59 protein-coding genes (2 of these 59 cut by a window edge) are annotated in these 56702 nt (G+C 46.8%); 26 read left to right on the top strand and 33 right to left on the bottom strand.

All coding sequences use genetic code 11. The annotated features are described in order from the left end of the window. Both AC1XTG_RS18630 and AC1XTG_RS18625 read right to left on the bottom strand, forming a co-directional pair. Positions 1-2125, bottom strand: the 5' portion of a protein-coding gene (locus AC1XTG_RS18630; protein ID WP_484842990.1) for a SusC/RagA family TonB-linked outer membrane protein. 1313 nt of this gene lie to the left of the window's left edge; only the first 2125 of its 3438 coding nucleotides appear in the window; it begins with the start codon at positions 2123-2125; its stop codon lies beyond the left edge, outside the window. A 177-nt stretch (positions 2126-2302) separates the two neighbouring features. Further along, positions 2303-3403: a FecR family protein gene (locus AC1XTG_RS18625; RefSeq protein WP_484842989.1), complete on the bottom strand. Its 1101-nt coding sequence runs from the start codon at positions 3401-3403 to the stop codon at positions 2303-2305. 198 nt (positions 3404-3601) lie between these two features. Between AC1XTG_RS18625 and AC1XTG_RS18620 the strand changes: the two genes are divergently transcribed. The 7 genes from AC1XTG_RS18620 to AC1XTG_RS18590 all read left to right on the top strand — a co-directional run bounded on the left by AC1XTG_RS18620 (position 3602) and on the right by AC1XTG_RS18590 (position 9390). Then, positions 3602-3802, top strand: a complete 201-nt coding sequence (locus AC1XTG_RS18620) for a hypothetical protein (RefSeq protein WP_056284988.1) — start codon at positions 3602-3604, stop codon at positions 3800-3802. A gap of 219 nt (positions 3803-4021) precedes the next feature. Next, positions 4022-4411 carry a hypothetical protein gene (locus AC1XTG_RS18615; protein WP_056284985.1) on the top strand — a complete coding sequence of 130 codons (390 nt, stop codon included), beginning with the start codon at positions 4022-4024 and terminating at the stop codon, positions 4409-4411. 3 nt (positions 4412-4414) lie between these two features. Beyond that, entirely contained in the window at positions 4415-4834 is a 420-nt protein-coding gene (locus AC1XTG_RS18610; RefSeq protein WP_056284984.1) for a carboxypeptidase-like regulatory domain-containing protein, read from the top strand. A gap of 3 nt (positions 4835-4837) precedes the next feature. Next, complete coding sequence (locus AC1XTG_RS18605; RefSeq protein ID WP_056284981.1) at positions 4838-5260, top strand: carboxypeptidase-like regulatory domain-containing protein; 423 nt, start codon at positions 4838-4840, stop codon at positions 5258-5260. 49 nt (positions 5261-5309) lie between these two features. After that, on the top strand, positions 5310-5732 hold the full coding sequence (locus AC1XTG_RS18600; RefSeq protein ID WP_056284977.1) for a hypothetical protein: 423 nt from the start codon (positions 5310-5312) through the stop codon (positions 5730-5732). 30 nt (positions 5733-5762) lie between these two features. After that, positions 5763-8891, top strand: a complete 3129-nt coding sequence (locus AC1XTG_RS18595; RefSeq protein WP_484842988.1) for a T9SS type A sorting domain-containing protein — start codon at positions 5763-5765, stop codon at positions 8889-8891. A 118-nt stretch (positions 8892-9009) separates the two neighbouring features. Next, positions 9010-9390 (top strand): hypothetical protein, encoded by a 381-nt coding sequence (locus AC1XTG_RS18590; protein ID WP_056284973.1) that lies wholly within the window; start codon positions 9010-9012, stop codon positions 9388-9390. 2 nt (positions 9391-9392) lie between these two features. On the opposite strand, the gene AC1XTG_RS18585 is transcribed toward AC1XTG_RS18590, so the two are convergent. The 9 genes from AC1XTG_RS18585 to AC1XTG_RS18545 form a co-directional block, all read right to left on the bottom strand. After that, positions 9393-10004, bottom strand: a complete 612-nt coding sequence (locus AC1XTG_RS18585; RefSeq protein WP_056284969.1) for an RNA polymerase sigma factor — start codon at positions 10002-10004, stop codon at positions 9393-9395. Between the two features lie 290 nt (positions 10005-10294). Further along, a complete protein-coding gene (locus AC1XTG_RS18580; protein ID WP_056284966.1) occupies positions 10295-10753 on the bottom strand; it encodes a RidA family protein in 459 nt (152 codons plus the stop codon). A gap of 33 nt (positions 10754-10786) precedes the next feature. Then, positions 10787-12268, bottom strand: a complete 1482-nt coding sequence (locus AC1XTG_RS18575) for a PQQ-dependent sugar dehydrogenase (RefSeq protein ID WP_484842987.1) — start codon at positions 12266-12268, stop codon at positions 10787-10789. A gap of 20 nt (positions 12269-12288) precedes the next feature. Beyond that, entirely contained in the window at positions 12289-12723 is a 435-nt protein-coding gene (locus AC1XTG_RS18570) for a c-type cytochrome (protein WP_484842986.1), read from the bottom strand. 117 nt (positions 12724-12840) lie between these two features. After that, positions 12841-14577: a PQQ-dependent sugar dehydrogenase gene (locus AC1XTG_RS18565; protein ID WP_484842985.1), complete on the bottom strand. Its 1737-nt coding sequence runs from the start codon at positions 14575-14577 to the stop codon at positions 12841-12843. Between the two features lie 232 nt (positions 14578-14809). Further along, positions 14810-16060 (bottom strand): amidohydrolase/deacetylase family metallohydrolase, encoded by a 1251-nt coding sequence (locus AC1XTG_RS18560; RefSeq protein ID WP_484842984.1) that lies wholly within the window; start codon positions 16058-16060, stop codon positions 14810-14812. A gap of 30 nt (positions 16061-16090) precedes the next feature. Continuing rightward, the gene (locus tag AC1XTG_RS18555) at positions 16091-17311 is read right to left on the bottom strand and encodes an aminotransferase class V-fold PLP-dependent enzyme (RefSeq protein WP_484842983.1); all 1221 of its coding nucleotides are present in this window, start codon (positions 17309-17311) and stop codon (positions 16091-16093) included. A gap of 256 nt (positions 17312-17567) precedes the next feature. Next, the gene (locus AC1XTG_RS18550; RefSeq protein ID WP_484842982.1) at positions 17568-18668 is read right to left on the bottom strand and encodes a lactonase family protein; all 1101 of its coding nucleotides are present in this window, start codon (positions 18666-18668) and stop codon (positions 17568-17570) included. Positions 18669-18689: 21 nt separating this feature from the next. Then, the gene (locus tag AC1XTG_RS18545) at positions 18690-19424 is read right to left on the bottom strand and encodes a carbohydrate-binding family 9-like protein (protein ID WP_056284946.1); all 735 of its coding nucleotides are present in this window, start codon (positions 19422-19424) and stop codon (positions 18690-18692) included. Between the two features lie 210 nt (positions 19425-19634). Here AC1XTG_RS18545 and AC1XTG_RS18540 point away from each other — a divergent pair, with 210 nt between their 5' ends. From AC1XTG_RS18540 to AC1XTG_RS18525, 4 genes are all read left to right on the top strand, one after another. Further along, positions 19635-19940 carry a hypothetical protein gene (locus AC1XTG_RS18540; protein ID WP_056284942.1) on the top strand — a complete coding sequence of 102 codons (306 nt, stop codon included), beginning with the start codon at positions 19635-19637 and terminating at the stop codon, positions 19938-19940. 133 nt (positions 19941-20073) lie between these two features. Next, the gene (locus AC1XTG_RS18535; protein ID WP_484842981.1) at positions 20074-21603 is read left to right on the top strand and encodes an MFS transporter; all 1530 of its coding nucleotides are present in this window, start codon (positions 20074-20076) and stop codon (positions 21601-21603) included. Positions 21604-21633: 30 nt separating this feature from the next. Then, positions 21634-21885, top strand: a complete 252-nt coding sequence (locus tag AC1XTG_RS18530) for a DUF6814 family protein (RefSeq protein ID WP_056284936.1) — start codon at positions 21634-21636, stop codon at positions 21883-21885. A gap of 2 nt (positions 21886-21887) precedes the next feature. Then, positions 21888-23072, top strand: coding sequence for a thiolase family protein (locus AC1XTG_RS18525; RefSeq protein WP_484842980.1), 1185 nt, complete (start codon positions 21888-21890; stop codon positions 23070-23072). Here the strand turns inward: AC1XTG_RS18525 and AC1XTG_RS18520 are convergent, their stop codons facing one another. Beyond that, complete coding sequence (locus AC1XTG_RS18520; protein WP_056284928.1) at positions 23073-23576, bottom strand: GtrA family protein; 504 nt, start codon at positions 23574-23576, stop codon at positions 23073-23075. 197 nt (positions 23577-23773) lie between these two features. Between AC1XTG_RS18520 and AC1XTG_RS18515 the strand changes: the two genes are divergently transcribed. Further along, the gene (locus tag AC1XTG_RS18515; protein ID WP_056284925.1) at positions 23774-24292 is read left to right on the top strand and encodes a hypothetical protein; all 519 of its coding nucleotides are present in this window, start codon (positions 23774-23776) and stop codon (positions 24290-24292) included. A 12-nt stretch (positions 24293-24304) separates the two neighbouring features. Beyond that, a complete protein-coding gene (locus AC1XTG_RS18510) occupies positions 24305-24820 on the top strand; it encodes a hypothetical protein (RefSeq protein WP_484842979.1) in 516 nt (171 codons plus the stop codon). A gap of 1 nt (position 24821) precedes the next feature. Here AC1XTG_RS18510 and AC1XTG_RS18505 read toward each other — a convergent pair whose 3' ends face one another. The 3 genes from AC1XTG_RS18505 to AC1XTG_RS18495 all read right to left on the bottom strand — a co-directional run bounded on the left by AC1XTG_RS18505 (position 24822) and on the right by AC1XTG_RS18495 (position 28017). Next, the gene (locus tag AC1XTG_RS18505) at positions 24822-25829 is read right to left on the bottom strand and encodes an SMP-30/gluconolactonase/LRE family protein (protein ID WP_484842978.1); all 1008 of its coding nucleotides are present in this window, start codon (positions 25827-25829) and stop codon (positions 24822-24824) included. 61 nt (positions 25830-25890) lie between these two features. After that, positions 25891-27429: an alpha-amylase family glycosyl hydrolase gene (locus tag AC1XTG_RS18500; RefSeq protein ID WP_484842977.1), complete on the bottom strand. Its 1539-nt coding sequence runs from the start codon at positions 27427-27429 to the stop codon at positions 25891-25893. A gap of 9 nt (positions 27430-27438) precedes the next feature. Then, entirely contained in the window at positions 27439-28017 is a 579-nt protein-coding gene (locus AC1XTG_RS18495; RefSeq protein ID WP_484842976.1) for a Maf family protein, read from the bottom strand. A gap of 134 nt (positions 28018-28151) precedes the next feature. On the opposite strand from AC1XTG_RS18495, the gene AC1XTG_RS18490 reads away from it, so the two are divergent. Beyond that, positions 28152-28610 (top strand): MarR family winged helix-turn-helix transcriptional regulator, encoded by a 459-nt coding sequence (locus AC1XTG_RS18490; protein WP_056284909.1) that lies wholly within the window; start codon positions 28152-28154, stop codon positions 28608-28610. Positions 28611-28670: 60 nt separating this feature from the next. Then, positions 28671-29279, top strand: coding sequence for a YceI family protein (locus AC1XTG_RS18485; RefSeq protein WP_056286435.1), 609 nt, complete (start codon positions 28671-28673; stop codon positions 29277-29279). 59 nt (positions 29280-29338) lie between these two features. On the opposite strand, the gene AC1XTG_RS18480 is transcribed toward AC1XTG_RS18485, so the two are convergent. Next, the gene (locus tag AC1XTG_RS18480) at positions 29339-29788 is read right to left on the bottom strand and encodes a type I restriction enzyme HsdR N-terminal domain-containing protein (RefSeq protein ID WP_484842975.1); all 450 of its coding nucleotides are present in this window, start codon (positions 29786-29788) and stop codon (positions 29339-29341) included. A gap of 51 nt (positions 29789-29839) precedes the next feature. On the opposite strand from AC1XTG_RS18480, the gene AC1XTG_RS18475 reads away from it, so the two are divergent. From AC1XTG_RS18475 to AC1XTG_RS18465, 3 genes are read left to right on the top strand one after another with little or no spacing between them, the layout of a single operon-like run. Further along, the gene (locus AC1XTG_RS18475; RefSeq protein WP_056284903.1) at positions 29840-30613 is read left to right on the top strand and encodes an AMP nucleosidase; all 774 of its coding nucleotides are present in this window, start codon (positions 29840-29842) and stop codon (positions 30611-30613) included. Between the two features lie 15 nt (positions 30614-30628). After that, positions 30629-31000, top strand: coding sequence for a globin domain-containing protein (locus tag AC1XTG_RS18470; RefSeq protein WP_484842974.1), 372 nt, complete (start codon positions 30629-30631; stop codon positions 30998-31000). Between the two features lie 33 nt (positions 31001-31033). Next, the gene (locus AC1XTG_RS18465) at positions 31034-31399 is read left to right on the top strand and encodes a helix-turn-helix domain-containing protein (protein ID WP_484842973.1); all 366 of its coding nucleotides are present in this window, start codon (positions 31034-31036) and stop codon (positions 31397-31399) included. 13 nt (positions 31400-31412) lie between these two features. Here AC1XTG_RS18465 and AC1XTG_RS18460 read toward each other — a convergent pair whose 3' ends face one another. Both AC1XTG_RS18460 and AC1XTG_RS18455 read right to left on the bottom strand, forming a co-directional pair. Then, positions 31413-31763: a toxin-antitoxin system TumE family protein gene (locus tag AC1XTG_RS18460; protein ID WP_484842972.1), complete on the bottom strand. Its 351-nt coding sequence runs from the start codon at positions 31761-31763 to the stop codon at positions 31413-31415. Beyond that, positions 31738-32007, bottom strand: a complete 270-nt coding sequence (locus AC1XTG_RS18455) for a hypothetical protein (RefSeq protein ID WP_484842971.1) — start codon at positions 32005-32007, stop codon at positions 31738-31740. The genes AC1XTG_RS18460 and AC1XTG_RS18455 overlap by 26 nt, the downstream gene beginning before the upstream one ends. A gap of 136 nt (positions 32008-32143) precedes the next feature. Between AC1XTG_RS18455 and AC1XTG_RS18450 the strand changes: the two genes are divergently transcribed. Then, positions 32144-33559 (top strand): CCA tRNA nucleotidyltransferase, encoded by a 1416-nt coding sequence (locus tag AC1XTG_RS18450; protein ID WP_484842970.1) that lies wholly within the window; start codon positions 32144-32146, stop codon positions 33557-33559. A gap of 74 nt (positions 33560-33633) precedes the next feature. Further along, positions 33634-33831, top strand: a complete 198-nt coding sequence (locus AC1XTG_RS18445; protein WP_031526592.1) for a hypothetical protein — start codon at positions 33634-33636, stop codon at positions 33829-33831. Here AC1XTG_RS18445 and AC1XTG_RS18440 read toward each other — a convergent pair. After that, positions 33828-35108: a DUF2851 family protein gene (locus AC1XTG_RS18440; protein ID WP_484842969.1), complete on the bottom strand. Its 1281-nt coding sequence runs from the start codon at positions 35106-35108 to the stop codon at positions 33828-33830. The two genes, AC1XTG_RS18445 and AC1XTG_RS18440, sit on opposite strands and share 4 nt — an antisense overlap. A 121-nt stretch (positions 35109-35229) precedes the next feature. Between AC1XTG_RS18440 and mtgA the strand changes: the two genes are divergently transcribed. Next, on the top strand, positions 35230-35916 hold the full coding sequence (gene mtgA, locus AC1XTG_RS18435; RefSeq protein WP_484842968.1) for a monofunctional biosynthetic peptidoglycan transglycosylase: 687 nt from the start codon (positions 35230-35232) through the stop codon (positions 35914-35916). A 33-nt stretch (positions 35917-35949) separates the two neighbouring features. On the opposite strand, the gene AC1XTG_RS18430 is transcribed toward mtgA, so the two are convergent. Genes AC1XTG_RS18430 through AC1XTG_RS18420 form a run of 3 tightly spaced genes read right to left on the bottom strand, consistent with a single transcriptional unit; the run spans position 35950 to position 39209 of the window. Continuing rightward, positions 35950-36351: an OsmC family protein gene (locus AC1XTG_RS18430; RefSeq protein ID WP_484842967.1), complete on the bottom strand. Its 402-nt coding sequence runs from the start codon at positions 36349-36351 to the stop codon at positions 35950-35952. Between the two features lie 35 nt (positions 36352-36386). After that, positions 36387-37535 (bottom strand): phospholipase D-like domain-containing protein, encoded by a 1149-nt coding sequence (locus AC1XTG_RS18425; RefSeq protein WP_484842966.1) that lies wholly within the window; start codon positions 37533-37535, stop codon positions 36387-36389. Positions 37536-37550: 15 nt separating this feature from the next. Beyond that, a complete protein-coding gene (locus AC1XTG_RS18420; protein WP_484842965.1) occupies positions 37551-39209 on the bottom strand; it encodes a trypsin-like serine peptidase in 1659 nt (552 codons plus the stop codon). Positions 39210-39433: 224 nt separating this feature from the next. On the opposite strand from AC1XTG_RS18420, the gene AC1XTG_RS18415 reads away from it, so the two are divergent. Next, complete coding sequence (locus AC1XTG_RS18415; RefSeq protein WP_484842964.1) at positions 39434-39907, top strand: GNAT family N-acetyltransferase; 474 nt, start codon at positions 39434-39436, stop codon at positions 39905-39907. 26 nt (positions 39908-39933) lie between these two features. On the opposite strand, the gene AC1XTG_RS18410 is transcribed toward AC1XTG_RS18415, so the two are convergent. The 9 genes from AC1XTG_RS18410 to AC1XTG_RS18370 form a co-directional block, all read right to left on the bottom strand. Continuing rightward, positions 39934-41802: a gamma-glutamyltransferase family protein gene (locus AC1XTG_RS18410; protein WP_484842963.1), complete on the bottom strand. Its 1869-nt coding sequence runs from the start codon at positions 41800-41802 to the stop codon at positions 39934-39936. 84 nt (positions 41803-41886) lie between these two features. Continuing rightward, positions 41887-43167 (bottom strand): hypothetical protein, encoded by a 1281-nt coding sequence (locus AC1XTG_RS18405; protein WP_484842962.1) that lies wholly within the window; start codon positions 43165-43167, stop codon positions 41887-41889. A gap of 91 nt (positions 43168-43258) precedes the next feature. After that, positions 43259-44584, bottom strand: coding sequence for a hypothetical protein (locus AC1XTG_RS18400; RefSeq protein WP_484842961.1), 1326 nt, complete (start codon positions 44582-44584; stop codon positions 43259-43261). A gap of 69 nt (positions 44585-44653) precedes the next feature. After that, entirely contained in the window at positions 44654-46471 is a 1818-nt protein-coding gene (locus AC1XTG_RS18395; RefSeq protein ID WP_484842960.1) for a T9SS type A sorting domain-containing protein, read from the bottom strand. Between the two features lie 46 nt (positions 46472-46517). Next, entirely contained in the window at positions 46518-47822 is a 1305-nt protein-coding gene (locus AC1XTG_RS18390) for a hypothetical protein (protein ID WP_484842959.1), read from the bottom strand. A gap of 91 nt (positions 47823-47913) precedes the next feature. Further along, positions 47914-48498, bottom strand: a complete 585-nt coding sequence (locus AC1XTG_RS18385; RefSeq protein WP_484842958.1) for a Crp/Fnr family transcriptional regulator — start codon at positions 48496-48498, stop codon at positions 47914-47916. A gap of 312 nt (positions 48499-48810) precedes the next feature. Beyond that, positions 48811-49458: a 2'-5' RNA ligase family protein gene (locus AC1XTG_RS18380; RefSeq protein WP_484842957.1), complete on the bottom strand. Its 648-nt coding sequence runs from the start codon at positions 49456-49458 to the stop codon at positions 48811-48813. 188 nt (positions 49459-49646) lie between these two features. Beyond that, complete coding sequence (locus AC1XTG_RS18375; protein ID WP_484842956.1) at positions 49647-50066, bottom strand: response regulator transcription factor; 420 nt, start codon at positions 50064-50066, stop codon at positions 49647-49649. Continuing rightward, positions 50053-51663, bottom strand: coding sequence for a sensor histidine kinase (locus AC1XTG_RS18370; RefSeq protein ID WP_484842955.1), 1611 nt, complete (start codon positions 51661-51663; stop codon positions 50053-50055). Before AC1XTG_RS18370 ends, AC1XTG_RS18375 begins: the two co-directional genes overlap by 14 nt. 252 nt (positions 51664-51915) lie before the next feature. Here AC1XTG_RS18370 and porV point away from each other — a divergent pair, with 252 nt between their 5' ends. The 4 genes from porV (at position 51916) to AC1XTG_RS18350 (ending at position 54586) form a co-directional block, all read left to right on the top strand. Further along, on the top strand, positions 51916-53019 hold the full coding sequence (porV, locus tag AC1XTG_RS18365) for a type IX secretion system outer membrane channel protein PorV (protein ID WP_484842954.1): 1104 nt from the start codon (positions 51916-51918) through the stop codon (positions 53017-53019). A gap of 129 nt (positions 53020-53148) precedes the next feature. Further along, positions 53149-53781: an START domain-containing protein gene (locus AC1XTG_RS18360; RefSeq protein WP_484842953.1), complete on the top strand. Its 633-nt coding sequence runs from the start codon at positions 53149-53151 to the stop codon at positions 53779-53781. Positions 53782-53888: 107 nt separating this feature from the next. Next, positions 53889-54122 (top strand): hypothetical protein, encoded by a 234-nt coding sequence (locus AC1XTG_RS18355; protein ID WP_056284835.1) that lies wholly within the window; start codon positions 53889-53891, stop codon positions 54120-54122. A 59-nt stretch (positions 54123-54181) separates the two neighbouring features. Continuing rightward, entirely contained in the window at positions 54182-54586 is a 405-nt protein-coding gene (locus AC1XTG_RS18350) for a hypothetical protein (RefSeq protein ID WP_056284832.1), read from the top strand. A gap of 46 nt (positions 54587-54632) precedes the next feature. Here the strand turns inward: AC1XTG_RS18350 and AC1XTG_RS18345 are convergent, their stop codons facing one another. Then, on the bottom strand, positions 54633-55436 hold the full coding sequence (locus tag AC1XTG_RS18345) for a 5'-methylthioadenosine/adenosylhomocysteine nucleosidase (RefSeq protein WP_484842952.1): 804 nt from the start codon (positions 55434-55436) through the stop codon (positions 54633-54635). A gap of 8 nt (positions 55437-55444) precedes the next feature. Further along, positions 55445-56702, bottom strand: the 3' portion of a protein-coding gene (locus tag AC1XTG_RS18340) for an NCS2 family permease (protein WP_484842951.1). It continues 41 nt past the right edge of the window; the window shows 1258 of its 1299 coding nt (coding positions 42-1299); its start codon lies off the right edge, out of view; it ends in the stop codon at positions 55445-55447.

Below are 56702 nucleotides of genomic sequence, written 5' to 3'. Positions count from 1 at the left end.
AAATGGAGTTGATACCGCTTTTTTGGTAAAATGGCGTGGTAGTTGAAGTTGCCAGGTTGGTAAAGCTGTAAAAATTGGGAACTGTGAATTCAGTACCTCTGTAAGTCATTTCATCGTAAATCCGGCGCTGCGTGTTACCTCCGAGCAAAGCCGAGAAGCTCACGTTTTCAAACTCCTTATTGTAGTTCAGAGTCAGCATTCCATTGGTTTCGGACGAACTTGTATTTCTCGATTCCCAGCGGCCAAGCGGCTCGTACGCATTGTTGGTAGGCACTACGAATTCGTATTTGAAATTGTAGTAATCCTGGCTCACGCTACCTTTTACGAACAGGTTTTCAAGAATGTCGTAACGGATATTTGCCTGACCCAAAAAGCGGTTTTTACGGTCGTCGTTTTTGAATTTATTGATTACAAAATATGGGTTTGGTGCTGCCGGTACCGGGTTCCATTCCACTTCTTTTCCGGTAACAGCGTCATAACCGGGAGAAAGGCTTCTGATATCTACAGTATTAGCAACCAAATGTGTTGCCCAGTGCGGGTTGTAATCCGCATAACCCACCTTCGGACGGTTGTGCCCGTCTTCCAGATTGTACTGAACGACAGTCTCAATGCTCAGTTTTTTACCCAGGAATGCATTTACATTCAGGTTTGCGATCCTTCTTGTAAAATCAGAATTAGGTACAATGCTGTTTGATCTGGTGTTATTCAAACCAAAACGAAAGTTGACCGTTTCGTTTCCGCCGGTGAATGCGATGGAGTTAATGTAGTTGGTACCGGTTCTGTAAAAGTTCTTAAGATTGTCCTTCTGAGGAGAATAGGGGCGCATTTGTCCGTCAAACTGGATCACATCCGAACCGTCCATTCTGGCGCCGTATGACAAGCGGCCCGAGCTCTTTGCCTGGGTTTGTGTCATCGGTTTTACACCATCCACACCTTGTCCGTACTCGTATTGCCAGTCAGGAATGATCGCCAGGTTTTCAGTCGTAAAATTGCTGTTGAATTCCACGCCGATCCCTTTTTGCGCGCGGCCTTTTTTGGTTGTGATCAAAATAACCCCGTTACCTGCACGTGCACCGTACAAAGCCGCTGCCGGTCCGCCTTTCAAAACGCTGATCGACTCGATATCGTCAGGGTTGATACCTCCGATACCGTCACCGCGGTCGGTGTTGTTACCCTCTCCGTTGGATGCATTGCCACCGCCGGGAACACTGTTGTCCATCGGCATCCCGTTGATCACGTACAAAGGCTGGTTGTTTCCGCTCAAAGAACCGTTACCGCGGATGATAATGCGGCTGGAACCGCCCGGGCCGGTTGACATACCAGTTGCATTCACACCTGCGATCTTGCCAGTCAATGCATTCGCCACGTTATTTTCACGCGCCTGGGTAAACTCGCTTCCTTTTACCTCGGTTACTGCGTAAGCGAGTGCTTTTTTCTCTTTGGCGATACCCAATGCAGTCACAACAACCTCATTTAAAGCCTTGGCCTCAGGTTGCAGCTGAACAGTAACTTCACTTTGGCTGCCCACTGCCACTTCCTGTGAAGTGTATCCTACAAAGCTGAAAATCAGCACTGCAGAAGCAACTTCCTGATCAGGTATATCAATGGTAAACCGGCCTTCTGCGTCAGAAGAAGTACCTCTCTGGGTACCTTTGATGAGCACGCTCACGCCCGGGAGTGCGGAGCCTGTTTCGTCAGAAACCTTACCCGATACATTGCGCTTCGGCGCTACTTTGCCCGCCGCCGGCGACTCGCCCGCAGCAGCTTGTTCGCGTTTCAGTATGATCCTGTCCTGAACTACCTCGTAAGTCACGTGCTGCGGCGTGAGTATTTTTTCAAGTACTATCGACAGCGCTTCTTCCTGAAACCTGACATTGTATTTCTGTCCATTGAAAATCTGCGGGTTATACATGAACTTGACCTTCGCGACATTTTCAATTTTTTCCAGGGTCTTGTCAATCTCGGAATTGGATAGACGTAACGTTATTTTTTGTTCCAAAATGCGTTGTCCACGCACATCGTGAGCCTGAACGAAGGTTCCGATGGCAATGGAAAGCAGAGCTTGATACAGCGTAATGCGCATGATTTTCTGTAAAGCATGGTGAAATTGTACGGGTTTTGACATAATTTTGATTGTTGTCGGGTGTAACGATTCGGCATCAATAATTCCCACAGCCACCGCCTCGCGGGAGCTGTAATGTGTAAGCAACAGGGGGATTAAGCAGTCGGTGATGTTGCAGCATCATCGACTTTTTTTGTCGGGACAATTAGTAGCATTTATATCATAGGCATTGGGAAATGGTTAAAGGCAACCTTTACTATTTATAATAATGCTTGCATCCAGCTGCTCGTATTCTGCACCTATCGTCTTGCAAATCAGGGTCATTTTTTCAAAAAGCGGTTCGTCCGAAAGGGACGCGGTGAGATAGCAGTCTTTCATCAAAGCTTCATCGAACACGATTTTGACGCCGTAAGATCTCTCAAGTGCCGCAAATACATCCGCGATCGGTGTTCCTTTGAATTCAAATGATTGTCTCTGAATGGGCAGTTCCAGCAGCTTCGGATTGGGTACGAGGCTTCTTGTCAGTCTCAATTCTTTCGGGGCAAAAACGATCTGCTGGTTTGGGGTTAGTACCATTCCGCCCAGCTTGTCGTCTGCGTGCTGGTTTGCAATCGCTTCCTTTGTCATCGGGAACACCGAAACTTTCCCGGTTTTCACGACCACCTTCACCTCTTTATCGCCATCAAATGCACTGACTTTGAAGCTTGTTCCCAATACTTTGGTTGCCAACGTATGTGCGTATACATAGAAAGGTTTGTCCGGATCTTTGGCAACCTCGAAAAATGCCTCACCATTCAAAAAGACTTCCCGTTTGTTGTCATCGAACCTGGAAGGATAGGTAATGCGGCTATCGGGTTGTAAAAGAACGCTGCTGCCATCTTCCAGCACTACCAGTTTGGCTTTGTTGGTCTCATTCTTTTCTTCAACCAGCGGCACTTCTATTTTGCTGAGTATTACTTTGTATTGATCCGATTGCTTATCTGAAACCTTTTCATTCAGCCACCAGCCTGCAAACAGCAGCAGGAGTACAGAAGCGGCCATATGGTACCAGTTGGGCCGGAATTTCAGTTTGATGAAAGAGCGTCTGGCAGTTTTTGCGCCGATTGCGTGCGACAGTCTGTAAATTTCATTTGCAACTTCCTCATCGGAGACCTGGTCAAAAGCGCCTTCGGTCGCCAGCAGAAAGTCCTTTGCCTGACTAACCAGCTGCCTTTTGTCGGGGTTTTGTTCCAGCCATTCAGCCCAAATGACCGCATCAGCAGGGTTTTTGAAGATCACCCAGCTTCTGAACGACGGATCGGCTGCGAGCTCCTCCGGAAGATAATTGCGGTAATTGTGCATAAAGGGCAAATGAAAATGCGGCTAATTTCAATAAGGATGCATAATGATTGGTGCAATACTCTTTTTGGAAGAATTATTTTTCGGAAAGTTTGCCTGCCTGATCATCCATTATGCCCGGCTCGGAACTTCTGATTTCCGGAAGAAGGATTTACTGCTTTCTTGCGCTGCATTTGTCTCAACGCAACTGCGGTTACAACTATGAAAGACCAGAAAATATGTCGTCCATTGCTGGCTGTTTTCATACTTCTGGTATGTACTTACCTGGTTTTATCTTTCTTCCTCCTGAAAGAGTCAATGCTGCTGTCCAGGCGGGTGTTCACTTATGAAATCCTCATAACTGCCTTATTGCTGATAGGGGTTTATGTCGGTATCATCAAGCAGAAGAAGTCTAAACGCTAGATTGCCTCTTCTTCCTGAAACATTCTACAAAACCCTATATGCTCTCCGCCGTTCGAACTGCGCCACCTGCCGGAGGATAGTTGCAGGCATCTCACGCCCAACTATATTGGTTATTGTGGGTCAATGGGTTTGAAGACGGTCGGTAGCCGAGTAATCCCGACCTATGATCACTACTAAAACATCAACATGAAATCTTTACGAAAGCTACACTTCCGAGCAATGCTAGCTGTGATATTCCTCGGCTTCCTTATGGATTCCTGCTTCTTAAAACAAGATCGTACTACTGTTGTTTATGGAAAGATTACAGATGAGAAGGGACAGGCGGTGGATAGTATTATGGTCATTTGTCAGGGACTGAGAGATTTGACTTATGAAACAATTCACTCGACTTATTCAGACAAGAATGGAGCGTACGAAATAGCTGTTGAAGTTCCCCGGAAATTTACGGCTGTCAATGTAACTGTTCCGTTTTTACCGCTGGAAAATCCTAAATACTTACGTCTTTTTAGAGGTAAGAGAAGTTCCATGAATGGAAAGTCAACAGGAAATTGCTGCGTCGCTAAAATCGGCGAAAAGACCAGATATGATTTTCAATTAACCTTCAAATAGACCATGAAAACCAACCAAATTAAAAAGTACTTGTGGTCATCGACATTTTGCCTGTTTGCGATCTTCGTCATGCAAAAGTGTAAAAGTATTTTTTCTAACACTACAACAGTCTATGGTAGGATTACAGACGAAAAAGGAATACCTGTTGATAGCATCATGGTACGTGTCGTAGGAAGTAAAATCCACGGATCTCAGAACATGGCGGAAACTTTATCTGATTCAAGCGGTGGATATGAAATTGTTGTCGAAGTAGCAGGGAAGTTTACTAGTGTCAATTGTCTAATTCCGCCCAATTCACCTGGAAATGTCAAATATAAAAGTGGCTATTCGGGATATGATGTTTATAAAGATGGGAAGAGCGCCGGCTTCTCTGTTGAAAAAGGTGAGAAAAATAACATTGACTTCAAATTAAAATCGAAATAAACAATGAAAACTAATCAGGGCGAAATAAGTATAGTAGCAACAATACTTTGCCTGACAATAGTTGCCGTTTTGCAGGGGTGTTTCGTGTTTTCTGATCGGACGACAAGTGTATATGGTACGGTAACGGATGACAAGGGACTACCATTGCCGGGAGTGGGATTGTCCGTGTACGGTAGAAAAAAAATTAGCCATCAAATGCATATGGCAACTGCCTATACTGATTCAAGCGGCCACTATGAAATTACGGTCGATGTCGCCGGGAAATTTCATACGCTTGATTGTTACATTGATGATGGCGCAATTTTCATGAAAAACTTTCCCAAGAAGTCAAGCTATGAAACATTTACTGACGGCAAAAAGAGTCGTTGCTGTACCCTTGCGATAGGTGAGAAAACGAATTTCGACTTTCACATAATAGTAGAGTAGTTCAGCTCAATTTGGCCAGATTTCAATCAATATAAATACATTCATCAAAATGAAATCTTTACGAAAGCTACACTTCCGAGCAATGCTGGCTGTGATATTCCTCGGCTGCCTTATGAATTCCTGCTTCTTAAAACAAGATCGTACAACTGTTGTTTATGGAAAGATTACAGATGAGAAGGGGCAGGCGGTGGATAGTATTATGGTAGTTGTTCAAGGTAAGAGAATGCTGACGCATGAGTTATTAGCAACAACGTATTCAGACGAGAACGGGAATTACGAGCTCTTGGTAGATGTACCTAAGAAGTTTGTTGCGGTAAACGCCGGTATCCCAAGTTTTCCAGTTGAAAATCCAAAATTTCATAAGAAGTATGTGTCCTATGGTGTCTTGAAGAATGGTAAGGTAACTACCGATTGTTGTAATTCTGACGTGGGCACTAAGACGCAGTACGATTTTCAACTAAAATCCAGATAGCAATTTTAAACCTCTAATCATACACTTAATATGAAGCATTTGCAAAAATGTGGACGGGGGAAACTGTGCGTTTTCCTTGCTGCTCTCCTTGTTGCCTTTTCGTCCTCCTACGCACAGGATTATAAAGAACAACGAAAAGTTTTCATTAACAAACTTGACCTTTCGCAGTTAGGCAGTACGCTTTTTCTTAATGCCGCATTGACCAGCCCGAATGAGGTTGGCTTCTTCAAAAAACGCTCACAAATTCCGGATCCTGCTATGGAGCAGGTTTCTATGGAAGAGTGGCAAAACTTATATGAGCGATTGATCGATGCTGATTTGCGCGAAGGCACTTACCGGATGCCAGGCTTTGATGAGCTAACTGAGACAAACGCATACAAGCTGTCGCGCAACAATGTGATTCCAATTGGCATTATGAATCTTAGTAGTATATACTTAACCGGTAGCGAAATTCAACAGTATGAAGCAGCGAAAAAGGCCGGGCAGAGCAGAAGATTCGCCGATTCTGCCAGGTTCAATATCGTTTATGGGGCTGTGCTGCAAGAAGATGTTTTTCAGGGCGATGTTGCTTTTAAAATTAGTCGTGAGCTCTATATTTCTAATGATACTACGCAGCCAGCGCAGGTGGAATTAGATCTGGAAGATGGCCGCGGGTTTGTCGCATATCCATTTTCAGAAAACCCTATCGCGCATCAGTATAGCTCGGTAGGGAAACATACTGTACATATCCGGCTATCGCTAGGTACGCAAACCTACTTATTTGATACGCAGATTAATGTTCGTCAGCTAGAAAGATCAAAACCCTTCGCAGAATTTCAGGTTGAGGCGCCAAGAATATACAAAGCTGCTGGGTCCGACGACCGTGCCGCGAGGACAATGCTGGCAGGCGGGAATATTCGGATCATTCTAGGCTGTGACCAGCTCCTTAACAAGCCGATTATCATTGCGGAAGGATTCGATATGGGGCAGAACGTCACACTTGATCATATTGAGGCACATTATCGAGCTCCCTTAAATGATTATCTTCGCGAGGGTTACGATCTGGTTTTACTGGATTATCATGATGCCCGCGCGCCAATCCAGGACAATGCGCAAGTACTGAAAGCACTGATCCAGCAGGTCAATCAGATGAAAAATGGCAACATCGAATCTGTCGTGATAGGAGAGAGCATGAGCGGGCTTGTAGCTCGGTGGGCTTTAAGGCAAATGGAAAACGAAAACATTCCGCACCATGTCAAATTAATGATCTGTTACGACACGCCGCATCAGGGCGCTAATATACCAGTTGGATTGACACAACTTGCCTGGGAGACCACACCCACTATTTTGAGCCAGGTAATTCTTAAATTCTTCACAAAACGGTGGCGTAACTACTACCTGGCGTTGAGTACCACAGCTGCACAGCAATTATTATTGCACTGGGGCGGCCAGATCAGCGGAGGAGTAGGAAGCAAACATCCTGAATTCGATTTGTTCAGGGGTGAGTTAGCCGCATTGGGTAACGGTGGTTACCCGGAGAATTGCCGGAACATCGCCGTTATCCACGGCAGCATGGACGCGAGTGACCGGGCTCTTTTTGGGAATTATAACTATGGGAGCCGTATTCTGCGCGGCTGGGCTCCATTATTGCTTCAAAACGCTAACATCGATGTCCACACTAATGCACTCAATAAAAACACCAATGTTTTTCGGTTTGCGACCTGGGGTGTCATTTCAAAGATCCTGGGGGTCAGCAGATCTTACAATAGCAGTTTGAATGACGATTTCCTTCCGGGCGGGCGTACGCAGTTTGCAATACCAAATAAGTTGTTTAAGAGTACCCAATCATTCAGGTTCTGTTTTGTTCCGACATTTAGCTCAATTGACCACATTGATCCTATTAGCATACAGGATCAAAGGGAGAACCTAAATGTATCGAGCCTTAGTCCTCAGCATACTCCATTCCATGAAGTTTATGGAAGTTTAAGTCCAGCCTTAAATACTGATCACGTTTTAGCATCTGACATAGGCTGGACAGATATTGGCCTTGCCGAAAACCTCCTTACAGACGTTCCTGCCTGTCCAAACCTCCCAGTCCCTCCGCAACCCGTCATTTCAACCGGCAATATCTGTCACGCATTTAGCGAGAAACGTACCACCGAGGATAATACGCCCAATATCACAGTTACCCTCGCGACTCCCTCAAACGGACAATATATTCATAACTGGACTGTCCTTCCTTCCAATCAATATTTTACAACTACCGGCGATCAGATCACTTTTCAGGCCGAACGGGCCGACCATTACGAAGTGACCTGTGTGCGGACATATCCCAACCGCCGCGATATCAGCAGCACTTTTACTAAGACAATCTGGGTGTTTGACTGCAATGACCAGTCTGTTGATCCAGGTGACGAGACCGAACTCACGGCAACTGATGCGGACATTGACATTACCGATATCTGGGAAGACGATTTCCTGGTGACTACGGCCACTGACTACTTAGAGGTTTTTGCGCATTATGAGCCTGTTTCGAAAATATTATATGCCTCGCTTGCCGACGAAACATTCGTTGCGCCTGCCACGTTGGTGCAAGCCGGAATGTTTCCGGAATTTGCGGAATTGTTTGCATTAACTGACCCACGCGAGGCTTTGCCGGTAACATTAGTCAGGTTCAATGCAGAAAGTGAAAGTGCGGCTGTCAGGTTGAGCTGGATTACAACTGCGGAAATTCAATGTGATCATTTTGAAATCGAAAGAAGCACAGATGGTAAAAACTGGAATACGATTGCAAATGTAAGAGCGCAAGCTTCGGAAGGGAGTGGGGCTGAATACATGTTTACAGACATGGAGCCGGGAGGCGGGAAAGTTTACTACCGACTGAAAATGATCGATAAGGATAGCTCGTATGCTTATAGCCGGATCTTGCCAGTTCATAGTGAAGCAATTGATCATACCGGCGTGTTCCCCAACCCCGTTGGTGATGGAGATATAATGCAGTTTTTTGATCAGGAGAAAATTGCCGGATACGCGATTTATCAACTGAATGGCACTGAGGTTTTGAAGTCTGAAACGAACGAGATTCAAAAGGCAGTCAGTAACTTACCTGTTGGGAAATACATCTTGAAAATGAAAATGAGAGACGGAAAAGAAGTTAGCCGGATTATCACTAAAAGGTAACGGTAAGCATACCCTGGCGGCGATCGTCAGGGTATTTAACTAATTTTCAAACAACTATCTAGGAAATATATAGGCTATGGATTCGAACAGATATCATTTTTCAAAAACATTACTAGCAATGTCATTCCTCGCATTGTTGCTCAACTCCTGTTTTCTCAAACAAGATAGAACTACTACAGTTTACGGGACGATAACAGATGAAAGAGGGCAGCCGGTGGATAGTATTTTAGTTCTTGCGAAAGGGCGGGAATGGTCGAAGGAAACCACTCTGGATCAAACGTTCTCGAATCGTTCAGGTGAGTACGAATTGTTGGTTGATGTACCTAAGAAGTTTGACGGTGTGGACGTAGTTATTCCTTTCGGCAGCTTAACAAATCCCAAGTTTCAATCACTTTACAAAGACTTTCGAGTGACAAAAGATGGCCAGCCAACAAACAACTGCTGCATTGCTCAAATCGGTGAAAAAACTAGATATGATTTTCAGTTAATCGCCAGGTAAGCTTAGTGCGAGAAGATAAGCAGTAATGTAATGAGCCCGGCTCCGATGGACCGCATTTGGAATTTCAATGCACTGATCGCCTTGAACAATAAATTCGCAACAGATTGCCTGTTGACCTGCATTAAATCCGCGATTTGTTCATTGTCCATTCCTTCGTAGTATTTCAGGAATATCGCTTCTTTCTGGCGGCGGGGAAGTTCTTCCAGGGCACTTCTCACTTTTGCCTTATTTTCATTGAACAGCTCATTCCGCTCTATCTCGGTTTCCACGGTCTGATAATCGGAAATCTGGTTAGCCTGCTCAATATCCAGCATATGCGACGCATTGTTTTTCCGGAACTCCTGCATCAACTGGTTCCGCAACGCTCTCAGAAAGTAAATGGTAACAAACTGGATTTGTATCTGCTGCCTTTTCTCCCAGATGTGGATCAGCAGCTCCTGAATGGAGTCCTTGATGAATTCTTTGTCAGACGTAAAGTTGGCAGCGTAATTGAAAAGAGTGCGGTATTGCTTGTCGGCGAGCTGACAGAATGCAAGACTGTCACCAGCCTGGGACTGATACCAGAGTTCCAGAAGAATCGTGTTCTCCTCAGCGATGCGTTGTCTTTTGTTCAAATCTTATCAGGTCAGACAACAAATTAACTGTTATTTAATAATAACTTAAAATATAAGAGTCACTTTATTTTTTAATTTAAAATTATCTGCGGACAAATTGTATTATTTCAAAATATACGTTTGGTGGAAGCTTTGATTTGTTTAACCAGCTTTGTCAGACTGAGCGCACCGGGCCGCCGGGCGGTCGAAGTCACCAGCACTATTGTTCTCGCTGGGGACTTCGACTGCGCTCAGTCTGACAAGGCTACTATCAGACTGACAAAGCTATTGCCAGTCTGACAAAGGCATTATTACACGTAAGCTATGCAGTCGATTTCTACTAGGGAATCGCCTGGTACGCCGCCGTAGACTGCTACTGTTGTGCGGCAAGGTGGTTTGTTGCCGAAGCGACCTTTGTAGGCTTCGTTCATTGCTTTGTAATCGTTAAGATCGTGCAGGAAAACGCTGCATTTAAGTACCTTTTCCATGGAAGAACCCGCTTTGATCAGCTCTTTTTCCAGTTCGTCCAGTACGTGCTTGGTATGTGCCGTGATATCTCCGTCAAAGTGAGCGCCTTTTCCAGCTACGAACACCAGGTTGTTAAATTTGGTGTGTCCGGAAAACAGGGGTACATCCTGGTACATTTCCACACTTCCAACTTCCTTCTCCGGCGTTGCGTCAGCTTTTGCTTTGGTCGCAATTCCAAGCCCGGCAACTCCGGCCACAGAGGCGAACAGCTTTTTGATAATCGATCTTCTTTCGGACTTCATACTCTTTTTCATTAAGGTTATAAACTGGTTGTATTAAGCTCTCTTCTTCTTTGTCTTTTTCGAAATTTTGTCTGAGGCCGGCATGGTGATCTTCCAGATACTGCCGCCCGCCTTATTTCCTCCCTGCTTGCCGCCGTATTCAATCACATACAGCGTATTTCCAACCAGCAATGCGTCGGTCGGTGAAGTGAAGTTGTCAACAATGCGCGTTGTCTTTACTTTATAATTGTCGCTCGCCTTGTCATAGATCATTTCCAGGTGGAGCAGGTCTTTTCCCTGGCGCCGCAATGGACTGGGGTTTACGACCCCGTTGCGCGGGCCGCCTGTATACCTGATCACAAATCCATCGCCGGCCAGGTCTTTGCCCAGGGCTTTTTCATTATCGAAAAACAAGCCCAATGGAGAGGAATGCGCATTGAATGTGCCTACTGTTACGCCCGTGGTATCGCCGTCCATAACCAGACCCGTTTTGCGGTCGCGGTACTCGTTAGCGTCAGGCCCCATGTTTTGCACGGAAGGTGTGAAAGTTACCCCCGCCGGTCTTTTCGGGAATTCGGGATCGTTGTGGAAATACTTCATTAACCAGGCGAATGCAAACTTGCTCAGAAAGGGATCTTTTTCAGGATCGGGCTGATAGTCGGGATATTGTTGCGGGTTTTCAATGCCGCCCATAATCCACGGAAATCCGTAATGCCGACCCTGGCGAACCCAGAACATATCTTCGGGGTGATCGTAATCGCCGGAATTGGATACGGCAAACAGGTTGCCTTTTCCGTCAAAAGCCATATCGTAAGCATTACGGATACCCTCGGCAAACAGGTAGCCTTTCGCTTTCATTTCGGCTGCGTCCGTGGTGAGTGTCAGGTCTTTTGCATCAATAGGAATGCGGAAAATATTGGCTGTTAATGCATTGTCCCGTGCATTCGGGTACTCTCCGCCATTGTCCTGCACTTCGCCGTGGTCTGTCCGGGCGCCCGTATTGGCGAATACATATTTTTTGTCCGGGCTGATTTCCAGTGCATTCCAGCCGTGGTCGAAAGTTGTTTTATTGGCCCCATATTCCACGGTATTGAAAACAACAGTCAGCTCCGGTTTCTCAACCCCCTTCTCCATTTCATACCGGACCATCCTGCCTTTGTTGCCTTTGTTGTTGTTAACACTCACATTGCCGGCCAGGAACAATGTATTTCCATTAAAAGCAGCGCCTTGTAACCGGGGAATACCGTGGTCTTCAACTGAAAAAACCTTCTTGCTTTGCGGCTTTCCGTCTACGTCCACAATCTTGATCACATCTCCGAAAAACGTTGTGTAATAGATCTCACCAGTAACCGGGTGGCGGATAATGCGCACGGCTTCCGGCTCTACTTTCATGTACTCTTCAATGGTAATATCATCGCGCAATGCAATCGGCGTTTTGGTATTTAGCTCTTTTTGCTGTGAAAACGAAGGAGCGGAAACGCCTGCGATGAGCAGGGTAGCGAGTGCGTACTTGCAGAAATTGCTGTGATGTAACATTTATATACGGTGTTCAGGATTTACTCTGTTTTGCCAAGATGGCGGATATAGGCAACGAGCTGCCACTTCTGCTCATCCTCGAACACATCTTTAAAGGGAGGCATATTTCCTCTTCCGTTAGATAGTTTCCAGAATAAGGCACCGTCAGTCTGTTTTTTAACGAGGGTATCGTGAAAATTAGCAGGTTTCTGTCCCAGCGCGCCACCAGCCGCACCGTCGCCGTAACCTGCATCGCCGTGACAGGACGCGCAATAAAGCGTAAATAGCTCTTCGCCCTGCGCCAGCGTGAGCGGTTCTTCATGAAACGGACTTTTCAGGGTATCGGCCCAGGCGGGTGCTACCCAGGGTTCCTGTGCTGGTCCGGTGGTATGTGCAGTTTCCTGAAAAGAGAAGCCCGTCAGCGCGGAACCGAAAAGCAGGATAAAGCTGGCTGCAAGTATGCTGTTCTGGAACATTTAAATGAAAACTGAAAGTGGATATATATAACGGGCGATTCTCCCTCCAACCCCCAAAAGGAATACTCAATTGCCGGAGAGTAATATCCACTTAATGAGGTTGGAAGGAGAAAAGCATTACTTCAAACTATCTGTGACTGCACGTACACGGGCAACTTCCTCGGTACTTACGGACCCCGCACTATTGCCAAAATTGGTCCGGATATGCGTCAGTACCTCTGAGATCTCCTCGTCTTTTAAAAAACTGTGCTGGGGCATTACATTGTTATAAGATTGTCCCTTCACTTCGATCGGACCTTCCAGTCCTTTCAACAATACATTGATCAGCTTATCCTTATCGCCGGTCACCCACTCGGAGCCACCCAGCGGAGGGAACCGCTGCGAATCGCCCATTCCATTGCGCTGATGGCAGGCGGAGCAGTACACACTGTATACATTGCTGCCGGCCACGGGTTTGTCTTTATCCAGGTTATCATTGGTAAAATCGGGGGTGCGGATGTGTGTAAGTGACTTCCGTTTTTCCATTTTGGCCAATGCGTTTTTTGGAAACTTTTTCTTGTTCCCGGTATAAGTTATTTTCCAGATTTTACCTTTTTCTGTTTCCGCAATATAGATCGAGCCGTCAGGTCCCATAGCAATTCCCATCGGCCGGTACACAGCGTCACTTACATTCACGATCGGATCAATTCCTGCAAAACCATCTGCAAAAATCTCGTATTCACCTGCTGGTTTGCCGTTTTTGAATGGAACGAAGCCGATGAAGTAGCTTGACTGCGGATAAGGCGCCCGGTTAGTCGATCCATGGAATGCGATAAAAGATCCATTCAGGTAACGTTCGGGAAACTGGCGGCCGCGGTAAAAGAGAAGGTCGTTTGGAGCCCAGTGTCCGGGAAATCCGATCAGCGGTTTCTCATATTGTCCGCAATCTCCTGTCAGTTTTCCATCGCCGCCATATTCCGGGTTGAGTACCTTTTTACCCTGCATCTGGTCCCAGTAACAATAGGGCCAGCCGGCGTGAGTGCCTTCTTTTATTCTTAAAAACTCTTCCGAGGGAAGCATTGCGCTTTGCCAGCCATTAAAAAGCTGCGGCCACAATCTCAGCAGATCGTCGCGCCCGTGTTGCAGTGCGTAAAGATTATTATCAGCAAAATTCCAATCCATTCCCACAATGCTCCTGAGCCCGGTCGCAAATTTCACCCCGTCTTTCTGGTGCTGTCCCGGCTTGCTGGCATCAAACTTCCAAATGCCGCCGTGGTCTTCCAGGATCGGACAGGGAGTCATTCCCTTGGAACCTGGCGTGCGGTTTTCTTCCTGGCATGCATTGGAGTTCGCGCCAAATGGCACATACATAAAGCCTTTATCATCGAAAGTCAGCGGTTTGGCGATGTGCTCGTGCATGCCGTGCGGGTGATCGTCCGTTAGTATCACTTCTTCTTCACTCTGCGGTATCAGGTCGCCGGGCGTGAGTTTGTACCGGTAAACCACCAGCTCAGAACTGAAATACAGGTAGCCATTATAAATGCGCATGGCAGTACCATAAGCATGTTCCCGCGCCTTCCCTCCGAAACGTTTGATAATATCTGCCCTCCCGTCGCTGTTGGTATCCCGCAATGCAATCACCGATTCACCGGCATTGGCAAACCGGGCTTTTACATAAATATCGCCATTGTCATTCACCGCAATATGCCGCGCCCGCCCCGGCAGGCTGTCTACAACAACTACTGCTTCGAAACCTTCGGGAAGGAATAAGCCTCCGTTTTTTGAGTTGAAAGGCTTGTCTTCGCGGTCTGCCGTAAAGCCGAGAGCGAAGAGCGCGAGTACTAAAATAGATTTTTTTAAACGGTTTAGGGTCATTGATTTAGGAGGTATTTAGGTGTCTAAATCCGAAAAGTTTATAATCAAGCTCACTATTTGCCATTCTGCCAAAGAGAACGCTGCCGACCCACTTTGTCACCCTTTCATTTGTCACCCTGAGCGGAGTCGAAGGGCAATGTAGCACGTCCCTTCGACTCCGCTCAGGGTGACAAAAGCTAACAGCCAGTAGCTAAAAGCCAAAAGCCAAAAGCCAAAAGCTAACAGCTAACAGCTACTTCAAATAAATCGGCTTTGCAATACCGTTCAAATCATACACGATCTTGCCTCCCATCACGGTCATTTCGCATTCCAGCTTTTCTTTGCCTTCCATTTTGTAGCCTGTTTTATCATAATACCCGAAGTTCCCTTTCCGCATGGAGAAAATAGCTACGTCGGCAATGGCGCCTTCTGAAATGTGGCCGAGGTTTTCTCTGTGGATTACTTTGGCAGGTTCCCAGGTACTTGCCTTGATCACGGAAGGCAGGTCCATTCCCATTACATAAAACTTTGACATAATGCTCAGCATATCTTTCATAGAGCCGTTCATACTGCCGGTATGCAGGTCAGTGCTGATCGTGTTGGGTAAAAAGCCCGACTTCACGGCCGGTATCGCCTGTGAATAATTGAAGCTCGCGCCGCCATAACCCACGTCGAAAATGATCCCTTTTTTCCGGGCTTCAATGGCGAAAGGTTTCACCTTTTTAGTCGCTTCGTCCACGATCGTTTCCCTTACATTTCCTTCCAGCAGCGTATAAGCGTGCGTAAAAATGTCGCCCGAGCGCAGATGTTTCATAAAGAGATCTTCCAATGGCAAAGGCGGTGTGCTGCCCCCGAAATCCACCATTACCGGCATATTGGCGAGTTTGCCGGCTTTTACAGCATTATCAACCGGTTTCCAGTCGGATCCCATAAAATGGGCTACCTTAAAACCTACCACGTCATTTTTGTTTCTCAAAGCGACAGCCGCCGCGAGCGCCGGGTCCATATCACTCGTATCCTGCTCCATCTGGCCGCCGCTCATCCCTTTGCCCACAATATTCATGAAGGAAAGAACGCGTGTTTTCGAGTTGAAAATGACATTGTTTTTGAAATCGTCAAAGTTGGTCCAGCCTGCGCCGCCTGCATCTACAATGGTAGTCACACCCACCCGGAATGTAAAACCGTCCGGGGGTAATGCAGTGAAGCTGTTGCTCAGGTAGTGGTTAACCTCCGTACCAAAGAAAACGTGACCGTGAATGTCGATCAGGCCGGGCGTTACATACATTCCCTTTGCATCCACTACCTGCCTCGCTTCCTTAGGGTCAATGTCTTTAGCGACTTTTTTGATCTTTCCTTCAAAGATCCCCACATCCATGACCTGGTTGATGTTGTTTTTGGGATCGATAACAGTTCCGCCTTTGATCAGAATGCTATAAGTCTGCGCGTCGGCAACAAGGCTGGACAAGCCCGACAGCAGGCAAATCAGTATTAACTTAAACTTCATTATGATGGGTTTAGAAATGGTCGTATTACTTTAAACAACTGCTTTCGACAGCTCTTCCTTTAATCTTGCCGCAACGATCTTTTCCTCGCCGGGTTTCAGCATCCAGGTAGTAATCGTCAATGTATTGTTCTCGCCGGGCATGATCTCGATCGAAGGATTTCCGTCGCGCAGGTTCTGGTGCAATACTTTCACGGGCAATGCAACTTTGGTCGCATCCCACGAAATGCGCAGGGTAGGAGTATGGTTTCCAAGTTCCGGTACAAATTTTTCCACCTCAACTCCGGCTACGCTTTTAGCTGCATTGGTAATCGTGGCAGCGCGATCTTCCCATATTTTCCATTCCTTTTTGTGGTCCATTTTGACAAACTTGTCAAGCGCCACATACATCCCCAGGATCTCTTCCTTATTCACTTTCATACCGCGCCCGATGGTCGACCCGCGTGGCGGCATGCTCAGCCTTGCCGCGTCGATCAGGTGTTTTTTACCCATCAGGATACCTGCGCTCTGTGGTCCGCGCATCGCTTTTCCACCCGAAACGCACACCAGGTCAAAGCCCATATCATTGAATTTCCAGAGATTTTCAACAGGGGGCACGTCGGCTGCCATATCGATCATCGTAGGGATACCATTTTTCTTCGCGATCTCCACCCATTGCTGGTGATTAATCTGTCCTTTGTCCGACTGGATATGCAGAAACCACATCAATGCGGTTTTTTCAGTAATTGCTTTTTGTAGTTCTTCAACCGTTTCAATTTCTATGATCTTGCAGCCCGTATTGGTCAGAGCGTGGGAGTAGCCGATATTATGGCCTTTCTGAATGATCACCTCTGATTTCATGCCGGTACCTTCCAAATGCGGTAATGCCTCTACTTTCTTCTGGTCCATTCCTGTAAGCACACCAGCTAGCCCGAGCGTAAGTGCTGAGAAGCAGCCAGCAGTTACCACTGCTGATTCCGCGTGGGTCAAGGCAGCAATTTTCTCACCTACTTTGGTCTGCACTTCGTCGAGCATCATGAAATCCTTGGACGCGCCCTGGATCGTCTCCATTACTTCGTCGTGCATCAGTGAGCCGGTCATCATCGTGTAGGTACCCGCGGCATTGATAAAAGTACGTATCCCGAGTTCCTTGGCCAGGTTTCTGGCTGGTACCTTGGCCAGCATACCGGCAGCTTCTGCATTGTTCTGTCCCAAAAACCCGCCAAGAAGAGGAACGGCGGACAAGTGTTTGATTAAATCCCTGCGATTGATCATAAAATATGAACTGAATTGAGTTGGCTGAACTATTTTAAATCCTTGTAATAAAGGATGCAGAAAATATGCGTGAATACTCGCTTCGTAGCTTTATTTTTTTTTGATATGCGCAAATTAAGAAATAAAGTTTGGTCAATGCAGGCTTTGTGGTGCTTTTGTTCCGGCCGGATCGTGCGTAAATGAATAAGGCAGATAGCACATGCTATCTGCCTTATTATCAGCTGTTAAAATGAATTCAAGCAATATACCAGCAGGTTTATGGAAGGATCAGCTGTTTCACACAAACAGGAGTCGGTACACTGATTTCCTTGCCGGTATAAGTGAGCTGGCCGCTTGTTTTGTCCCTTTTGAAGAATACGGCATTATCATTGTCGCGGTTGGTAACTATGACAAAGTCACCTTTTTCGTCGATCAGGAAATTACGCGGGTGCTTTCCGTGGGTATCTGCGTGACCAGCCAGCGTAAGTTTTCCGGTACTTGCATCCACGCTGTAAATCACCAGGCTTTCATGTCCGCGGTTGGACGCATACAGGAATTTTCCGTCGGGAGAAAAATGGATGTCTGCTGCAAAGCTTTTCCCCGAAAAATCAGCGGGAAGCATGGATACCCTTTCCAATGGAACCAATGCACCCGAGTTTTTGACAATCTTGAATGAGTTTACCACAGAACCGAGCTCGCCGGCAGAATAGCCGAAGTTTCCATTCGGATGAATTGCAAAATGCCGGGGACCGTCGCCTTTTTTCACCTCGGCATAAGGAACAGCAGCGGGAGTGAGCTTACCCGTTTTTGGGTCCACAGCGTACACCATAATCTTGTCAATGCCCAGATCCGACGCATAAACGAAGTTTCCGTCTGCGGAAAGAATCATGGAATGCATGTGCGGCTTCTGACCTTCTCCACCTTTATCCTGAATGGTATCGGCCAATGCGCCCAGACTACCATCCTGGTTAAGGCGGTACACCGCGAGGTCCCCGCTGCCGTAGTTGGACAAATAAACAAAACGTCCTTTCGGATCTACACCTACGTGGCAGGGGCCATTTCCGTGTGTCGGCTGCGTGTTCAATGCACTCAGTTTGCCGGTTGCAGGATCAATGGCGTAAGCGGTAACAGAGCCGGTCCCTTCATTGGCTGCGTACAGGAATTTTTTGTTTGGATGAAATTCCAGGAATGACGGGCTGGTTTTGCTGGTTACCACCTGCAATTCTTTGAAGGACATATTGCTTCTATCCAGCTCATACACGTAAATACCTTCGCCTTTTTGGGTATAAGTGCCCAGGTACAGGATCTCTTTTTTGGATTGTGCAAATGAGGACATAGCGATGATCAGGCAGGAAATAGTCAGAATTATTGATTTCATCAGGTTGAATTGGTTTCGGTTTTATTCAAAAATTAACGTGCCGAATTTCTTGAATTCGTGAAAGCTGCCACCGGTTTTTTGCCAGGAATAATAGGCGGTTTCCGAATCGTAATCAATGCGGTAGAAATTGCCCCGCCATTTAGTACCCGATTTGGGGATAGAAGGCACAATGGGGTTCATCAACGCATAAGGAATGAAAAACTCGGCCTTCCAGCCTTCCACCGCGCCCATACTTTTCTTTTGTCCACCCTGTGCGCTGGTTTCGTGCTGGGTGCGGTTGCTCTCATTGTAAATCCAGGGTTTCCAGCCTTGCGCCTTTCCATTCAGGTTCGGGATCAGGATAGGCAGCTCGTAGTTCAACGGGGAAAGTTCGTATTCAAAATAAATGGGTACCGAGGTGTCCGGCCACAGAAATACCTCCACCACATCTTCTTTGAACAGCATACCGTAATCTTCCATAATCGTGGCTGTCAGCTTCTGATCGGTGCAGTCGAACAAGAAATAGATTCCTTTTTCAGAGTACATGATCTTGACTTTCGTAGGAAACTGCTTGCCCGGGCCGCGCTGGCCGGGACCTTTCTGAACGGTAATTTCAAACCATTTTGCCGAATCCCAGTTGCGGGCCGTGCCTTCGCCGTTTACCTTAAAGTCGGTGGTTTTTTTAATGATTAATGTGGAATCTGGTACTGCAAAGGCCAGCTGCCGGCTGTATAGGCAGGCCAGGAAGATGCAGGCAGTAAGGATCTTTTGAAACATGGATAAAAGTTTAGGAGTTTGAATGGACGAAAAGTAGTGTGGTTATTTTTGGTAAGGGGGGTAATTTCATTAGGTTTTTACATTTTACCAAACGATTACTGACGCATGCCGCAGGATCGATTCATTTGCATTAGTCGGCATTTTCAATTTTTTGGAATGATTATTTAAGAAATCCGGCAAAACATTAACGAACCTTAAACTGCAAATATCATGATACGCGAAAGAGGAGAACCTGCTATTCTGGATACCAGCAAACCAATATTGGAAGCGCCCGTATTCCCGGATTACCCACAAAATACACAACAGTCACGCCCCGTTGCAGAAGACCCTGATCTGGCTGGCAATGAGGATGAAGACGAAGAATACGTAGATGTGGACGAAGATGAAGATCTGACTGACGAAGACGGTACCGTTGCAGATGAATTTGACGATGATATCGAAAACCGGGAAGTCGTGATCGAAGACGGGGACGAGATTATCCCGCTGGACGAAGATGACGAAGACGACGAATTCTAGAATAAACATACCGATGTAATCAGAAAGCCCTTTGGACCAACTCCTGAGGGCTTTTGTTTTGGGTAATGAGTAATGCAAAGGGGGTTGTGCCTTATTCAGCTAAAATTGTTTTTTCTCCACCTTTCCCAAACCCATGCGTTCCGACAACCCAAATGTTACACAAAGCATTACGCAGGTAATTGCCGCTTCTTCACTTGGTACATTAATCGAATGGTATGATTTCTACATTTTCGGCAGCCTGGCAGTTATCATCGGGCAGCAGCTGTTTCCCAGCGACGCAGGTGCTTCCGCGCTGATCAACACATTGGCCATTTTCGCTGCCGGCTTTATTGTCCGACCTTTCGGCGCATTGGTTTTCGGCCGTTTGGGTGACCTGATCGGACGGAAATACACGTTTTTGCTTACGCTTGTTTTAATGGGCGGATCTACCTTCCTGATCGGTCTGATCCCATCCTATTCCAGCATCGGGTACGCAGCGCCTATTCTGGTACTGATTCTCAGACTTGTTCAGGGGCTTGCATTGGGTGGTGAATACGGCGGTGCAGCTACTTATGTTGCTGAACACGCGCCTGTTGGCAGAAGAGGCTTTTTTACAAGCTGGATACAAACCACCGCCACACTGGGCCTGTTTCTTTCACTCGGCGTGATCGTTCTGACGAAAAACCTACTCGGCGCGAAAGCATTTGCAGATTGGGGCTGGCGCATTCCCTTCCTTATGTCGATCCTGCTCGTAGGCGTTTCGATTTACATCCGCATGAAAATGCATGAATCGCCTGTTTTTACCAAATTGAAGGCAGAGGGAAAAGTGTCCTCCAATCCATTGAAAGAGAGTTTTCAAAAGAAAGCTAATTTCAAAATGGTACTGCTGGCATTGTTCGGTGCCACGATGGGGCAGGGGGTAGTCTGGTATACCGGCCAGTTTTATGCACAGTCTTTCCTTGAAAATACCTGTAAGCTGGACTTTAACGAGTCGCGCTACATTCTGCTTTGGGCAATATTCTTTGCCACGCCATTTTTTGTGCTTTTTGGTTCGTGGAGTGATAAAGTAGGCCGCAAATGGATTATGCTCACTGGAATGCTGCTGGGAGTAATTTGTTACCGACCAATATATCAGTACTTTATTGATGCCACCAATGTGCGGGAAATGGAGAAAACCAGTCTCGCAAGTACCTCGGCTCCCGTGGAAGAGCGCAGCCTTGCGCCGAATGGAACCGACTCTTTAATGACCACCACGGTTACCAAAACCTTAACCAATGGAATGACCTTCAAAGAAGCGCAGACGGTTACACTTTCTGCCGAGCCGGAGGTAGTTACTCCCGAGTCTACCATCAAGGATGTGACGCTTTCGGGCTCTGCTTACGTGATCGTCATTCTGCTTGTATTCTTTCAGGTGTTGCTTGTTACGATGGTTTATGGCCCGATTGCCGCGTTTCTTGTGGAGCTTTTTCCTACCCAGATCCGGTACACTTCCATGTCGCTGCCTTACCATATCGGAAATGGCGTTTTTGGCGGTTTGGTACCGTTTATTGCTACGCTTGTCGCTTCATTCAGTGGCTCGACGCCGCTTTCAGGACTCTGGTACCCGATCGGCATAGCGGCCCTTTCGTTCGTGATCGGCGCCGTTTACATTGATAACCGGGTTGATAACAGTGTAATTGACTAAGGTTTTTTCGTTTTCAAAAATATTAAGACTATGAATGCATTAAAGAAGCTTTTAGGAATTGTGTGGATGTTGCTGGGACCTGTGATCATCATTTTTTTGTTTATGCAGGCAATGGACAAGATCGCAGCTGCTGCGGAAGGAATCGCCAGGACCAACACAACGCTCCAATGGTTTATCATCATTTTGATTTTCATTCCGATTTGCGCAGGACTGGTGATTTTCGGTTATTACGCCTGGAAAGGCGAGTATGACCACTTGCCCGAAAGTTCATCGGAGTTGTAATCATGAAGGAAGAAGTATATATCCTGTCTGCTGTGCGGACACCCATCGGAAGCTTTGGAGGCGCATTGTCATCGGTTCATGCGGCCAGGCTGGGCGCCACTGCTATTAAAGGTGCATTGGATCAGTCGGGTTTAAAACCGGATCAGGTGGACGAAGTGATCATGGGAAATGCCGTGTCGGCCAATCTCGGGCAGGCACCGGCGCGCCAGGCTGCGATATATGCCGGCTTGCCCACCAATGTAATTTGTACAACCGTAAACAAGGTATGCGCGTCGGGTATGAAGGCGGTTGTATTTGGAGCGCAGGCGATCCAGCTCGGCGATGCGGAAGTGGTGGTGGCGGGCGGAATGGAGAATATGTCGCAGATACCCTATTATTTACCCAAAGCGAGAAATGGATACGGGTATGGTCACGGTGAAATAACGGACGGTTTGCTGAAAGACGGGCTTACTGATGTTTACGATCAGATTGGTATGGGCGTTTGCGGCGACCGCACTGCTGACAAATACGGGATTACCAGAGAACAGCAGGACGAATTCGCCATATTATCGTACAAAAGGAGCGCGGAATCCAGTGCAAACGGATCTTTCTCGCGCGAGCTTGTCCCTGTGGAAATACCCTCACCCAAGGGAGGAGACTCTACGTGGGTAGCTGAGGATGAAGAATTTAAAAAGGTCAAGTTTGAAAAGATACCTTCACTGAAACCGGTATTTTCAAAAGAAGGAACGGTGACTGCCGCGAATGCATCTACGATCAACGACGGCGCAGCTGCATTAGTTTTGGCCGGTAGCAGTACGGTAGAGAAAGGGTCACTCAAACCGCTGGCGCGCATTGTCGCATATGCCGATGCAGAGCAGGATCCGGCTTGGTTTACAACAACACCGGTGCTCGCTACCGAAAAGGTACTCGCGAGAGCAGGGTTATCAATTGATGATATTGACTATTTCGAGGTAAATGAGGCGTTTGCAGTAGTGGCGCTGGCGTATATGCAAGCTTTGAAACTGGACGTGAACAAGGTAAATATCTTCGGCGGCGCAGTGTCACTTGGCCACCCACTCGGTGCCTCAGGCGCGCGCATTCTTACCACGCTGCTTTCGGTATTGGAACAAAAAAACGGGAGGTACGGACTGGCCGCGATCTGTAATGGCGGCGGGGGAGCTTCTGCGGTAATTATTGAAAGATTGTAGTTACCGGATCAGCACTTTCAAGCGGTTGTAAAAACCTGTGCTTTTGAAAGTGAAAGTTTTGTGCAGAATATAGTTGCTGACAAAGCTGCAACCCTGTCCGAAAATGTAGCAGACCATTTCGGTAATATTTACATCTTTCTTCCCAAAAGGCAGCTTCGCTTCGTAAATGTCATAACCCAGGTAATGGGTAACAATGTAGTAAGAACCGTCGGCGCCTAGTTTTGTTACAAAAAGAGAGAAGGTGGCTACCATAAAAAACTTCACCATTTCGCGGCGCGTCTGATTGCTGCGGCGCGCGTCGAAAGCGAAAAGCTTCGTCAGGATAAATCCCCAAATTAAACCTACGAGGTAAGACGGTACAATGGAATCACTCCATGAAATACCAAACCAATCCTGAATTAAACTGCTGGAAACTAACTGGATAACTGCCCCGGTGCCTGCAACAAGAAAATAAGCTATTAAATCTTTTGCATTAAAAATCTTACTCTTTTCGACTTGGGTCACTGTGTGCGGCTGTTAGTTTTGAAATATGGCTGGCAATGCAAATAAGGCCCAATATTATGAAGAAAATGGTGTTGAACCAAAATCGTTCATTGAATTTGATTGATCGGAATGAAAGGTGAACTGCGGGCGGGATGGCACTGTTTTTGTTCCTGAAAAGGTATTCAGTCAATTCAATTTATTAAAACATGCCAGCCAGTATGAAAAAGCTACTACTTCTTTCCACCCTTTTTCTATTCGTTACAGATGCTTTTTCGCAAAGTCAGGATTGGGCATTGGGATTTGAAGTGGGTGAACCAATTGCAGTAAGTGTGCGTAAATACGGAGAGCGCAATGCGCTGGATATCAGCTTCGGAACTTACATTGGATTGTTTAAAAGCAAAGATAATTACAAGGTGAGCAACGATGATATGGGCAGTGTGGGCGTGATGTTCAATGTGAGTTACGAATGGTACGTGCCTTTGTTCAACGAGCGTATTTCTGCGTATGCAGGTCCGGGTGTGCAGGTCAATTCGAGGCGGTACTATCCCGACCGCAATGTGAAATCGGTGTATACCACCAACATATCTACTGGTCCCTCTGCAACAGTAGGTCTGGAATTTTTCTTTGCCCAAAAACCGGCTTCATTCTTTGTAGAGGGTGGCGGTTATCTTGAACTGATCCCGAAATTCTTTTACTTCAATCCAAACCTCAGCATTGGTTTAAGACACAATTTTTAACCTGAACACTTCATGAAAAAGCCATTTACAATTTTTCTGCTTGCCGTAGTTGCAGCACTCCAGATCTCCTGCTCGGCAACCCTGCAGAAAAGGTACGATCAGCGGCACGGCACATCTACTTACGACTCCGATTCAGACCGTTACAGAAGTTCAAGAACGACAGGCTCCGACGATTCCTACCGCCGGGATTACGGCAAAGTCAATGAAGGAAACTCCCGCGGTGCAGGAGACGCAGATTATAACCGGGATCTAGTTCTGCAATACCAGGAAATGGACAAGCTGGGGGAGGTTGTTTTGTATGAAATCAGCAACCTTGAAAAACGATGGGATAGTTTGATTGGTGAATACAAATCAGCCCGTAACTCAGGAAGGCAGGTGATTTCTGATCAGCTCGATCGCATTGATGAGGATCAGAAAACACTTTATAAGGCTTACACGCACATTTACCGAGATGGAAAAAACAACTGGCCCGCCGTAAAATCGGAAGTGGAATCTACATTGAACTCCGTGCGACGGACCGACAGGTAGGTTACCAGCCTGCCCCTTTTGTCAGTGTTTTGATGCGGCAAACGTAACCGTCGACAGTCATGTATAACGTACTTCCGTCGCCTCCCCAGGCGCAGTTGGAAGTTAGCTCATTCATTTCAATCCGGCCCAGGAGTTTGCCTGCGGGTGTCAGGATCAGCATTCCGCCAGGCCCGGAAGACCACAGGTTTCCATCTTTATCTACCTTTAACCCGTCGGGCAGCCCGTTTTTGCCAGCTTTAAGCATCGGAGTGGCATCATATACGAGTTTGCCTTTGCCCACTTTTCCGCTTGCGTCTACCGGATAAGACATGATAATTGCCTTCTCGGGATCGGACTGAGCTACATATAAGGTGTTTCCGTCAGGAGAAAAAGCAAGCCCGTTGGGTCTTGTCAGATCAGCGATTTCCTGGGTTACTGTCCCGTCTTTTGCGATCCTGTACACGCCAAACTGCGCAATTTCGCGCGACGGATCTTCGTGTTTTTTATTCAATCCGTAAGGTGGATCGGTGAAGTAGTAGCTTCCATTCGCATGCTCTGTTATATCGTTCGGGCTGTTAAACCGCTTTCCTGAAAAACGATCAGCCAATGTAAGCTTGCCTCCAACCAGCAGCGGCATCGCCGAAATGCGTCGGTCGCCGTGTTCACAGGATACCAGCCTGCCTTTGCTATCGATAATCAATCCATTACTGCCGGGCTCGTCGCTGTAAACACCTTTTCCGGTATAGCCCGAAGGTTCAAGAAAAACAGATAACCCGCTTTTTTCTTCCCATTTGTAAACCCTGTTTTTGGGAACATCCGAAAAAAGTAAAAAGCCGCCTTCTTTTACCCAAACCGGGCCTTCTGACCAGTCGAATCCGGAGGCGAGTACTTCCACCTTTGTCTCTTTTGCAATCAGTTTTTCAAATGCCGCATCTTCAAAAATCACCTTACCCATTGTGGGATATTGCTTTTGGGCAAAGGCTGTATGTACGATTGTGAAGAATGCAAAAAGCTGAAACGCGATTTTCATAGACCGGAAAGTGTTTGGGCGGATTAGATAATTGAACAAAAAGCGGGCTGTGTTGCTGCAACTACTGTTCGGTAAGCTCAGATTTGAAGGTAACGGCCGCGGCAGTCAAAATCAGGCTGGCGTAAGGTGCCAGCAGTCCGCCAGTGAAGTCACCGTTAATTTTAGGATCATTGGTGAAAATGACTTCGTGCATCTCCCGGAGGATGTTCGGTATCCTGATACTTTTGGTTGTGCCCGACAAATTGTGAATGACCAGCACCGGTCGCGTGGGATGCGGGCGAAGAAATGCAAGCAGCTGTTCGTCAGACAGGTCTACCGGTGAAAGATTTGGGTTAATGATCTGACATAACGCAGGTTCGGCTTTGCGCAGGCGGATCAATGTACGGTAATGGTGGTAAATGGACTGCGGGTCGGCGGCCTGCCTGGATAATGGAACGACGGTTTCAGAGGTAGTGAATTTCGCATTAATCCAGCCCGTGGTACCTGGCTCGTCTTCCGGGCTTTCGGTCCACAAAAATGGCTCGCGAATGTGCGGATCGGGCTTTGAGCCCAGCATACCGATCTCTTCTCCATAGTAAATGTAGGGCTGGCCGGGCAGTGTAAGCAGGATACTGGCCGCCAGCTTTATTTTATCCGGATGGTTGACCACCACACTTCCTATCCGCTCCTGATCGTGGTTGGTGAGCATTGTCGCGTCTATGAAATGCGGATTGTATTCGGCAAAAAGGGCGTAGCTCGCATTGAGTTTTTTAATCAGCTCTTCGTCTTGTTCCTGCACCAGAATGCGCTGTAATGCAAAACTCAGGTCAAAGTGAAAGGTGGCGTCAAGGTGCTTGAAATAGGGTGCGACTTCCTCCGTCTCCGCCCAGACTTCCCCGACGGTAAATGCATTCGGATTGCTTTTCCTGATCAAACCGGCGAAGAAATCCCAGAATTCAAGACTATGCTGTTTTTCCCATTCAGGATAAATGTGCCGGGCTGCATCCAGCCTAAAACCATCCACGCCAATTTCGACCAGCCAGAAATCGATAATTTTTTCAAGCTCGGTCCGGAGCGCAGGGGAGTGGTAGTTGAGATCGGGCATTCCTTTGTAAAAAAGGCCGTAGTATTTCTGCTGATCTTCTGCATTCTCGTGCCAGGGATATACAACCTGCGAATCGTCGGAAGTTTCTCGTCGAGATATGCCTAGCGCGTCGATCTGCGGCGGTGTCATCCACCAATAAAACTGCCTGAAACGGTTATCCGGACTTTTGCGGGCTTCGGTAAACCACGGGTGCAGCGTACTGGTGTGGTTAACGATCAGGTCGAGGTATATCTCGATTTTCCTTTTGTGCGCTTCGTAGAGCAGCCTCCTGAAATCGTAAATGGTGCCATATTCGGGCTCGATTGCGAAATAATCGACCACATCGTACTTGTGGTAACTGGGCGAGGGATGAATGGGAGTGAGCCAGATCGCTTCAATGCCAAGGTCAGCCAGGTAATCAAGCTTTGAAATAATGCCTTTCAGATCACCAATCCCGTCTCCATTCGAATCGCAGAAAGAGCGGACGAATATTTCATAACAAACACGCGGGATAAATTTTGATCTGTCGGCAATCATCGAACGTTTTTAATCCCTGAAAAAGGGTTTCAGCTTCTGGTAGACAATGTGAACAGGCAGGCCCATGATCGTGTAAAAAGAACCTTCGATTTTCTCAATGGCGGTCATTCCGATCCATTCCTGTATCCCGTAAGCACCTGCTTTATCAAACGGTTTGCATAGGTCAATATAGTAGGATATTTCCGAATCTTCGAGGTCGCGGAAATAAACTGTTGCTGTATCCGATACCGTTTCCAGTCCATTGTCCGACAGGATACTCACGGCGGTGACCACGTCATGTTTCTTGCCCGACAATAATCTCAGCATTTCGAAAGCTTCTGCTTCATCTGCGGGTTTCCCCAGAATCCGGTTCTCCGCTACTACCACTGTGTCGGCCGTCAGCACAATCTCCCCCGGCCGCTTACCCCTGAATACCTCCGCCTTTGCGCCTGATATATAGCCTGCAACTTCGTGGGTGGGCATATCTGCCGGAAAACTCTCGTCGATAGAGAGCACGTCCACTGCAAAATCAAAGCCGAGATCGGTGAGGAGTTGCTTTCTGCGTGGTGAGTTGGACGCGAGGATTAATGGTTTTTGAAGGTAAATCATTGAAGGCTAGCTGAATGGGTTTTGTAAAATGTTTTTGCTGAAAATATTTTCAGCAGCAAGGAACTATCAAAGAATAAATAGATGTTACAACATTAAATGTATATACATATTATTTGCATTTAAAGCCCGACACCATGTCAATTGAAACTGATATCAAACAAAAAAAATTTCGGAGCCCGTACCAGCGACTTGCACTGAACTTGATTTATACGACCAATTGGCTGGAATATAAGCAGCTCGAATTTTTCAAGGGTCACGATATCACGTCACAGCAATACAATGTACTGCGCATTTTGCGCGGACAGGGTAATACGCCAATCAAGGTCAGCGACATTACCGAGCGAATGCTCGACCGGAATTCGAATACTTCGAGACTGGTTGACAAGTTACTTGCCAAAAATCTGGCAAAGCGCAGTTCCTGCGAAAAAGACAGGCGCGCCGTGGATGTGCTGATCACAGAGGAGGGACTGAGGTTGCTTGCCGAACTGGATCCTTATGTGGATCAATGGGAAGACAGGTTCAATATCATCACGCCGGAAGAAGCAGATCAGATCAGTGCCCTGCTTGACAAGGTCAGGGAAGCCGAACAATAATTTTCACTCAAAACAATAATCACAATAAACAATTCAATTTAAATTACAATGAAAACTACAATGAAATCAGTGAGATTTTTCTTTGCCTCCCTTGCAGTTGCTGCGTTTGTTTCTGCCTCTGTTTCTGCTGAGGACGGTAAAAAAGCCACTAATCTGAAAGTAAACACCTCAAAAAGCGAGCTTACCTGGGTAGGAAAGAAAGTAACAGGCGAGCATACAGGAAAAATTGCATTGAAAGAAGGTACAATTACGCTTGATGGCGCTAAATTGACTGGCGGTAAATTCGTCGCAGACCTGACCAGCATTACTTGTACTGACCTTACCGATAAAGAATACAACGGAAAGCTGATCGGTCACTTGAAATCTGATGATTTCTTTTCTGTTGAAAAACACCCGACTGCTACTTTCGTAGTAACAAAAGCTGCTCCGAAATCTGCTGGTGTTTACGACGTAACCGGTGATTTGACGATTAAAGGAATTACCAAGCCTGTTACTTTCCCGGTAACTGTAAAAACTACTGCAAATGGTGCAGAAGCGACTGGTAAAATGGTAGTTGACCGTTCTAAATACGATATCAAATACAACTCAAAATCGTTTTTCGACAACCTGGGCGACAAAATGATCAATGATGATTTTACAATCGACGTGAAATTAGTAGCGGCGAAATAATTTTTCATGGCTAATAATAATTTGGCAAAGCCTGTCCGTTTGTGACAGGCTTTCCTTTTTTACAGGTTATTTTCCCGGTAAGCAGGAAAATCGTCCATGAAGCTGATTTGTCCGTCGAGCGCCTGGAAACAATAGTGGCTCATGCCATTGGTTACTGCCAGAAACCGGGGTTGTAACGTAAAATTATATCGGCTGATCTGCGCGAAGGTTGCCTCAGTAACAGGTACAAACGGCGCTTTGCATTCCACCAGTAAAAAGGGGAGGGAGTTGGAAGACAGGACCATGATATCCGTCCTTTTGGAAAGCGAATTGTATTGTAGGCCGGTCTCTATCGCGAACAGGGATTTGGGGTAACCGTAGTGTGTAATCAGCAAATGGATGAAATGCTGGCGTACCCATTCTTCCGGCGTGAGGGTTACGAATTTCCTGCGTATAATGTCGAAAATATGCGGTTTCCCATTAACCTGTTTAACTTTATAGGCAAATGCTGGGAGGTTTAAGGATTCCATAAAACGAAGATACACATCACAGCAGCCCCAGCCAATTAACTGTCTGAAATCATGACTACCAAAGAGCAAATCGTCGAAAACTGGCTCCCGCGCTATACGGGAACGCCGGTAGAAGAGTTTGGGAATTATATCCTGCTGACCAATTTTGGAAATTATGTAACCATGTTTGCGGAGAAGTTTGATGTGCCTGTAAAAGGGCACGGACGTGCGATGCAAACTGCCACTGCCAAGGACATTACTATTATCAATTTTGGAATGGGAAGTCCGATGGCGGCTACTGTCATGGACTTGCTGTCTGCGATTAATCCCAAGGCTGTACTGTTCCTGGGCAAATGCGGCGGACTGAAAAAGACGCAGGTGGGCGACCTGATCCTGCCGATTGCGGCCATTCGCGGCGAAGGTACGAGCGACGATTATATGCCGCCTGAAATTCCTGCATTGCCTTCATTCCGGCTCCAAAGTACGGTTTCGGCCAGTATCAAAAAGCACAAAATGGATTATTGGACGGGCACTGTTTACACAACCAACCGAAGGATCTGGGAGCACGACGCGGAATTCAAAGAGTACCTGCGTGCAATTCGTGCAATGGCGATCGATATGGAAACCGCGACAATTTTTATTGTTGGTTTTGCCAATTCCATTCCGCACGGCGCATTGTTGCTTGTTTCGGATAATCCGCTGGTACCAGAGGGCGTGAAGACGGAAGAGAGCGATAAGAAAGTGACCACCAACTTTGTTAAAAAACATCTTGATATCGGCATTGAGGCCTTGACAGAACTGGCGCGCTCGGGCGAGTCTGTGAAGCATATGCGTTTTGATAATTAGAATTTGCAGATCAGAATGGAAAACCAAACATTATACGAACGCATCGGCGGAGATGCAGCATTGCGCCAGTTGACAGATGATTTTTATGACCTCGTTTTCAGCCACGAACTTATTTCGCGTTTGTTTAAAACGGATAAGGATTTGATCAAGGAAAAGCAGCGGTTGTTTTTGACACAGTTCCTGGGTGGTCCGCAGCTTTATTCAGAAGTATACGGTCACCCGATGATGCGCGCCCGCCACATGCCCCATACTATCACGGAAGACGACGCGGTTGCCTGGCTGCAATGCATGTCGGAAGCAGTTGGCAAGTTGCCGATCGGCAACGAGTTAAAAGACGAGCTCTTCGACCGTTTTCCGCGGACCGCGTTTTTTATGGTGAATAGCTGAGGGGGAAATTAATTTAATCAAAGCAATTTGACCATGCTTAAACTAATCAAGACAGAAGAACAGTACCGTACTTCTTTGAAGCGGCTGGGAGAAGTTTTCAATGCACCTGTCGGCACGCCGGAAAGTGACGAGGCTGATGTGCTTGCGTTGTTAATTGATACCTATGAAGATGAACATTATCCTATTGAAGCCCCGGACCCGATTGAGGCAATTAAGATCAGAATGGAAGAAATGCAACTGCGGCAGATTGATTTAGTTGAAGAAATTGGAGGCAAAAATAGGGTGTCTGAGGTTCTTAACAGGAAAAGGAAACTTAGCATCGAGATGATCCGCAATCTTTCAAAACGTCTTAATCTCTCATTAGACATTTTGACACAAGATTACCAATTATCACAGTAATGTAGTTTTCTGCTTATAGGCGCCTTGCAAAACTTGCCTGAATGTGCAGGAATACATCATCCAGTGAAATGTCGTGACTTGCCTCAACTTCTCCTGTGCCTAGATGTTTGTGATGTGGAAAGGTGGGCAGATTCGGAAAATGTGGCGCATTGTCCCATCTGATATTGAGTTCGCCCGAACTTTTTTGCCAATGAAAAGCATACTTTCGTCTGCTGGCCTCCGTAAATTCTCGGATATACAAAACGCTGCCGTCTACAAAATGGGCCTCAATGTTCAGATAGAATGAGTCCTCTGTTTGCCTGAAATCGTTCACAATGTAACTGCTGACGAAAGCGGGGTTATCCAGCCATTTGAAAATCTCCATTCCTGATATCAGTAATTTTAGCAACTATATCAGTTAGCAGTTTTTGATACGCTTTCCATTCGATCAAGTCGTCCCAGGCTTCAAAACTTTCAACCGAAGCCTGCTCTACCTGTTGTTCAAAAGACGACAAGTCGGTGTTGTATTTATTCTCCAAGAACGAAATCTTATCTGCATAAACCTGCTTTTGAGACAAATAGTCCAAAAGTACCCAGTTGCCGATCTGTTTTTTGCTGAGCGTTAGCACGATATCTTTAAATTGGCTTCTAACAAATTTAAGTATTCTAGAAAGCTAAACAAGGAAAGCGGAACAGATGTTGCGAATCGCGAACCATTTCGCATAATCCGAAAGTCTGACAACGAGATTTTTTTACCTTTGCCGCATGAATTTCAAAGAGCAATTATCCGGCTATCCGATATTGGAGATCGTGGCGAAGGCTGCGGCTGAGCTGGGTGTGGAGGCGTATGTCATCGGCGGGTTTGTAAGGGACCTGATACTTAAAAGAAACAGTAAGGATATCGATATTGTTTGCATCGGAAGCGGGATTGACCTCGCTGAATTGGTAGCCAGCCAGCTGGGCCACGATGTTTTTGTTAGTGTTTACCGCAATTTCGGAACTGCTCAGATCCGTCAGGGCGATCTTGAAATAGAATTCGTAGGAGCGCGCAAAGAATCCTACCGCGCCGATTCCCGTAAGCCGGCCGTAGAAGACGGTACTCTTTCAGATGATCAGAACAGGCGTGATTTTACCATCAATGCAATGGGAATCAGTCTGAAAAAAGGCACTTTCGGAGAGCTCATTGATCCATTTGAGGGAGTTAAAGATCTTAAAAAGAAGATTATCCGGACCCCGCTAGGGCCGGAGATTACTTTTTCCGACGATCCATTGCGCATGATGCGCGCAATCCGCTTCGCGAGCCAGCTCAATTTTGACATTGAAGCAGACACTTTCGATGCGATTGTCAAAATGAAAGACCGGATTTCCATTGTTTCCATGGAGCGGATTTCCGATGAGCTCAACAAGATCATTCTTTCCAAAACACCTTCTTACGGCTTCAAGCTGCTTTTTCACGCAGGATTGCTTCACATTATCTTCCCTGAAATGATTGAGCTGCAAGGCGTGGAAAACATTGAAGGGAAGGGACATAAGGATAATTTTTACCACACGTTACAGGTGCTCGATAATGTGTCGCAGCACACAGACGATCTTTGGCTGCGCTGGGCTGCGATCCTGCATGATATTGCCAAGCCGGCTACCAAGAAGTTTGACAAAAAAATAGGCTGGTCATTTCACAACCACGAGGAAGTCGGGGCTAGGATGGTTCCCGTGATTTTCCGGAGAATGAAATTGCCGCTCAACGAAAAAATGCGTTTTGTCAAAAAGCTCGTCAGACTGCATTTGCGGCCCATTGTTCTTTCCAAGGAAGATATTACCGACTCCGCAATGCGCAGGCTGCTGGTGGAAGCGGGCGAGGATATAGAAGCATTAATGAAGCTGTGCCGGGCAGATATTACCTCCAAAAATCCTGAAAAAGTAAAAAAGTACCTGCATAATTTCGATCTCGTTGAGCAAAAGCTGAAAGACCTGGAAGAACGCGACAAGCTGCGCAATTTCCAGCCCGTGATCACGGGGGAAATGATTATGCAGACTTTCGGCCTCAAACCTGCCAAAGAGGTCGGTATTATCAAGGAACTTGTAAGGGAAGCGATCCTGGAGGGTACCATCCCCAACGAATACGAGGCGGCATACGCTTTTATGGTGGAAGAGGGAAAGAAAATGGGACTTTCCGTGCAATGATCCGGTACATATTTTGATAGCATAAGACACTAATTTATACTTTTACCAAAAACATCTTCTCTTTCACCAATTCAATGGAAAATACCCAGTTCAAGCGGTTCTTCGGTGCGCTTTTGACAATTCTAGGCATTTCAGTACTTCTTTTTGCCTGCATCGCATTCCTGTCAGACAAGCCTGTACTTGGGCTCACCGTTTCAAAATGGGAATCTGTTGTGCCTTTCCTGGTAGGTACTGTGTTCCTGTTGACCGGGGTTAACCTCGTAAAAGGCTAAACAGCCCGGACCAATCCGGCGCCTACTGTGCATTCAAGGCACTTTTTTGGCATACAGTAGTTATTATACCATTCAATAAGCGCCTGGGAATCGGCGGATGTTTTCACTTGCATTCCCAGGGTTGCCCATTCTCTTGTAATGCGGTTGTTTTCCGACGGAAGTTGTGAGAGCCAGTAAATCGCCTTATCCAGCAGCTCCGGCTGGTTTCTGTGCTTCGAATAAGCGACCAGCACCGGAATTATCCCGTTAATAATCAGCAGTGCGCCGGCATCTTTGCCCATTGCAGGGACAGGAGCCGCAGCTTTTTTGTCGAATACATAGTGCTGTGTCCAATAGTCAGACTGTCGTAAGTGAAACAGCTGCTGCAGATCGGCAAAGGATTCCAGTGAGATAATCTGTGAAAACAGGGTACTTTCGGCACTCAGGAGCTGTGCCAGCTGCGAAATCCTGATTGTAGGAAACCCCGCAGGCCGCAGTCGCGCATATTTCCATTCGTGTGCATTCATCTGCTGTTCGGCCAGCTTGTATTTTGATCCCAGAAACCTGAATTCTTGCTGCAGCATCCGGACATACACATCTTCCGACCGCTCCGGGATCAATCCCGCGGTACCAAAAAGAATAGCTTCGATTTGCAGCGGCCTGTCGCGATGCTTCCGGAGGATTTTCCAGGGCACAATCTGCATCAATCTCAGAAATGCGGGATCGTTCAGTTTGAACCCGAAATGCTTTCCCAGCCACTGGTATGCAGTCTGGTCCCAGTCGTCTTTATTGACTTCCAGCAAGGCGGCCACTTCGCCTGCTTTTCTGCTCAGCCTTTCCAGGAGCACCCGGTCGAGCATAGCAAATTTATGTATCTCGTGTATTTGGCCGAAAAGCGCACGACACGGAATGCCTTCGTGTTCATCCTGCAACAGGCTGTACCTTTGCAGCACCGTTTCTTTGATCAAACCTTTAAGAGACAGCGTTGGAACAAGCGTACCATCTTGTCGCAAAACCGGTTTGTCATTTTCCCAAACCACATGCAGTATCACGCTTTCATAAGCAGGATTAATTTCGTGTGCATGGATAAACCAGTCCGACGACCTGACGTGCACTTCAATGCTCCCGTACCAGTGCACCCCGCTCAGTACCACACCGGCTTCCAGGAAATCGGGTCCGGCATTGGTGTTCTTATAGCCGGTGCGGATAACCGAAATGCTCAAATTTTCATCTGTGAGCAGATTTACGGAATCAAAATATTGAAAGCGCCAGATAAAACTCAGTATCTCTTCATTCATAGGACAGCGGATGTGGACGGATAAATAATGGTTTTGATTTCTTTGTCTAAACCTGATTAGTTTCTGTTCTTTGTACGCTCAATTTGTTCGTTGGTTTCTGTTTGTTGAAGTGAAAAGTTTTATGCTCCGCCGTTTGCAGTTCATTGCGCTGAGAATTTTGGTTTTGTTTTTCGGAGTTTCTATTATTTGGGTAGTGATTCTCAGGTTTGTACCGGTTTGGGTGACGCCTTATATGCTTTCACGAAAAATGGAAGCGTTCAAAGCGGACGAGGATACCGAGCTTTTTCATGATTGGGAACCCTATGAGAATATTTCGAAAGAAGTGGCTTTGGCAGTAGTTGCTTCGGAGGATCAGAACTTCCCGAAGCACTGGGGATTTGATTTTGACCAGATTTACAATGCAGTGACAGAAAAGCGCAAGCGTGCACGTGGCGCCAGCACCATTTCACAGCAGGTAGCCAAGAATGTTTTTTTGTGGCACGGAAGAAGTTATCTCAGAAAAGGGCTTGAAGCTTATTTTACAGTGCTGATCGAGCTGATCTGGGATAAGGAGCGGATATTGGAAGTTTACCTCAATGTTGCCGAAATGGGAGAAATGACATTCGGCGTGGAAGCTGCTTCGCTTCGTTTTTACAACAAATCGGCAAAGAAGCTGACACGCTACGAGGCTGCAAGGGTAGCTGCCGTACTTCCTAATCCAATCAAATTTTCCATTAAAAATCCCTCCGCTTACGTCAACAGACGCACCGGGCAGATCGTCCGGCAAATGCGTTACCTCGGCGGACAGAAGTACATTGAAAACCTGTAAAGAGCAGGTTTAAATTTTTTCCGGTAATTCATATCAGGAATCAACGAGCGTGACTGCAGTCCCGATCCGGAGTGTATTGTGGATTTCGACAATGCGGTTTGTATGTTCAATCAGCTCCTCAATCACGTTTTTGGGTGAATCCGAGGTAACCTTCACGGTATACTGAAAATTACTCCCCGGTTCACCCTCCGCTCCGAAATCAGCTGTGCAGTTGACCTCTACGCCCGAAACAGATATGTTCTTTTTAGCTGCTTCTCTGTAAATATCATTGCAAAAACACGTCGCCAGCGCCAGCAACAGCATTTCACCTCCATTAATAGCCGACCCGTAACCAGTGGGCTTCGGCGGGATCTGAACATTGCTGGTCGCTCCATTCGTTGCTACTTCCAGGTAATGTTCGTTAAAACTGTTTTTGAGCTTAGCTGAGATTTTCATAGCGGATGAAATTTAGTTTACAGCTTTAAAGGGAATCAGAGCATTTCCTGAATGTCTGACCAACCCACTCTGACCATTCCCGCAGGCACAGGATCAGTCGCATTGGTGACTTGGATAGTAAGACTTTCACGACCGATGTTATTCTTCGCCAGCTTCTCCCAATCGTGCAGGAATATCTGTCGGAAATATTCAGTAAGTTCTGGATCTTCAAATAAAAGGCTTGCATCCCTGTTTACAGAAACCCCATCATTGGACCAGTTCTGACTACCGATTAGTACCTTTTTCCGGTCCACCATGATTCCTTTAGTGTGACATTTATCGTGCATTCTGATCCGCGCCGGATCAAACCCCAGTTCCACGAGTGCTTCCAGGTTTTTACGCGCTTCGGCGGCAATGAAATTCCTGAAAATAATTTTCACATCAACCCCTTCCTGCTGTTTTTGCAGCACCGCGTCGATCAGCTGCTGCAATTTCCCGTGCATGGGTTTTGGCGCATTGAAGGTCTGGTTTTGGATAAAAAGCTCCTTCGTCGCCGATTGCACCAATGCAAGTACTTCTTCGAAATAGTTGTCGGGAGACAATAGCGGTGTTACCGTAAATTCCCTTTCTGCATTGAAAGGCTCAAAAGATTCGTAAGCAATCGCATCCTCCGCTTCGGACAGTTGCTCAAACGCGGGGATCAGGACAAATAGCTCGGGTGCCAGCGATTCCTCGGTAGGGTTGAGGATGGTTTGTTTGTTGTTTTCATAATCGTGCAGCAAAAACTGCTCGTAAGTCTCCGCTACCGTCTCATTTTCAACAAGGACATGCCAGTCACGGTTGTAATTTTTCAATAAATAGGATTGCGTCACATTTTCCAGCCTATCCAGGTCCGGCTGGTTGGAAGACTGCCAGCTGCCGCTCGACAAGAAAAGGTACTTACTATCGCGCACAGCGGTTTTGATGTGATAGCTGGAAGGTACCCAGCCATTTTTAGAGCCAATCCTGACCCAGGCATTACTGAACTTCGGTCCCAGCTTCTCACTTAGTTCCTCCACCATTTCTGCATCTTCGAGGTCGTCTTTTTTCGTGCCTTCACCTGCGTTAGAGCCAACCTGAATCGCCATGGTCATCTTTTCGAAAGACTCTTTTTTCGGCAGGCTTGCTATTGAATTGAGGATGTGGGGCGCGCCAAAGTCGTACATTCCCACAATCAGTGATCATTCAGTACCTTCCAAAAAGGGCATCAGATTACGCCAACCCTGTTCAGGGCTTACATTGGCATTCACTTTCATGAAGTCCTGGACCCGTTTCAGCTCGACGCCAGCGGGAGGGAAGTAGCGGCTCTCCATAGCGAAACCGGGCGGGTTAATCAGTGACTCAAGTATTTCCGGACCTTCGTGAAACCGGATCACTTCCTCAATGGTCGGACCCGAAACTTCAATGGGGTAACCCAGTAAAGACGCGGGCAGGGGAGAGGAGTCACCGCGTACCAGCTCATCAATCTGTTTTCGTCTGGGTACCGTCACCACTATGGCCCGTTTGCGCGTGATCCACCCATTTTCGAAAACGTAGCCCATTCTTACATTCAAAACATCGGTGCGTTCAGCAAGCTCCTGCTTTGCTTTTTGCAAGATAGCGGCTTCGCTTACGGGCTGCGGAGTCAATGCCAGCTGATCAGTCGCAGGCTGCGGAACAACTGGTTGTATAATCGGCACGGCCGCATTGCCGAGCCTGAAAGTGACGGATAGTGGGAGTGTTATTGTCACACTGCCGTCGGTATTGGCGATAACAGGCTCCGGTGAGAAGCTTTGCGGATCAGCTATCTCCGGCTTCTCAATAACTGGTCTCGCGGTAAAAAGTTGCTGGTACAAACTGGCTTGTCTGCCTGTGAGCATGCGGCTGTCCATATGTTTCAGGATAGAACTGATCCTCACGCCCTCATTGACGATCCATTTGATTTTATCCTCGCCCATTGAACTGTTCCACACCGTTCCGTCGACCGCGATGATATTGCCCGCCGAATCCTGTTCGTCCACGCCGGAATGATGCAAGCCCACAACCTCCCACCTTTCATTGAAAACCGGGGATCCGGAAGCGCCCGGTGCAGTATCGGTTTTGTAATGTAAAAAATTGTCGAGTACATCAATCAGCTGGTTCTCCCGCAGGCCGATCTGCTTGGGAAGACCGTTCGGGTGCTCAATTACGTTCAGCCATTGAGAAATAATGGTTTTTCCTTCCTCCCGGATCAGCGTATTAAAGCCGTATTCTGAAAGAGGTCTGCCTGTACTGCTTACCGGCGCAACAGCAACGATTGCATAGTCCAGTTCTTCGTCAGCTATAAAAAAGGTGTCAGGTTCAAGCCTGAAAATGTCTGACGCACGCAGAACCTGACCCGCGTCAAACTCATAGTTCATTTCCAGCCTGGCACCCGAAGCGGTTAAAGCGTCGGGTAGTACATGGTGATTGGTCATCATCAAAACCGGCGAGATCATAAAGCCTGTTCCATAGCCGATGATCTTGTCCGCTGTGTCTGTAAGCCAGATCCTGCCGACTGTTTTCGAAAACCGGATTGCTTTGTATAAAAAAGAGATGTCAACAAGATCATTGGTGCCGAGTATCCTTTCCAGGCTTTTGACCTGTACTATCTGCACGTGCTTTTCGGCAGGTTGAGGAAGGCTGCTTTCCGTCGCCAGAATTTCCTGCGTGTCGGCAACACCGAAGTTTCTCCGTTCCAGGAATTTCTTCACTCTAGCGGGCGAGTCAATATCAAAGTAGCGCTGGTGATCGATTAACCGCATATTCCGGTCGCGTTCCTTGTTTCTGGTCAGGTACCTTGTCAGGGTTTTTGCAAGCTGCCTTTTGAATTCATTGTTCATATCGCTGCGTGTTAAGGTGTGGAACGTTAACCTAAGTTATCCAACTATCGGGTGCGGACTGGCTGTAAATGCGGTTTTTTACTTACCGGTAGAACACTGTTCCAGTGCATTTTCTTTTTCTTGGCAGATCAATTTTTTGTTAATTAAAGCAGGCAAATGAATGCGAACTTTGCATTTTGTACCATAAACTGCGGTTGAGAAACCGCCTACATCGGGAAATATTCATGGAGGAAATTAATATCAGGGCAGCCAGAATAGAGGAGTTGCCCATATTGCTGGAATTTGAACAGGGCATTATCAAAGCCGAGCGTCCATTTGACGAGACTTTCGTCGCGGAGGATTTTAATTATTATGATCTTGCCAAAATGATCGATAATGAAGAGACAGAGGTAGTTGTGGCAGAAATCAATGGTCAGCTGGCAGGCGCCGGGCACGTTCGGATCCTGCCTGCCAAGCCTTATAACCAGTTTGATCGTTATGCATTCCTGGGCTTCATGTATGTCGTGCCGGAGCAGCGTGGAAAAGGCATTAACCGGTTGATTATCAAAAAACTCGTGGAATGGGCCAGGCAAAAGGGCCTGCCGGAGGTGCGTTTGCAGGTGTATGATGCCAACAAATCAGCCGTTGCTGCTTATGAGAAAGTTGGTTTTAAAAAGCATTTGGTCGAAATGCGCCTGACGACCGACGAGCTGCTTTAAAACCAACTTTCAATAACGGATGCCGCTTACCATCCAAAACCATAGTCTTCACCATGGTTGCTTGACCCGCCCCAGAAGCTTCCGTGCTGCCAGTCGAAATAAATGGCATTAATGGGGCCACTTGTCCTCGGCTGGAAACTGGACGAATAACCCATTCGTGAGAGTTCTTTTCTGGTCCAGTCAGGCATGGACTGGTTCAGGATCAGTCCACCCGGAATTTTTTCGTGTGCTCCGAAGCTGCCGTACATCTGCAAAGTTTTAAAGCTTGGTGCCTCAGTCGCTTCCTGCACGGTCATACCGAATTCCACCATATTCAAAAAGAATTGAAGCAGCAGCTGATCCTGTTCGTCGCCCGCCTGTTTTGCAAAAGATAAAAATGGCTTACCGTCTTTCAGCGCAAGACTCGGTGTGAGCGTAACGCGGGGCCGTTTTCCCGGCTCCACCACATTGAATGGGTTTTCCTTCGCATCGAGAACAAACGATTGCATACGCTGACTTAACCCAACTCCCGTATTTCCGGCAATGCAAGCAGGTACCCAGCCACCACTTGGCGTAATGCTCACCACCCAACCTTCCTCATCTGCCGCTTCCACAGAGGTTGTACCTGCCGTGAATTCCTTTATGAACTGCTCGCTAGGGCCATTTTCATTGCGGTTCAATGCGGCGTGGAAATTACCCCAGGACTTGATTTGCTCTGAATACGGGTTTTTCTTTCCTTCAAAAGGGTAGGGATCTCCCGGCATTGTTTTCGCATCATTCTTTTCCCAATTGATCTGCTTAATGCGCTCTTTCGCGTATTCTTTGGATAGTAAGCCTTTCATAGGTTCTTCGGGAGCAAATGCAGGATCGCCGTAATAAAAATCGCGATCGGCAAAAGCCAGGTTCATGACCTGGTACAGCGTATGAATGTAGCGCGACGAGTTGTAGCCCATTCCTTTCAGATCGAAGTTTTCCAGCATGTTCAGAGCCTGCAACATCACTGGCCCCTGCGTCCATTGCTGCATTTTATATACCTCGATGCCCTTGTAATTGGTCATCAGCGGCTCCTCTATTTTAACTTTCCAGGTAGCCAGGTCCTGTTCGGTGATCAAGCCGCCTTGTTCCTGTGTACCGCGGGCTATTTCCTTCGCGATATCCCCTTTGTAAAAACGATCGTATGCCGCATAGATCGCGTCTTTCCTGTTTTTGCCTTTTTTCAAAGCAGCCTGTTCAGTATCTACCAGTTTTTGCAGGGTTGCGAGCAGGTCTTTCTGCACGAAAATTTCCCCTGCATCCGGCGCCTCGCGTGGCTGACCTAAATGCGGAAGGAAGACCTTCGTGGAGTATGGCCACTTCTTGATCTCTGCTTTATCGCGCTCGATTGCATTGGCAGTTTGACCTTCAATGGGATAACCCTCGGCCATCTGCATTGCCGGCGCCAGCACTTCTTTGAGGCTCATGGTGCCGTATTCTGCCAGTATCGTCATCAATCCGCCGGGAGTACCTGGTGTTGTAGCCGCTAGTGGACCATATTCTGGTGGGTACTTCATACCCTTGTTTTTATAGAAATCAGCTGTTGCGCCTGTCGGGGCTACTCCCATGGCATTAATCGCCACAACCTTCTTTGTTTTAGGATTGTAAATCAATGCCTGCGTTTCTCCTCCCCAACTTAGTACATCCCACATGGTACAGGTAGCTGCCAGCATCGCGCAGGATGCATCCACCGCATTGCCGCCCTTGCTGAAAATCATAGCACCGGCTGTTGCTGCCAGCGGCTTACCCGTAATCCCCATCCAATGTTTGCCATGCAGGGGCGGCTTCTGTGTTGTGACCGGGAAATTATTAAAAGACTGAGCAACGGCACTCACCGTCAACGAGGCTAAGGCGAGTGTAGAGAATAGAAGTCGTAGTTTCATGAAGCAGGTAGCAGGAAGTGAGTAATGCTAAATTTAAGCGTTTTACTGAAATTATTTTGCTACCAGGCCTGAGAAATCCTATCGTCACTCAATGGTAATAATCCGGTGATAGCGCTCGCTATGGTATGTTGTTACACCATCGGGACTGCAACTGAATGTGACTGCATACCTGCCTGGCGGGCATTCTGCCGGGATCAGGAAGTAAACACTGTAAAAAACAATGTTCGGAAAAAAGCCATTCGACTCTGCTTTTTTAAGTATGAACTCTTTTTGAGTATCCACATTTTTGAGTATCAGTTTTTCCCCTTTCCAATGATGAGCATCAGGTGTAGCGGTGATAGCCAGGATCTCTTGTCCCCGCTTAAAGTGCGTCAGCGGCTTGAACACTGCCAACCCGAAATCTGTATAGTACAACTGTGAAATATGGGTCAGCGACATTAGCCTGGGTTGTGCATATTCCTTTTGGACAATCAGCAGGTTGTCGGAGTTGATCAGATTATGCAGCGGAAGCTCCTTGCCGTCAATTAGTATTCTCTTCTCATAATTACCAGTCGGAAAACCGGGTGGGATGATTGTATTGGCATATTTTGAAGTTTTCGAGGTCAGTAAGAATTTCCTAGGGTTTTCGAAATCGTTGCTCAGTATCATTTCATATTTGTGTTCAGGAAGCAGGTTGTAACCCCAAATACCTGCAAACCTGCTTGTATCTAGTAAAACCGGAGGCCAGAAATCCATTCCGGCTTCGGGAGGGCCATATTCCATTATCAAAGGGTCAGGTAATTCAACCGGTTGGTCCCTGCGGTAGACTACTATCTTATATTCTCCGGCCTCCATATCGATCGGGATTTTTATTGACACTGGCGTTGGGTCGCCTTCTTTGGCCGGGATGGAAGAGAAACTCGATGTTGTAGTGACCTGCCCAGATGCCTTATTGATAAATGACGCTTTCTGGTGAATATCTGTCGGTTCCATATCGGTACCCCAATTCCTTGCATAGAAATTCAGCAGGGTTTCTTTTCCGACAAGAGGGAAACGGAAAGGCTTACCATTTGGCAGAATTTCAACCGGTTTATAGGGTATAACTGCAATTTGCAGACTTCCTATCCTTATTAAGTTCCCTTCGTATACGATGCTCCCGTTAACCCAGCCATCTTTGTTGTATGACCTATCAACTTTACCTTTTTTCGAATGTCTAAATGAAATTTTGAGTTTCTGTCCACCCTTGTAGTTAGGAGGTAGGTATATAACAAAACTCTGTTCTGGGTGAGTTTTTAAATTCTCTCTTGGAACACCTTCCACTTCTAAATCGTAAATATCATAAAGTTCAAGGACGGCAGGTCGTACGTCTTCTTCTTTACAACCCAAAAAAACAAGCAGTATAATCCAGCTTAGTTTATAAAAACGCGACATATACCAGTGGGGAGAGTTGATGATAGTGTGATTTGAAAGAGGAGGTTTACTCAATTGTAATAATCCGGTGATAGCGCTCGCTGTGGTATGTTGTAATTCCGTCGGGACTGCGGCTGAATGTGACTGCGTACCTGCCTGGCGGGCATTCTGGTGGGATCAGGAAATAAACACTGGAAAACACGATGTTTGGAAAAAAGCCATTCGGATCATCCGTATTTAGTATAAATTCTTTTTGGGTATCCACATTTTTAAGGATTAGTTTTTCCCCTATCCAATAATGGACGTCCGGGGTTGCTGAGATTGCCAGGATCTCTTGTCCTCGTTTGAAGCGGATTAGCGGCTTGAAGACCGCCAAGCCAAAGTCAGTGTAGTACAATTGTGAAATATGGGTCAGCGACATTAACCTGGGTTGTGCATATTCCTTTTGGACGATCAGCAGGTTGTCGGAGTTTATCAGATTATGAAGCGGAAGCTCTTTTCCATCCATCAGTATTTTCTTCTCATAATTGCCAGTCGGAAAACCCGGTGGGATGATTGTATTAGCATACTTCGGGCTTTTAGACGTCAGCAAAAACTTCCTGGGCTTTTCGAAGTCGTTACTCAGGATCATTTCGTATTTATGTTCGGGAAGAAGGTTGTAACCCCAAACGCCTGCAAACCTGCTTGTATCTAGTAAAACCGGCGGCCAGAAATCCATTCCGGCTTCGGGGGGGCCATATTCCATTATCAAGGGGTCGGGTAATTCAATCGGTTTATCCCGACGATAGATTATTATCTTATATTCCCCTGGATCCATATCAATCGGGATCTTGATTGACACTGGAGTAGGGTCGCCTTCTTTGTCCGGGATGGAAGAAAAACTTGATGTAGTAATGACCTTTCCAGATGCTTTATTGACGAATGACGCATGCTGGTGAATATCTGTTGGCTCCAGATCGGTACCCCAATTCCTCGCAAAAAAATGTAAAAGGGTTTCTTTTCCAACCAGAGGAAAACGGTAAGGTTTACCATTCGGCAGGATTTCAACTGGTTTGTGGGGTATAACTGCAATTAGCAGACTTCCTATCCCTATTATATTCCCTTCGTATACGATACTCCCGTTAACCCAGCCATCTTTGTTGAAAGATTTATCGACTTTACCTTTCTTCGAATGTCTAAAAGAGATTTTAAGTTTCTGTCCACCCTGATAGTTAGCAGGAAGATATATAACAAAACTCTGTTTCGGGTGAGTTGTTAGATTTTCTCTAGGAACACCTTCTACTTCCAAATCGTAAATATCGTAAAGTTCGAGGACGGCAGGTCGTACGTCCTCTTCCTTACAGCCGAGCAGAACCGCTAATAACATCCAGTAAATTATGGCTAGTCGCCTCATAGTAGTATATAGTGTAGTTAAGTCAAGTTTTTTGAATACCTGTATTTTCCGGAGAAGGGTATTCGGACATCAATGTTCAACAACTAAATGCCTCGATACGAAGTAGCTGTCAATCTTGATTCTACATAGATAAGAGCCAGCGGAGAGCTTGCTTATATCCAGCGTTTGCTCCTGGTTGCCTGCAGCATAAGCATGCTCACCGGAAGTAAATAGTATGCGACCATTCAAGTCAACAAGATCAATGCGTACGAGCGAAGGTTCACGCAGGGTATAACGAACCACCGTCTTTCCCTTTGCCGGATTAGGCGTAATCTGGACCGGAATAAATTCTTCTTTTTCAATTATAGCTTCCTCCTCAGCTCCCATTCGAGCTGCTCCGCCGACTGCGAGCATGGGCGTGTACACAGCCTGACTGACCATCGTTCGGGTTGGGCTGATGATGTAGCAACGATACGATTTCCAGTTACTATTGCTGACTGAAATGCTTTGCGCTGAGGAGAAGGAAGTTGTGATATGATTGTCTCCCTCCACCCATTTGTAAGTATAGCCGGCTGGTGCTTTGATGGTGACGTTTGCACCACTTTTGGTAATTGTCAAGTTTGGAGGTGTAGTGGCTGATACCGAAGTCATGTTCTTTATCGGGGTAAAACCAAAGCCTGTTTTGAATGCTTCAAATGCCTGATTACCAGCATCGACTAGGCCAGGTGCGATAAAATGGGTATTGTCATCAGCTCTGCGTTTAGAAGCTGGGATATTGTCGGAATTCCAAACAGCAGCAGCTGAGGGCCCTTGTTGGAGATTTCCTGTATATGTTCTAGTTTTCTGCTGACCTGCGATTACAGCGGGGTCTACGGTACCCTTATACCATGTCGCCCTTGAAATGGCCCAGCTTAGGTTACTGCTAAAATGTTCCCGGCTTTTGTTCAAGACAATTTGGAGCTTTGAATCATAACTCAACTCTGCAGTGTTCAAGACATTATCTGACTCGCCCTGATGCCATAGTACACATCTCGCGCCAAACATGCTGCCAAAGTAGGTCAAGGAGTTTTTTAATGTTTTGTAAGGTTGTCCCTCGGGTCCCTGAGTATCCCAGTCGTTAAACCACCCTTTTTCTGGGGTAACAAAAGCACAGCATGGTTGTCCGTTTAAGAGCGGCAAAGGTGCAATCTCTACATCACTCTCGGCAGTCTTTGCCCAATTCTCTACTGAAGATCCCGTAAATGCTGTATTAAAAAACAAAGTCGGCACCACCGTTCCTGGTATAAGCTCGTCGGCAATGCGCTTGCCCAAATGCCCGTAAAACCAGGCTGAGCGATTCCCAGTTGGAGTAATCAATTTTCCATCTACGATCTTTTCTATATACGGAAACTGGTAGGTGTTCTTGCAGATCTGGTTATTGCTGATAGAGTTAACACAATCATAGAATACCGGGTTGACTGTCGAGTTCACAATCTCATCCGTGCCCTGCGCATTTGATTGGCCGGCGATAAAAATGACTTCACCTACGCCGAACTTCACAGTTCCGGAGGTGGTCGGGAAATTGTTATTGCCTTCAAATGCGCCAACTTCCAGCAAATACCAGCCTGTGTTGAAGGTGACCGAGAATTTAAAAACACCGGCATAAGGCGTACTTGCGATACCGCTGTTCCAAATGGAAGCTGCGCCCAGCGCATTCCCGTTTTTGTCCAGCGCAGTAGTTCTGTACTTGATCACAAAATTAGCGCCGATGGGGGAGCCCGGTCTTACCTGTCCGGCTATGGCGACGCTCGATTGTCCATTTGCATTTCGTTGGAACACAGACCGCTCTAATGGAAGAGAGATCGACATTTGTGCATCGGCAGTAAAGAAACTTGTAAAAAAGAGGAGGGATAAAAAGAGGTTTTTCATGGTCTTGTCGGTGTGTTGTTGAAAGAAATATTGATTTTCCGGATTGTCATTTCTTTAAATAGGATGCTGTTGTCAGCAGCGGTATTTTTGAGCCGTAACGGGCATTTATTGCCTTGATGCACTCATTCGCAATAACTGCCTGTCCGAAGCTGGTCGGATGAATGGCATCGTCCGAGTAGAAGTTCCCGTTTGGAAATGAGGGATCCACAAACACGCCGTCATCCGTAGTATAGGTACCTGCGTTAATCTTTTTGTAAAGCGTGTATAAATCCAGCAGCGCGAAATTGTTCTTTTCGGCTATGTACTTGACATAGTAGTCATTATACCAGCTAACCTGCCTGTAACCCAGCGTTTCATCACAATTCTGATCAATGGATAATACTTCCCGCTCGTTGAGTACCTCCCGCTCAGAATCACCGGAAAATAGTTGTTCAATCTTTTCACCCGGTAACAACACATCAGTTGCATTCGCCTCCCTGACGGGACCGCAGGCTGCTTTTACGGCCAGCTTGCATTCCGGGCAAAGTGACAGCAATCTCTCCAATGTATAAAGTTTGAAATAGGGCAGGTCCATGACATCGGGGATATTAACCGCAATTCCCTTACTGCCTTTTCGTGCCGCTTCACTCAAAAAGGCAAACTCCGGTTTTTCCGCCCGGTCACCCTCTGTAGGAGCAGGCAACTGAGTAGGATCGCCGCCGACTAATGCGCTTCTCAGGTGTCCGTCCATTCCCACATCAAAAACAAGAAAATCAGGCGTGGTTTGGGATCTTAAATAACTCAGGTAGTTGGTGTTACCATCACTAGCTTCCGCGTCCGGCAACAATCTTTTGAAGAATGGAATGAAATCCTGCGACTCCGTACTTGGTAAGTTGAGCGAAGCATAATAATTAAAATCCTTCCAGGCGCTTCTCGGATTGAAATAGGGTAGTGCCAGGTTATCAACACTTCCATTGTACTTGATCAATGTACTGTCTTTCGAGTCCCGGATGTAGGCTAAGTGGTTGGTGGCCTGGCTATACCTGAATGTGGGGCCATTGTCCCGGATCAGCGTCTTGTACCCTGACCCATTGTAATGCGCAGTATCGAAGAGCGGCTGTTTCAGGCTGATGCCCATTTGGCTGGCCAGGAGATTGGGATAGGCATTCAGCTGTGCTTCCCGATACGATCCACCGTTCTGCACGCCAGCTGCCAGGGAGCCACCTACAACCAGCATTCGGGTGGGAGTGGAAACTGCTGTGTCTGAAAATAATCGTTGCGAAAGTTGGAAGGCTTTGCCAGAATAGCCATTGAACACGAGCAAATAGCAAAAAATGTGCGCTGACAGGCAGGAGAAGTGTTTCTTCATCATTGTGGTGTATAGAAAGAGTGGTTACGGTTGACTTATAATCGCCAAAACTGACACGTTTCATGGCCAATTCCTTTGATAAATATCAAAATCGTTATTGCTGCTTTTTTTGCTGCTTGTAATTGCTCCGCAGCCTGCTAAGATGCTCCTGCGAAATGCCGATGTATGAGGCAATATGACCCAGTTTCACACGGTTGAAAATATCAGGTAGCTGAACGAGCATGATCTGGTACCTTTCCTCTGCGCCGCAGGAAGCAAAGGTCTTAACCCGTTCATCCAAAAAAAGATAGCTCTTGGTAGTCAGTGCCAGAGACAGTCGCAGCACGACTGGATATTCCTCATACAGGGATTCGATTTTGCGAAGGGGCAAACTATATACTTCGGAATTTTCCAGCAGCTCAATGTTGTAGGCAGTGGGTGTGCCGGACAACAGGCTGTCAACCGCGCTTACAATCTGATTTTCAAACACAAACCAGGCTGTAACATCTTTCCCGTCCTTATAATAAAAGACCCGAGCCAATCCTTTTTTTAGAAAATATAGCTCCTTGCAAACTGCGCCACTCGAAATAAGCCGCACATTCTTCCTGAAACGCCTGTGTCTTGTGAAATGCTTTAGTCTTTCCTGTAATCCTTCCGGCAAATCAATATTCTCTTTAAGCAGATCGATGAAGGGATTCATTTGATGAAGTGTATGTTGTGTTACACCACAAAGTTCAAAAAATCCCTGATTAACTGCTAAGCAGATTGTTGCCTTTTTCCAGCCGCAAAATTGCGGCAGGTATTTCTATGTTAAAGGTAATTAATTATAAATGAGGGTCTTGTTATCATTTGGAGCCTTTGAGTCGCCGATATTCAATATAAGTGCCTGCTCTTTTTTTGACATTTATCAAAAAATTCAAAGGGAGCATATACTTTGGCGAGGCTTTTAGTCTGCGCGTATACCGCTCCTGTATATACGCATAACTTCCTCCTTTCCTCCTTTCTTCCATTCTTAAAACAATGCGGCCTGCACGAATGTGGGCTGAGTGAGGCCTTGGAGCGGAAAGCGTTCTACGATCTGGAATTTGTCTCCTTTGACAAGGGACCTTCGCAGCAGCTGCATTTCTGTAACCGGAAAGCTGGCTACAAACTTTTGATACTTCCATTCAAACCAGGCTTGTTCCAACTGCTTACTGTTCATGTTCCGCGCGATCGTATAGTGCGGGTCGGAGCAGTACTCGTGCTCGGCAGGGGACCACTGTTGAATGTGTTTGTCAATATCGGCTTTCAGCTTCTTCACTATTCCCAGGATATGGTGTGAAACCTGGTCTTCCACATCGATATACATGGTGCCGTGCTCATATTTGTTGAAGCCGCTCAATGCCATTTCAAATGGATCTGTCGTTTGGGCTATTTTCCGGCAGCCCTGGATCACGCGGTCTATTTTGCTTTGGTGAATGACGCATTGCATTAGTGCCAGGTGCGGAGTAAGGTTAGCTGCGTAATGGCAGCCATAGCGGCGTTCGAAAAATTGCTTTACACTGGCAATATGCGCTTTGGTAACCTCGTCGCAGGAGAAGATCAGGAGGTACTCCAGCATGTGGTGCCGGATATTTGTTAGTGTACTCGGGTGGTTATTGTTGATGTGAATACTTTTCATCTTACAGTTTGTTGAATGTCAGTGATTAGTAACATTACAAATGTAAGAATGGTATAATAAGTATCAAAATTTTGATCTTAAAAATATCATAATTTTGTGAAAACCTGCATTGCTGCTAAGTATTGGCTGAAAGTTTTGCTTCTCAGTAGCTTATGGTAACAGTTGTGCCCAGAAAACAGGCGCCGGTCTCAGCATGCAATCGGGCCTTCCTGTAAGCGCAGCATAATTTCATTTAATGATTTGGTTGTTAATGGCTTAACAATTAAATCGTGCACCTCTCGAAGTGATCTTGCTCTTTGAAAGTCTTCTTCATCATTGGACGAGCTTACCAGGAATATGTTTACTTTTTTCGAAAGGGAAGGAAGGAGCTTGCCCACGGCATCAAGGAATTGCCAGCCGTCCAGTACAGGCATATTAAGGTCGAGGAGGATCAGATCCGGCAGCTGGCCGGGATCGCTGAGGTTTTCAACAAAAGCATCAACGGCAACCTGCCCGTTATCAAAATAAAATGTCTGCTCCGCAATGCAGGCACGATTGATAATGATTTTGATAGCGAACCTGTAAATTTCGTCATCGTCAACAACCCACAATCTGTTAACCTTGTTCATTGAAAATCAATTTAAATGCTGTTCCTATTCCAGGCGTACTCTCCACCTCAATATGTCCGCCCTGCGATTCAATCTGCGTTTTAACCAGAAACAACCCGACTCCGTGTGCGTCTTTGTGATTGTGAAAAGTTTTATAAAGTCCGAATATCTTCTTCCGGTGCAGGTCCAGGTCTATGCCCAGCCCGTTATCGCGGCATTCCAGCACCATTTTTCCGTGCCGGTTCTTGTAAGATTTAAGCGTGATCCGCAGTTGCTCAGCAGGATTTCTGTACTTAACAGTATTGGATACCAGATTGGTGACGATACTTTCGAGATATACCCTGGGAAAAAGCACAGTTTCTTCCTGAAATTCGAGAAATACCTCTGCATTGTTCATTTTCAGGTCGGTACTGAATATGTTCAGTACTTTTTCCGTTACCACCCGAAAGTCCAGCCGCTCGCTTTGAACCACATTATCCTTGATCTTGATCGCCTTTGACAGGTCTTCCAATGTCGCATTCAGTCCATTGGATACATCTTTCATTTTTTCAAAAAGCTGCGTATTGTCTTCATCCAGCTTTTCCGTATCAATCAGTGTCGAAAGCAGCACCATATTGCTGGCGTGGTTCCGGATATTGTGTGACAGGATATGCGTAAAATTTTTAAGTTGCTCGTTGTTACGCTTGGTCAGTTCCAGGGATTTGCTGAGTGCCAGCTCTGCGTGTTTGTAGCGGTCGATATTCATGAAAATGCCGCGCAGCTTGGTCACCTTCCCGGTTTCATCGTACAACGGCCGGCCCGTCGATCTTACCCATACCGACTTTCCCGTCAATGTAGTTGCGATCAGTTCCTTGTCCCATTCCACCCCGTGCGAAATCGCCTTATTTACCGCCTCATTTGCATCCGGACGATAGGACTCCTCCACGTGACTATACAGGCTGAGCTCATTAAGCGGGTAATCTTCGGGCAGTTCAAGGATGTCGTAAATCGTTTTCGACCACGTCCGTTTTTTAGTTACCAGGTCTGTTTCCCAGCCGCCCACTTCGCTGATCCTGCCGGCTTCGGAAAGCAAAAATTCGCTCGCAGCCAGCTTTTCCTCCACAATTTTGCGTTTCTCAATTTCCTCTTCATACTCTTCCACCGAGCGCAGATTCAGGACGCGGGGAAGGGTTTTGTACAATGCGTAAACCGTGATCACGGATACGATCGCCGTAGCTAGTCGCAGCAGCGCGCTAATCCGGTATATAGGCCACCAGAAAATCCAGGCGTCGACCAGATGCGTGAGTCCGCAAAGCAGAATGAATGCAACAAATAGTAAAAACACGCCGTGAAAGGGTATATCATTTCTTTTTCGAAGCAATGCAAGCAGCAGAATGGGAATGGCAAAGTAAGCTGCCCAAATCCCTACATCCGAAACGATATACAACCAGCCGTGGAAGTCAGACCATTCTCCGCAATACCAGCGGGGCGGCCAGTCGGATGTGTCAAATAACTGAGAAAAGAAGTCCGAAACCTGCTCAGTGATAGGTACTTCTGCTCTTTGAGCCGCAGTGTTGGTTCGGCATACTGGGATACCTGCTGTTTGATTCGCAAGTAGCTGAGCGCTATCAGGTTTCAAGATTGATTATAGAGGGTTGCGTTGGGAGTGTCAAGATAAAGCTTTGTTGACAAAGATCAATTTCAGCGTTACGGTTTTTTCTAAAATATTGTGCGGGGAAACAGAATTATTTTCCACGCGCCATTTTATAACGCGCTGATAAACAGTAAGGAAAGAATGTAACAATCTGTAAAACTAGTTGTAATAATTCAGACCGATAAACGTTCGGCTTTTGTAACCGCTTATACCAAACCTTCAACTTCAATCCTTGCCATGATGAAAAGATTGCTTCTGCTCAGCCTTTTTGTGCCTTTTTGCACTGAATTAGTAGCCCAGATTCCCGGCTTTCTCAGAATTCCTTACGGTCAGCCTGATATTCTGAGCGTGGCACCCGATGCCCGCATCAGCGGAATGGGCTACGCCGGCGTCGCTTTGAGCCCCGATGCAAATGCCACCTATATCAATCCCGCCAAGCTCGCCAGTGCAACAAACGATTTTGGTGCTTCCGCCTCCTTTTTTCGATGGTTACCGGCTCTTGTTGATGATTATTGGATCGGGTATGCAAGTGCCTATAAGAAGTTAGGTGAAAAGCAGGCAATCTCGGCTTCTGTTCAGTATTTTGATTACGAAACGTGGCTCATCAATGGTGACACGAAGCAGCTGGCAGACCTCGCTATCAGTGCAGCTTACTCCCGGCAGCTCGGCAAAAACTTTTCAATGGGAGCAACATTGAAATACATCAGTTCTGACTTAGGTTACGCTTATGTGAATGCAGGTACCATCAAAAAGGGGCAATCCGTTGCGGCGGATATCAGTGCGTACTACCATAAGCAGGTGACCGGCGGTCAGAGCGGGGAAGATTTTAACTGGTCACTCGGCGTAATTGCATCCAATCTGGGTAACAAAATTGATTTCGGATCAAGTGGCAAGTACTTTCTTCCTGCCAAACTCCGCATCGGTGGCGGACTTTCTTATACCGCCACGGGCAAGCACCGTATCAATCTGGTAGCCGATTTAAGCAAACTGATGGTGCCTACGCCAACAGCCAGCCAGAATGGACAGAATGGGGCGGTGTTAAAAGGTGCGTTAAGGTCTTTCTCGGATGCGCCGGGCGGTTTCAAGGAGGAAATACAGGAGATTATGTTTTCTGTCGGCGCAGAATACTGGTATAAGAATGTAGTCGCATTGCGCGGCGGCTATTATGGCGAAAACCAGAAAAAAGCAGGTCAGCAGATCATAACGGTCGGTGCAGGCGCGCGCATTTTCCGAAACTTCAATGCCGATCTGGCCTACATTATCCCGTTAAAAGAAGGAAGTCCGCTCGCGGAAACACTCCGCACAACTGTTTCATTTTATATACCCGGGAAAAAAGGGTAGGGACAGCTTGATCTTTCGGGTACCTGGCTCTCAGTTCACAAGAATTATGGTGCAACTGGGACAGCTTTTATTACAATCTGAAAAGTTCGCATTGTGGTGCCGGCATGCACTTGCCAATTTGGCCGGGCCATGATAAAATTGATATTGACCTTACTGGTTGTAAATCTTTTACTTACCGCCGTGCTGGGCCAGGCTGAATGGGTCCTGGCTGCCAGCCGCGGGGACGTCAGGGTTTACAGTCGCGCGGTACCTGGTTCCAGGATCAAAGCTCTCAAAGCAGAATGCACCATGCACGCAACGATGGCAGAAGTGCTGAGTTTGCTGAAAGATATTCCCGCCACCGGCAAATGGATGTGCCACACCAAACGCTGCGATCTGATCAGGCAGATCTCGGAAGATGAGCTCTATTACTACACCGAAGTAAGCCTCCCCTGGCCCCTTTATAACCGTGATTTTGTGAGCCACATGACCATCAGGCGTGACCTTTCATCGCAGGTTGTTACTGTCAATTCTCCCGCCGTACCCGGACATCTGCCCGTCAAGAAGGGGTTGGTGAGAATTACGGAGTCCGAAAGCAGGTGGACGATCACGCCAACGGGCAATGCAAAAGTTAGGCTCGAATACACGTTGCGGGTAGATCCCGGCGGTTTCATTCCCGCGCACATTGTCAACTACTTCGCATTACAGGCGCCTTTTGAAACATTTGATAAAATGAAAACAGAGCTGCTGTCCCGCCGCGCATTGAAGGCTGCTGATAAGTAAGTAGCCAACCTTCCTTACTTTGGACTGTTAAATGTTGCAGCAAAGCCGGTTACAAGGCTCCGGGCACACATTTTTGTAAACGAGGAGTGAAATGTAAAACGAACAATATGGGAAAAGGTAAAGACCTGTTTGGTTACTACAATGATCTTGCAAAGGAAAAAGGCCCGGGCAGCAAGGAAAGCGCCTATGCCGGGATTTTGTTCCAGGCGCTGCTGATGGTAGGAGAGCGGCGCACTTTTGAGCTGCTGGAAGAGGCAGACGAACAAGGTAAAAAGCTCAGATTGCTATATCCTCCCAATGCAAAAAAGGGCGACGCGCCCAGTGAAATCATAGTCGAATAAGGCTTGCTGGAATGGTTATTTAGTAAAGTGGTTTTCATCAGCAAAACTTGCAGCAAATCATGAAAACTACATTCTTATCACTGGCATTTTTCCTTCTGACGGCGTCAGGGATAGCCTTTGCACAGTCTACAACCATTTCAACCAACCCCAAAACCAAGGCAGGGGGAGATACTTCTGACGTATCCAACAGCACACCGGGAACAGGCCGTAGCGCTACAACCGGCGATCGCAAGACGGCCGGGGGGACAGGTCATCAGAAATCGGACGGCGCCTCACAGCCAGGCAGAGCAACCGGAGCAGGTGACCGATCTACACCAGGCGGTGACGATGGAAACGGCGGTACTACCGGAAAAACCAAGTTGCCTGGCGCTCAAAGCCAGGGCACCAATAAAAAAGCTATTCAGGATGGAAAAACAACCATAGCGAAGGATAGAAAACCAAAAGCCGAAGCGAAAAAGGATTGATAGCAAGCATTTTAGAGACTAAAACCCTGTTTTAAACAGGGTTTTTTTAGTTCCCTCCCACAACCGCCATCACCAGTGTAGCTGCATTGGTGGCAGCGATATCGTAAAAGTTACCCATATCGTCTTTCGCATGCTCATTGGCATTGTCGCTCATGCTCCTGATGATCAAAAAAGGAACGTTTTGCTGGTAACAGGTTTGTGCCACAGCCGCGCCTTCCATTTCAGTAGCTGCCGCTTTTAAATCTTTTATTAGTCTGTCCGTTATTTTTTTTGAAGAGACAAAAACGTCACCTGTGACGATCACGCCCTGTTTTACTGCGGGCATCCTGTTTCCTGATTTTCGTTGGATCTGCTGAAATGTCAATCCTTTCGAGACCTCCGTCGCCTTTGCAACCAATCCTGGATCGCATTTGAAAGTGACTGGATTGGCCAGGTTTGTGAGCGGGTTTTTGGTAGCCCAATATTCCATTGCATCATCTTTCACCGCCCCGAAATCATGGTAGGTAATGTCAGTGCCGATCACGATGTCGCCTGGCCTGAGCGTGGGATCCACAGCACCTGCGATTCCGGAAAATATCAGTTGTGTTGGGTTAAAATGTTCAAGCATTAATGTGGTTGTGATTGCCGCATTCACTTTTCCCACGCCGGTTTGCGCAAGTACCACATTCTTCCCGCGCAGCTGCCCGGTAATGAACCTGGCCGACCGGATTACCGTGTCTGTTGCATTCACAAGATTTGCACGTAAATGCACCAGTTCAGGTGGGAAAGCCCCCAGAATCCCGATTGTTTCCTGGGCATTAACATTGATTTGAAACAAACAAAAAACAAAAAGCAGCAAAGATTTTTTCATGAAAACAATTAAAATATTAATGCAAGAATGGCGAATAAGTCGATGATAATGAGTGCCAGACTGATTTCTCTTGCCCGGCCCGTCGCTATATGTAATGCAGTCCAGCTCAGGAAGCCCCAGATAATCCCCTGCGTAATGGAATAGGTAAATGGAATAAGTACCATCGCCAGAAAAGCCGGGAAGGCCTCGTGCAGCTGGGTCCAGTTGATCTTCACAACCGGCTTCATCATAAAAACACCCACCAGTACCAGCGCCGGCGCAGTAGCTATCGCAGGTACCGCGCTCAATAATGGCGACAGGAAAAGAAATGGCAGGAAAAGCAGTGCGCCCGCAATCGCCGTAAGTCCCGTTTTGCCGCCCTGCTCAATGCCCACAGCCGATTCAATGTAGGCGGTGCCGGGACTGCTTCCGGTAAGTCCGGCCAGGGTTGTTGAAAAAGCGTCGACAATCAGCGAGCGACGGATGTTACGCGGCTCCCCGTTCTCGTCAAGCAGCTCGGAAGCTTCTGCCAGTCCCACGAATGTGGACAGGCTGTCGAACATATCTGTAAAAACAAACGCGAGGATCACAGGTGCAAGGCTCCATTTGAGCGAATTGACCAGGTCGAGGCGGAAAAGCAGGCTGAAATCAGGTGGTGACACAATCCCCGAAATGGTAACAAGCGGCTCAGTCCCTCCCCACCAGCGCCCGATCGGCCAGGCCAGCAGGCTGGTGAGCACAATACCGATCAGGATACTGCCTTTTACATTCCGTATCAGCAGGATCACGGTGATCAGCAAGCCTGCAATGAAAGTGAGCGTGGATGCATTCAGGTTTCCAATGCTGATCATCGTGGCCGGGTTGGCGACAATGAATTTTGCATTAGCAAAGCCGATCAACGTAATAAATAAGCCTATCCCTGAGGCAATTGCATAGCGCAACGGTTTAGGAATTGCCTTAACGATATAGGAGCGGATATTGAAAACGGACAGCAGCAAAAAGAAGATTCCCGACCAGAATACGGTTCCCAATGCAACTTCCCAGGAAAGCTTGTAGGTAAATACCGCCGTGAATGTAAAAAATGCATTCAGACCCATTCCGGGCGCAACCAGGATAGGGTTATTGGCATAAAGCCCCATCATCATGCTGCTGAAAAACGAAACAAGAATGGTGGCTGTCAGCACTGCCGAAAACGGCATTCCGGTCTGGCTTAGTATAGAAGGATTTACAACAATAATATAGGCGGTGGACAGAAAAGAGGATACGCCGGCCAGTATCTCGGTCGAG

The sequence above is a fragment of the Dyadobacter sp. HNCC25DJ183 genome (genome assembly GCF_056895175.1).
This window is presented reverse-complemented; position numbering and strand designations above follow the sequence as displayed.

Excerpts from the sequence above, each read along its gene's own strand:
- AC1XTG_RS18625 (WP_484842989.1), bottom strand. The coding sequence starts at position 3,403 with ATGCACAATTACCGCAATTATCTTCCGGAGGAGCTCGCAGCCGATCCG.
- AC1XTG_RS18620 (WP_056284988.1), top strand. The coding sequence starts at position 3,602 with ATGAAAGACCAGAAAATATGTCGTCCATTGCTGGCTGTTTTCATACTT.
- AC1XTG_RS18615 (WP_056284985.1), top strand. The coding sequence starts at position 4,022 with ATGCTAGCTGTGATATTCCTCGGCTTCCTTATGGATTCCTGCTTCTTA.
- AC1XTG_RS18610 (WP_056284984.1), top strand. The coding sequence starts at position 4,415 with ATGAAAACCAACCAAATTAAAAAGTACTTGTGGTCATCGACATTTTGC.
- AC1XTG_RS18605 (WP_056284981.1), top strand. The coding sequence starts at position 4,838 with ATGAAAACTAATCAGGGCGAAATAAGTATAGTAGCAACAATACTTTGC.
- AC1XTG_RS18600 (WP_056284977.1), top strand. The coding sequence starts at position 5,310 with ATGAAATCTTTACGAAAGCTACACTTCCGAGCAATGCTGGCTGTGATA.
- AC1XTG_RS18595 (WP_484842988.1), top strand. The coding sequence starts at position 5,763 with ATGAAGCATTTGCAAAAATGTGGACGGGGGAAACTGTGCGTTTTCCTT.
- AC1XTG_RS18590 (WP_056284973.1), top strand. The coding sequence starts at position 9,010 with ATGTCATTCCTCGCATTGTTGCTCAACTCCTGTTTTCTCAAACAAGAT.
- AC1XTG_RS18580 (WP_056284966.1), bottom strand. The coding sequence starts at position 10,753 with ATGAAGTCCGAAAGAAGATCGATTATCAAAAAGCTGTTCGCCTCTGTG.
- AC1XTG_RS18575 (WP_484842987.1), bottom strand. The coding sequence starts at position 12,268 with ATGTTACATCACAGCAATTTCTGCAAGTACGCACTCGCTACCCTGCTC.
- AC1XTG_RS18570 (WP_484842986.1), bottom strand. The coding sequence starts at position 12,723 with ATGTTCCAGAACAGCATACTTGCAGCCAGCTTTATCCTGCTTTTCGGT.
- AC1XTG_RS18565 (WP_484842985.1), bottom strand. The coding sequence starts at position 14,577 with ATGACCCTAAACCGTTTAAAAAAATCTATTTTAGTACTCGCGCTCTTC.
- AC1XTG_RS18560 (WP_484842984.1), bottom strand. The coding sequence starts at position 16,060 with ATGAAGTTTAAGTTAATACTGATTTGCCTGCTGTCGGGCTTGTCCAGC.
- AC1XTG_RS18555 (WP_484842983.1), bottom strand. The coding sequence starts at position 17,311 with ATGATCAATCGCAGGGATTTAATCAAACACTTGTCCGCCGTTCCTCTT.
- AC1XTG_RS18550 (WP_484842982.1), bottom strand. The coding sequence starts at position 18,668 with ATGAAATCAATAATTCTGACTATTTCCTGCCTGATCATCGCTATGTCC.
- AC1XTG_RS18545 (WP_056284946.1), bottom strand. The coding sequence starts at position 19,424 with ATGTTTCAAAAGATCCTTACTGCCTGCATCTTCCTGGCCTGCCTATAC.
- AC1XTG_RS18540 (WP_056284942.1), top strand. The coding sequence starts at position 19,635 with ATGATACGCGAAAGAGGAGAACCTGCTATTCTGGATACCAGCAAACCA.
- AC1XTG_RS18535 (WP_484842981.1), top strand. The coding sequence starts at position 20,074 with ATGCGTTCCGACAACCCAAATGTTACACAAAGCATTACGCAGGTAATT.
- AC1XTG_RS18530 (WP_056284936.1), top strand. The coding sequence starts at position 21,634 with ATGAATGCATTAAAGAAGCTTTTAGGAATTGTGTGGATGTTGCTGGGA.
- AC1XTG_RS18525 (WP_484842980.1), top strand. The coding sequence starts at position 21,888 with ATGAAGGAAGAAGTATATATCCTGTCTGCTGTGCGGACACCCATCGGA.
- AC1XTG_RS18515 (WP_056284925.1), top strand. The coding sequence starts at position 23,774 with ATGAAAAAGCTACTACTTCTTTCCACCCTTTTTCTATTCGTTACAGAT.
- AC1XTG_RS18510 (WP_484842979.1), top strand. The coding sequence starts at position 24,305 with ATGAAAAAGCCATTTACAATTTTTCTGCTTGCCGTAGTTGCAGCACTC.
- AC1XTG_RS18505 (WP_484842978.1), bottom strand. The coding sequence starts at position 25,829 with ATGAAAATCGCGTTTCAGCTTTTTGCATTCTTCACAATCGTACATACA.
- AC1XTG_RS18500 (WP_484842977.1), bottom strand. The coding sequence starts at position 27,429 with ATGATTGCCGACAGATCAAAATTTATCCCGCGTGTTTGTTATGAAATA.
- AC1XTG_RS18495 (WP_484842976.1), bottom strand. The coding sequence starts at position 28,017 with ATGATTTACCTTCAAAAACCATTAATCCTCGCGTCCAACTCACCACGC.
- AC1XTG_RS18490 (WP_056284909.1), top strand. The coding sequence starts at position 28,152 with ATGTCAATTGAAACTGATATCAAACAAAAAAAATTTCGGAGCCCGTAC.
- AC1XTG_RS18485 (WP_056286435.1), top strand. The coding sequence starts at position 28,671 with ATGAAATCAGTGAGATTTTTCTTTGCCTCCCTTGCAGTTGCTGCGTTT.
- AC1XTG_RS18480 (WP_484842975.1), bottom strand. The coding sequence starts at position 29,788 with ATGGAATCCTTAAACCTCCCAGCATTTGCCTATAAAGTTAAACAGGTT.
- AC1XTG_RS18475 (WP_056284903.1), top strand. The coding sequence starts at position 29,840 with ATGACTACCAAAGAGCAAATCGTCGAAAACTGGCTCCCGCGCTATACG.
- AC1XTG_RS18470 (WP_484842974.1), top strand. The coding sequence starts at position 30,629 with ATGGAAAACCAAACATTATACGAACGCATCGGCGGAGATGCAGCATTG.
- AC1XTG_RS18465 (WP_484842973.1), top strand. The coding sequence starts at position 31,034 with ATGCTTAAACTAATCAAGACAGAAGAACAGTACCGTACTTCTTTGAAG.
- AC1XTG_RS18460 (WP_484842972.1), bottom strand. The coding sequence starts at position 31,763 with ATGGAGATTTTCAAATGGCTGGATAACCCCGCTTTCGTCAGCAGTTAC.
- AC1XTG_RS18450 (WP_484842970.1), top strand. The coding sequence starts at position 32,144 with ATGAATTTCAAAGAGCAATTATCCGGCTATCCGATATTGGAGATCGTG.
- AC1XTG_RS18445 (WP_031526592.1), top strand. The coding sequence starts at position 33,634 with ATGGAAAATACCCAGTTCAAGCGGTTCTTCGGTGCGCTTTTGACAATT.
- AC1XTG_RS18440 (WP_484842969.1), bottom strand. The coding sequence starts at position 35,108 with ATGAATGAAGAGATACTGAGTTTTATCTGGCGCTTTCAATATTTTGAT.
- mtgA (WP_484842968.1), top strand. The coding sequence starts at position 35,230 with ATGCTCCGCCGTTTGCAGTTCATTGCGCTGAGAATTTTGGTTTTGTTT.
- AC1XTG_RS18430 (WP_484842967.1), bottom strand. The coding sequence starts at position 36,351 with ATGAAAATCTCAGCTAAGCTCAAAAACAGTTTTAACGAACATTACCTG.
- AC1XTG_RS18425 (WP_484842966.1), bottom strand. The coding sequence starts at position 37,535 with ATGTACGACTTTGGCGCGCCCCACATCCTCAATTCAATAGCAAGCCTG.
- AC1XTG_RS18420 (WP_484842965.1), bottom strand. The coding sequence starts at position 39,209 with ATGAACAATGAATTCAAAAGGCAGCTTGCAAAAACCCTGACAAGGTAC.
- AC1XTG_RS18415 (WP_484842964.1), top strand. The coding sequence starts at position 39,434 with ATGGAGGAAATTAATATCAGGGCAGCCAGAATAGAGGAGTTGCCCATA.
- AC1XTG_RS18410 (WP_484842963.1), bottom strand. The coding sequence starts at position 41,802 with ATGAAACTACGACTTCTATTCTCTACACTCGCCTTAGCCTCGTTGACG.
- AC1XTG_RS18400 (WP_484842961.1), bottom strand. The coding sequence starts at position 44,584 with ATGAGGCGACTAGCCATAATTTACTGGATGTTATTAGCGGTTCTGCTC.
- AC1XTG_RS18395 (WP_484842960.1), bottom strand. The coding sequence starts at position 46,471 with ATGAAAAACCTCTTTTTATCCCTCCTCTTTTTTACAAGTTTCTTTACT.
- AC1XTG_RS18390 (WP_484842959.1), bottom strand. The coding sequence starts at position 47,822 with ATGATGAAGAAACACTTCTCCTGCCTGTCAGCGCACATTTTTTGCTAT.
- AC1XTG_RS18385 (WP_484842958.1), bottom strand. The coding sequence starts at position 48,498 with ATGAATCCCTTCATCGATCTGCTTAAAGAGAATATTGATTTGCCGGAA.
- AC1XTG_RS18380 (WP_484842957.1), bottom strand. The coding sequence starts at position 49,458 with ATGAAAAGTATTCACATCAACAATAACCACCCGAGTACACTAACAAAT.
- AC1XTG_RS18375 (WP_484842956.1), bottom strand. The coding sequence starts at position 50,066 with ATGAACAAGGTTAACAGATTGTGGGTTGTTGACGATGACGAAATTTAC.
- porV (WP_484842954.1), top strand. The coding sequence starts at position 51,916 with ATGATGAAAAGATTGCTTCTGCTCAGCCTTTTTGTGCCTTTTTGCACT.
- AC1XTG_RS18360 (WP_484842953.1), top strand. The coding sequence starts at position 53,149 with ATGATAAAATTGATATTGACCTTACTGGTTGTAAATCTTTTACTTACC.
- AC1XTG_RS18355 (WP_056284835.1), top strand. The coding sequence starts at position 53,889 with ATGGGAAAAGGTAAAGACCTGTTTGGTTACTACAATGATCTTGCAAAG.
- AC1XTG_RS18350 (WP_056284832.1), top strand. The coding sequence starts at position 54,182 with ATGAAAACTACATTCTTATCACTGGCATTTTTCCTTCTGACGGCGTCA.
- AC1XTG_RS18345 (WP_484842952.1), bottom strand. The coding sequence starts at position 55,436 with ATGAAAAAATCTTTGCTGCTTTTTGTTTTTTGTTTGTTTCAAATCAAT.